Genomic DNA, 41,359 nt, shown 5'->3' with positions numbered 1-41,359 from the left:
CGTGAAAAGCTTTTTTGCCGCACAACCATTCATTTTAGTGGAATCGTTAACAAAAAACTTGGAGCAAAAAGCGGGGCTGCAGATGCCAACTGTGACGTCCGTTCGTTTTCAAATCAAAATTCATTGTCAACTAACCATTGGCACCATTACGATTCATTTTCTACTCGGGAAGTTTTCGGAAATGCCTCAGACCAGTCTTCGACTCTGCTCAGACTGACAGTTCCAGTCCTCACCAGCTAACTTATCAACACCCCTCAAAACTTCCACGGAAATTGTAAATTTACCTTCTTCATATTTAGGATAAGCTGATGCCGGATTTCTCTCATTTACACGTACATACACAATTTTCACTTCTTGATGGAGCTGCCGATATAAGCAAGCTTTATAAAAAGGCTGCGGCCGATGGCATGAAGGCGCTGGCAATTACCGATCATGGAAATATGTTTGGTGCGTTTAAGTTCGTAGCTGAGGCCGCAAAGCACGGTGTTAAACCTATTGTTGGTTGTGAGTTTTATGTTGTTGATGATCGGCATAAAAAACAGTTCACCAAGGAAAATCGCGATGTACGCTGTCACCAACTTTTCCTGGCAAAAAATCCGGAAGGCTACAAGAATCTGATCAAGCTTTGTTCGCTAGGCTACATGGAAGGCTTGTACAGCAAATGGCCGCGTATCGATAAGGAGCTTATTTTAAAATATCACAAGGGTCTGATCGCGACTACCTGCTGTATCGGGGCGTCTGTTCCGCAAGCGATCCTTAAAAAAGGCGAGGCTGAGGCCGAAGAGGAGTTCAAATGGTGGCTGGATATTTTCGGCGAAGATTATTATATCGAACTCCAGCGCCATGAGATCAACGAGCAAAATATTGTAAACGAGGTGCTGCTTCGCTTTGCAAAAAAATACAACGTAAAAGTAATCTGCTCAAACGATTCGCATTATGTGGATCAGCAGGACGCTAACGCTCATGACATTTTGTTATGCGTGAATACCGGCGATATGCAAAGCACGCCGATCGCTACGGATGAAGAAGGCGGGAAAGGTTATCGTTTCGGCTTCCCGAACGATCAGTTCTATTTCAAAACGCAACAGGAAATGGCGCATTTGTTTCACGACCTTCCGCATGCACTGGACAATACCGGTGAAATTGTGGACAAGGTAGAGACGTTGCAACTTAAACGCGACATCCTGCTTCCCAACTTCCCGATCCCGCCGGAGTTTAAAATACACGCCGACGATACGCTCAACCAATGGGAATATCTGAAGCACCTGACGATGACCGGCGCCAAAGAGCGTTATAAGGATATTTCCCCGGATGTTGAAGAACGTTTAAACTTCGAGCTGAATACGATCAGGATCATGGGGTTTGCCGGCTACTTTTTGATTGTGTCTGATTTCATTCGCGCCGGACGCGATATGGGAGTGTTCGTTGGTCCGGGGCGTGGTTCGGCGGCGGGTTCGGCGGTTGCTTATTGCATTGGCATCACCAACATCGACCCTATCAAATACAACCTGCTGTTTGAGCGTTTCCTGAACCCGGATCGTAAGTCGATGCCCGATATTGATACGGATTTTGATGACGCCGGACGCCAGAAGGTGATTGATTATGTGGTTGATAAGTATGGGAAAAACCAGGTCGCGCAAATCATTACCTACGGTTCAATGGCTGCGCGAACCAGTATCCAGGACGTGGCACGTGTGCTTGATGTACCACTGCCGGAAGTGGCGGCGCTGAAAAAGCTTGTTCCCGAAACATTGGGAATCACGCTTAAAGATGCGTTTGAGCAGGTAGCAGAATTAAAAGATATATTGAAAGGAACCGATGTCCGTGCGAAGGTTTTGCAGGAAGCCGGTAAGCTGGAAGGCTCTATCCGGAATACCGGTGTGCACGCTGCGGGTATTATTATCGCCCCTTATGATTTGACGGATATTTTGCCTGTTGCCACCTCGAAGGAATCGGATCTTTTGGTAACACAGTTTGACGGGCGTGTAGTTGAAGACGCCGGCGTAATCAAGATGGACTTTTTAGGCCTGCGTACGCTGACTATTATCAAAGATGCCCTGCGCCTGATCAAGGAAAATCATCATGTAGAAATTGATATAGATTACATTCCGCTCGACGACCAAAAAACATTTGAGCTTTACCAACGGGGTGATACCAACGGAACATTCCAGTTTGAAAGTGACGGAATGCAGATGTATCTGCGGGAGCTGAAACCGGATAAATTCGAGGATCTCATCGCCATGAACGCGCTTTACCGCCCGGGTCCGATCGAGTATATTCCAAACTTTATATCGCGTAAGCATGGCCGCGAGCAGGTTGCGTATGACCTGGACGACATGGAGGAATACCTGTCGGATACGTACGGAATCACAGTTTACCAGGAACAGGTGATGCTTTTATCGCAGAAGCTTGCCAATTTTACAAAAGGTGATGCCGATGTATTGCGTAAGGCGATGGGTAAGAAGGACCGGAAAACGCTGGATAAGCTGAAACCGCAATTCATTGAAAACGCTAAACTCAAGGGCCACGACGAAAAGAAGCTGGAGAAAATTTGGACCGACTGGGAAGCTTTTGCATCGTATGCATTTAACAAATCTCACTCAACCTGCTACGCGTTTGTAGCCTATCAAACAGCTTATCTAAAGGCGCATTACCCATCTGAATATATGGCCGCGGTTTTAAATAACCAGGGTAACATTGAAAAGATTTCATTCTTTATGGAGGAAGCCAGACAGATGGGGATAGCGGTTTTGGGGCCGGATATCAACGAATCGAACTTGAGTTTTGCGGTTAACAAGAAAGGCGAAATCCGTTTTGGAATGGCCGGCATTAAAGGAGTTGGAGAAAAAGCCGTTGAGAGTATTATTGATGAACGCGAGGCGAACGGTCCTTATAATAGCATCGCGAATTTTGCCAAACGCACCAATTCGCGTACGGTAAGTAAAAAGGTTTATGAAAACCTCGTCTTCAGCGGAGCTTTTGATTGTTTCGGCTTTAATCGGGCGCAGTTTTTTTGTAAGCCGGAAGGGCAGATGCTCAATGGCATCGAGCGCCTGATCAAATACACCAACGATTATCAGAACAGCTTGAATTCTTCGCAGGCATCCTTGTTCGGCGGAACGAGCGACGCACATATTCCCGAACCTCAGTTACCAGAGCAGCAGGAGTGGGGCCTGATCGAAAAGCTCAAGTATGAAAAGGATATGATCGGTATTTACCTGACCGGTCATCCGCTCGATAATTACAAGTTCGAGATGGATAATTTCTGTTCACACCAGGTAAAGCATCTGAAACTGATCAATAAGTTCAAGAACGGCGAACTTCAGCCGGATGACCAGGAAGAATTCAACAAACTTAAAAACCGCGAACTGGTGCTTGGAGGCTTGGTTTCGGCTGCGGCTCATCGTACAACGAAAACGGGAAAGCCGTTCGGTTCGTTTATGTTTGAGGATTATAATGAATCATTTGAAATAGTGTTATTCGGCGACGATTACGTGAAGTTAAAATCCTTCTTTACCGACGGTTATTTCCTGCAGATCAGGGGAACAGTCTCGGAGCGCTTCAGGCAAAAAGATAACTGGGAGTTCAAGGTTAACCAAATTACTTTGCTGTCTGATCTCCGCGACAAAATGGCGAAGTGCCTTACTATTCAACTTCCCTTGCATGAGCTTTCAACAAGCTTTATCACAAAGATGGATGAGATCGTGAAATCAAATGCCGAGCAGAATCCCGTAAGGAATTGCCAGTTGAAATTTTCTGTGCTGGACTATGAGAGTGAAACGATGTTAGAGATGCCCGCTAAATCACTTAAAATCAATCCAAGCAATGAATTTTTAGAAGATCTTGCGAAGTTGTCTATTGTAAAATATAAGTTAAACTAGTTTTTTAGATTGCTGCTTTTCATATAATTGAGCCAAAATTAATTATATGAAGAAAATCTATCTTACTTTTTTAATTGCAGCATTTGGTATTGCTGCACACGCACAGTCAAAGGGTGATAATCTATTAGGCTTAGGTTTCGGTACCACGACAAGCAAGACGGAAGATTTCCAGTCAGGTATGACTTCGAAAGCTACGACTTATTCAGCGGCGCTGAATTACGGCTATTTCTTTAAAGACAATCAGAAATTGTTTGCTTTGCTTTTGTATAACAGGGCGAAATCTGACCTCGATGACTTAGCGAATAATTACTATAATATCGGTGTGGGATATGGACGATATTTTCCTTTGTTGAAAAAGTTTTATGCCCAGGTGCTGCCGTCAATAAATTATGGCTTTACCGATAATGATGATGTAAATGGAATAAGTTCAAAAACGACCATGGTTCAGGCAAATATTGCAGGAGGTGTTACCTGGTTTCCTTTTAAACATTTTGGTTTTGAACTAAATGTTTTATCAGTTGGTTTTGGTTATACGAAGAGCACTGGTGAACAGAATAATAATGGTGCAGTTTATAAAACTACACAATCGAGTTTTAATATTACTAACCAGGGTAATCTGAACAACCAGACATTTATTGCTTACCTGAAATTTTAGATAGCAGATAATCGAATGTCTTAGGGGTGTCCGATCGTATTTTTGCTACCGTAACAGGTTTATAAAATGAAAGAGAAGGCTTCGACTCCGGTCAGCCTGACATCGTCAGTAGTTGTTTTGAGTGGAGTCGAAGGAAGGCCAAATAAACTGACGGATGACTTTAAGTCATCCGTCAGTCTAATACTTCCCATATTTGTAAGTCAGTCCAACTCCCAGCGTTTCCTTTATCTGTACTTTCTTAACCTGGTTTTCATCATAAAAAGCATCGAACGTGATTTGGGTAGAGATAAACTTATTTACCTTCAGGTCGAGAATAGCTGAATATGACAGCACCATGTTTTGGGGCTTTTCAAGATAATTGGAATAAATTCCGGCACGGTTATCAAAGGTGACATTGTCCATTAGTTTCGCTTTGTACCGGGCACCGAGAAAAAGTCCGAACTGGTAAACAAAATGATCAAAGGGATCGGCGCCATAAGCTTCTTTGGGAATGCCGTCACGGTCTGGGTCAAATACATTATCATCAGTAATAAACGTCATCCTGGATGTTAGGGGATGGATATTCAACTGAAAGTTGTCGTTAGGAATGTAATCGAAACCAAGTCCGATGGCAAGATAACCGGGGGCCATAAAATTGGAAATATAATTCAGGTTATCATTTGTGTAATCGTAGCCTTTAGTAAATTGTGTTTTAAAATTCATTCCCACGGCGGCATACCAGTTGCTTCCTATTTCGTAGCCGTATTTGGAGGTAATGTCGATCAGGTCTTCGACTTTTTTGCTGCGGTCGCCTTCTTCCGAACGTAGGCCGTAAGCCAATATGAAACGGTTATCCCATATATTTCTGCCGCGCTTCAGGTTAAACTCCTGGTCGGCGCGGCCGGCAAGAGCAATCGAATTTATTCCCCCGGAAATCCAGTTAGAAAAAGCCGCCTGGTTTAAAAGCAGCGTGTTGTTGCCGCGAACGGTCCAGCCCTCCTGTTTCTTTGTAGTGTCACGTTCCTTTAAAAATCGTTTGCTTTCTGTGTTTACTTTTCCATCCTGGATCTCCTGTGAAAAGGCTTTGAGAGCAAAAACAGATAAAATAATAAGCAGGTACTTTTTCATACTAGTGGTTTTTGCGCAACTTAAAAATCACCACTAAAAAAAATTGGATACTGAGCGGGCTAATTGGTTTTATATTATAAAATGAAACCAATTAAATTGAAAAAATAACTTCCGGCAATACATTTAGAAAGGGCAGCGGTTAAAAAAATGTCATAATGTCAAGCTTTTATTGTGGCAGGATTATTGAGTTAGTACATTTGATTAATAACATTGTAATTTAATTCAAAACACATATGGCATTAGAAATAACAGATGCAAACTTTGAGGAAGTTGTGCTCAAATCAGAAAAACCGGTACTTGTGGATTTTTGGGCTGAATGGTGTGGTCCGTGTCGCATGGTTGGCCCGGTAGTGGAAGAGCTTTCAAAAGAATATGACGGACAGGCGGTGATTGGAAAAGTTAATGTTGATCACAATCCTAATATTTCCATGAAATTTGGTATACGTAATATTCCTGCGTTATTGTTTTTCAAAAATGGTGAAATTGTAGATAAACAAATCGGAGCAGTTCCAAAATCGGTGTTAGCGGATAAATTAAGCAAGCAATTAGCTTAATAGTAACCGCCAGGATATAAATAGAGAGTCCGCCCGGAAACGGTGCGGACTCTCTTGTTTTACGGCAAGTCTATGGAGTTGCCGCTGAGAGCGCCGGCAGGGCAATTTGCCAGTTATTGATGCTTACGCCTTTGTTGACTCCGCGTTTAGCACTATCGAGGCCAAAATAGTACATCGGCCAGCCTTTAAACGTTAGCTGCTTTTTCCCGAAAACATCGATTACTCCAAACGATGCCGCGTCCAGAGTTGAAGGTACTTTCATGGGTTCGCTTTCATAAATGGGCCAGATCGCATTATTGCTGAAATCAGAACGGGTGAAGTTGTTCTTATTTATTTTATCGGGGTTAAATGCATACAAAGTTCGTCCCATGGCATCAGTTAAATAAATCGTAGCACCGGTTCCTTTAACAAGCTGACCTGTGTAATTCTGATTGTCTGCGCCCACAAGTTGGGCCCTCGAAACCATGATATTGTAATCGGGCTTAGCAACAAACCATACGTCATTTACCTTGTCCCCCTTAATATCACCGTCGTAAATATCGTCCTGGTAATAATAAAGAGGCCAGCCTTTATAAGCGGTTTGGCTGCTGCCGTCAGGTCTCGTAATCGTGCTGAAGTCCGCGCTGTTCAATCCGTCAGCGGTAATTGCTCCGTTGGTATAGAATTTCGGCCACACTACCAGGCACTGGCCGGAACAAACCGAATTTCCGGCAACGTCTGGCGAGAAAAAATAAAGTGAGCGGCCGGCACTATCTGTTAATATATTCCCAAAATCATTTGTTGATCGTAATAGAACACCGCGCTTTATTGGCGGATTATTATCGTCGTCGTTTCCTGAATTGTTTTTTTTGCATGCCAGGAGTGCTCCTGATAATCCTATCACAAGCACTAAGCAGTTTTTTAAATAAGTTTTCATGAGAATTAGAATTGCAGATTTAATTAGTGTTTTAATGAACTACGGCGCCATTTCCGGATAGGTTGCCTGTGTCGGTCTGCGCATCGTTAAATATTTTAAATTGGGTAGGCAGCACTGCCGGCAATAATTTATATTTACTTTTTATGAAGCAGGCGGATTTAAGTTCTATCCAGGAATTACAAAATTTTGGCAATCTTGAAATGCTTGCTCAGCAGGTTGTGGAGGGTTTTATAACCGGTTTGCATAAAAGCCCTTTTCATGGATTTTCTGTTGAGTTTGCAGAACACAGGCTTTATAATAACGGGGATGCGATAAAGAACATCGACTGGAAGCTGTTTGGCCGCACGGATAAACTCTTTATTAAACGCTTCGAAGAGGAAACCAATCTTCGTTGTCAGCTGGTTGTTGACACGTCCTCGTCAATGTATTATCCCGAAAAGGAGTTCAATAAACTGGCATTTTCAGTTTACAGCGCAGCGTCGATTATTTACCTGCTTAAAAAACAACGCGACGCCTTTGGCTTAAGCTTATTTTCCGAAAGTGTGGAGTTGGCAACGCCTGCAAGATCGACATCTGTACATCAGAAATATGTTTTTACAGAATTGGAGAAATTGCTTCATAACCCCACACGAAATGTAAAAACCGCGGTAAGTGAAGCATTACATCAGATTGCCGAGCAGGTGCATAAACGTTCTATGGTAATAATTTTCAGCGATATGTTTGACACCGTATCCGACTCGCATGAAATAGCCGAACTGTTTGCTGCCCTCCAACATCTTAAATACAATAAGCATGAAGTGCTGGTATTCAATGTTACCGATCATCAGCATGAGCTAAACTTTAATTTTCCCGATGTGCCGCATCATTTTATTGATATGGAAACTGGCGACGAAATTAAATTAAATCCTTCCCAGGCGCGTGATCAGTATCTGCAGGTTTCAGATCATTTTAAAAAACAGCTCGAGTTGAAATGCGCGCAATATAAAATCGACATGATCGATGCCGATATCAATGCAGGTTTCTATCCTGTTTTACAAACCTACCTGGTAAAACGCGCGAGAATGGCGTAAGGGTTAACGGGATACAGAATCTCAGTTACCGGGTAACAGGTATAGCAACCAGCTTAAGTGCTTTAAGTTTTTTATGTTTAAAAAAAAGCCGCCCAAAGATCCTTCTTTGAACGGCCAGATTAGGGTAACCGGAAAAAAACTAAACTAAACTATGATTGGATTCTTAACTAACTTTCTTTGTTTGCGTTTTGCCGACTTTCTTAACAGTGTTTACTTTCTTAACCGTATCAGTTTTTACTGCAGGTTTTGATGTTTTCGATGGAATTGCCTGGGCAAAAACTCCGGCGCTGAATCCGGCAAACGCAAGTAATAAAATCGATTTCTTCATCCTGTTGCGATTATCTTATTCAAAGGTGCAAATGGAATATGAAGATTTTGTGAAGAAATATTCAGAGGAATTATTTCCTGAAATCAATCGCGATAGTAGTTCCCTTTTCAGGTTCTGAATGCATGGAAATTTCCATATAATGGAATGAGGCGATGCTTTTAACTATTGCCAGACCTAAACCATGGCTGTCTTTACGGTCACTGAACTTTTCGAACCGGGTAAATGCTTTTTCAATTTGCTGCTCATTCATACCAACGCCTTCATCACTTATAAAAATTTGGTAACCCGTTTTTGGATAAGCATCGCTGATGATGATCTTCCCGCTTTCCTTATTGTATTTAACGGCGTTATTAAGGAGGTTCATAAATAAGGTGTGCAGAAGCGCCTGGTTTCCTGTAAAATAATAATCAGTAGTCAGGTTGTTTTCGAATGTTATATGCCGAGCGTCGAGCCGGTCTTCCAGTTCCTCCATCACCTCCGCAATTAAGGTCTTTATCTGGATGTTGTCCGACTTGTTAAATTGCTGATTCTCGACTTTTGAAATAAGAAGCAGGCTGTTAATTACTGCCTTTAGTCGCGTAAGTGTTTTAAGTGACGCCGATATTTTATTAAGGCTTTCAACCGAAATGTTATCGTCATTCAGCATGTTTTCGAGCCTGTTCCGCAAAACAGAAATCGGGGTAAGCAATTCATGAGATACGTTACTTATAAATTGCTTTTCCGTAAGAAGCTGATCGGACACTTTTTTCATCAGGCCGCTGATGCTGCTGTCAAGCAGTAAAAAGTCGTCTGTGGTGGTATCTGCCTTTTCGTAATTAAAATGTATAGGATCGTTAACCCTGTTAAGTTTTTCATCTACGATTTTATAAAAAGGCCTTAGCAGGAAACGGGTAAAGGCAAGATCACTTACTAATGTTAAACTAACGGTAATCAGCAGGATGAGTAAAGTGAAATAAAGAGTGTTTTTTTCGATCCGTTTCACAGCCTCCATACTTTCGCCTATTTCCAGGCGGTACTTTTTACCGCCGTATTGAAAATAATCCCACAAAATAAGGTAAGTGCCTGTCTCTTTTTCGATAGACCGCTGTTCTTCTACAAATTGCGGAGGGATACTATCTGTAACGTTTACTAAAGTCAGAACGATATATTCTTCTTTCAGAATGTTATAATCGGTAAACGATTTCTCCTGCTGAAGAAGCTCATTTATTTCAGTAACCGACAAATTAGATACAAACTTGTCGCGCTTATCCACCATCCGCTGTTTAAGCGAGTTGACTGAAATGTTCTCTACGAACGAAATAATAAGTGTACCCAGTATCGCGATGATCGCAATTTTGGTGAAAGTGTTGTAGAAAGCAAGTTTATGCTGTAGTTTCAAAGCTCATGCTTAAATGTTAATCCGGTAACCAACACTTCTTACTGTTTCGAACCAATCGATCGGGGCCATTTGCGAAAGCTTTTTCCGGAGGTTCTTCACATGCACATCCACAAAGTTTGAATCGGAATTTACCTCGAGTATATCTCCCCAAACATGTTCTGTCAGATTGACTCGGGGAATCACTCGATTTTTGTTTAAAACCAGGTAGTTAAATATTTCGTATTCCTTTTTAGTGAGGTTAAGGCGTTCATCGCCGTAACAAACCGTTCTGTTTTGAATGTTTAATGTAAAATCATGAACCTTAAATTCATTTTTTTCTACTTTATGCTTGCGGCGGATAATGGCATGCATACGTGCCAGAAGTTCAGTGAGTGCAAAAGGTTTCGCAAGATAGTCATCCGCGCCTTCTTCAAGGCCTTTAATACGGTCGTCCAGAGAGCCGCGCGCTGTCAATACAATTACAGAATCGTCACGCCCGGGGATATCTTTCAGGTATTTCAACAAGTCGAAGCCATCACCGTCAGGTAATCCAAGGTCAAGAAGAATGAAGTCGTACGAGTTAACGAAAATCTTTTCCTCCGCAGACTTTTTTCTGCGTGCCAGTTCAATGATAAAGCCTTCTTTTTGCAAAAATTCGGCTATTTCCATTGCCAGGCTGTTCTCATCTTCAATAATCAGGACATTCATAATCAATAAAAGAAAAAAACATTAAAACGATATGTTCCAAAAATAGTTAACAAGGAAACACTTAGTAGAACTAATTTTGCAATGATGCACAAGTTAGCTACAATTGTACGTTTGATTCAAGTTATATAATTGCCCAGTATTTATGAGATTACCGATAGAACGAAAACATGTTAAGGTTTATCCCGATTCAAAACGTGTTATCGCACGCTTTTTTTTTAACGGAGAGGAGAGAGCCAAAGAAGTAATTGAGCGGGTAATGAGTCTATCTGAAGAAGAGGTATTCAGTATTATTTCGCCTCTTTTACAGGAATATTCAAAAAGGCACCGCAATATTACAAAGGTTTTGCACAGGCATTGTAATAAGCTGAAAGGCCTTTTCAGTGATCTTGGTTTTGATTTTCATGACATTCAACCTTATCGCCAGCTTTTAATAGGTGCATATTTTACGCACGAATATTCGATTGAATCGGCGGCGTTTTTTAACCCATCAATTATTGAAGATCCGGATCAGTCAGAACTTGAGGATGGTGAAAAACGACTGATCATCAGTTATCGTGCGGTCGGAGAAGGTCACATTTCGTCAATTGCCTTTCGCCGGGCTATGATCGACAAGAATAATAACATTACCGTAATTCCTGCAGGAAGTTATATCGATGAAGCCGATGTCGTGCGTAATGCAAAGTATCAAAAGAAGTTATTTTTTGATAAAGCTGTTACCTCAATGATCGATGTAAATGTGCTGCGCGAGCTTGAAGGAAAACTCGACGACCATTTTGAGTATTCTACGCTTCGGAAAATCATTATCGATTCGCAGCGTATCCAGCCTGATCAGTTTAAAAAAATGGAATATGAGAAAGTTTTATGGCTCTCTGATTCCTACTACGAGATTGTTTTCTCTATGGATACTGATATTTCAGACCGTGTCATTTTCCCGATTTCTGAATTTGAGCGCAAAGGGATTGAAGACGCACGGTTTGTCAAGTTTACGGAGGATGACGGGCGGATTGTTTATTACGCGACGTACACCGCTTACGACGGCAGCCTGATTATGCCTAAGCTATTGCAAACGACTGATTTCTATGATTTCAAGATCAGGCCACTTTTCGGTGCTGGCGCACAAAACAAAAATCTTGCGCTGTTTCCAAGAAAAATAAACGGGCAGTACGCCATGATTTCGCGCATAGACGGATGCAATAACTACATCATGTACTCGAACAATATAAACGTTTGGGAAAACCCGATTAAATTGCAGGAACCCAGGTTTACCTGGGAATTTGTGCAGATCGGAAATTGCGGTTCGCCAATTGAAACCGAACATGGCTGGCTAATGATTACCCACGGTGTTGGTCCGATGAGAAGGTATTGCCTTGGTGTGAGTTTGCTAAAACTGGATGATCCATCCATTGAAATTGGGCGCCTTTCAGAACCTCTTCTGGTGCCGAATAATGACGAGCGGGAAGGTTACGTACCAAACGTAGTCTATTCATGCGGTTCAATTATCAATGATGGGCAGTTGGTTATTCCTTATGGATTGTCGGACTATTCATCATCATTCGCCACGGTAGATCTTAACGCGTTATTAGACCGGCTTACCACTACCGACAAAACTAAAATACAGGCGGCGGAGCTTAAAAAAGTTGAGGTGGTATAAAACCTCTATTTCGTTTGTTTGTTGAATTTTAAGTCACACTGCAAGTAGGAATAGCCCTGATAGAAGGGGTTAAACACTTGTTGTGATAATTTTACCCTTGTTGACTCCACGCAGACAGCAAGGGTTTTATTTTTAAGAAAGGATTTGTTTGTAAACCTTAATATAATCAGCTACCATTCGTTCTTTAGAGAACTGTGAGGCCGCCCATTTCCTGCAGTCCTGGCGGTCTATATTATGTAATTCGCTGGCTGCTTCAACAGCTTCATTAATGGTGTTGACCAAGAATCCTGTTTCTTTGTGCTTAATTAATTCAGGCATCGAACCTTTGTTAAAAGCTATAACCGGCGTTCCGCATAGCATCGATTCTGCCACACTCATTCCGAATGGTTCAGCGAAATTTATCGGATGAAGTAATGCCGTGGCTTTGCCAAGTAATTCATTCCGTTTGTCTGGTCCGGCATGGCCAATAAATTGTATGTCATCATTTAAAAAGGGCTTTATTCTTTCTTCAAAATATCGCTCGTCCTGGATAATGCCTGCCATGATTAACCTTTTCCTGGCTTGTTTTGCAATCTTTATCGCTTCTGCCGCACCCTTGTCATGGTGTAACCTTCCGAAAAAAAGCAGGTAATCGTCCGGTTGCTCAGTAAACTGAAATTCATCCACATTTAAGCCATTATAAACCGTCGCGACGTATTTCAGATCTTCATTTCTGTCTGCATTACTGATCGATACGTAATGAGACGTATCATTATATTTTTTATAGACGGGAACAATTTTTTGTGAAGAAAAACCGTGTATGGTTGTGACCATCGGTGTTTTAATGAGCTTCGAGTAAGTAAGCGGCAGAAAGTCGAAGTTGTTATGAATAAGATCAAATTCAGACGATCTTTCCATCAAATGACTGATATGTAAGCATTCGCAAACCTTCGCGTCTTGCTGCCGGTCTTCCTCATAACCTCTTTCAATTACAGCAGCTAGTTTTCCAGAAGTAAGGGAATCACCGGTGGCAAATAATGTAACCTCAAGGCCAGCGCTGACAAGGCCTTCGGTAATGTTTGAAGCAATCTGCTCCCAGGGGCCATAATGTTTTGGAGGCGTTTGCCAGGCAACAGGCGATAATACAGCGATTTTCATGAGAAGGCAGCGATGTAGATGTGATATGAATGAACATGGCCCCTGAAAGGAGCCATGTTTTATTTTAAATAGATTGTTTGAATATAACCGGCTCGACCTGTTTGACCGTGTCGTATTCATATTCATGTTGAAATGCATTCAGCACAACCAGGTGTGAGATCATATACGCAAGCGTACTTTCAGCTCCCTGGTTCCGGTTAATACCGGTTGGTTGTAAACCGTCGCAGCAGCCCTTGGTTTCGTGGTCATATAGCGGAACACGGAGGGTATTTTCGCCGAGGAACCACATGTAACTGGTAAACATTTTACGGACAAATTCCGTTTTTTGGGTAGCGTGGTAAGCTTGGCGGTACATCAAAACCATTGCCATCGTTTCGATAGCCTGCTGATCAAAAATCGGCATTTCTGTATCTCCCTTATTGAACCAACCTTCGTTTCCTACGGGGCTTAAATAACCGCTGCTCATAGTCAAATTGTCCAGAAATTTCAAGGATTCAATAGCTACGTTTCGCACGCGTTCATCGCCGGTTATTTCGCATGAATGGAAAAGCGCAAGTGGAAATATTCCATTGTCGTAGGACATTTTATCTTCAAACCATTTCCAGTCACTGGTTTTATTTTTTTCGTAGGCGTCCATAACAGTATTTGTCATGGAAACCAGTTCGTTCAGCATGCCTTCATCGGAGGGGTGAACTTTAAGATAATAAGAGACGCCGATAATAGTGTTAATTATCCCATGAAGATGATGCATCGTCTTAAAATGAGGAACCGACCGCTGAAATAGCTCACGTGCAAATTCGCGGTAAGAATTGTTTGGTGCGCAATTTATCAGGTAACCCAGCGACCAAACTGTGCGTCCGAATGAATCTTCAGATCCAATTTCATCGAGATAGTTTCTGTTAAAACTCAAGAAGTTTCTGAAATTGCCGTCCTCGCGCTGCATGTAGTGAATATAGCTAAGGTAAATCGGCAGCAGATCGAGAGCTTCTTTGCTTTTATTTTGCTGATACGCCATTAGAGCCATAATAAGGGCACGCGCGTTATCGTCTAAGCAATAGCCTTCTTTAAGATTTGGAATACCAAATTTGGCATGTTGTACAATTCCTGTATCATCAGTTAAGCGTTTAATATGCGCCAAACTGAACTTTGGAAGAACCTCCGGATCAACGATCGTCTGAAGTATTTTCTCGGCAAAACCTTGTTTTTGTATAGCCTGCTCAAGTGTTGCCAGGTACGTGGCGCCAATCCTTGGCCAGCGAAGTTTCAGGCCGTATTGATAAGCATTGTTTTTGAGTTTATTCAGTTTGCTAGGGCTTTCAAGAAGCTCATTAACAATGTCTGCAAGCGACTCTGAGTCTTTGAAATTAAACAACCTTCCCCTGTTATCATCAAGCAATTCCTGGGCGTGCCAGTAAGGCGTTGAAACCACCGCGGCGCCGGCGCCAACTGCATATGACAGAGTACCACTCGTTATCTGCGCTTCATTGAGATATGGAGTAATGTAAATGTCGACGGCTGTAAGGTAGTTGAAAAGTTCATCTTCGCTAACAAACTTATTGATGAACATCAGGTTCTTTTCAACGTTCAATTGTGCTGCCAGGCGCTTAAGATTTTCACGGTATTCCTCACCGGAATTTTTTAATACGCCGGGATGTGTGTTTCCTAAAATTACATATACGACATCGGGATGCTGTTCAACGATTTTTGGCAGAGCTTTCACAACTGTTTCAAGTCCCTTGCCTCTGCTGATAAGCCCAAAGGTGAACAGCACACGTTTGTTTCTAAACGGAACGATCTTTTTAATAGGGTTCTCGATTGGCGCCTCAAGATCTGGCACCCCATGTTCTATTAATTGAATTTTATCTGCCGGGATTTCGTAGATCTCTTTCAGAAACTTTATCGCTTTACGGCTCATCACAACAACTTTTGATGATTGGTTAGCGATTTCCCTGATGATAATTTTCTGAATAAAAGAAGGCTCTCTGAGTACTGTATGAAGGATGGATATAAGGGGTTTATTAAGCCGGTTTAATAAAGGAAGAACGTAGATTCCGCTTTCTCCACCATATATACCGAACTCGTGCTCCATAATACAGGCATCAGCTGTACTAGTATTAATGTAATTGGCGGCACGGATATAATCTTTTTGATTATCCTGCCTGATTATGTATTTAACTTCCTCGGGGTATTCATATTCATCGATATTCTCTGAGTCATTTAATGCAACCACAAAGCCGGTATCACTGATGCTTTTGTTTTTAAAGTTTGCTCTGATCGCATTTACAAGGTTATTGTTGAATGTGGCGATACCGCACTCTCTCGGAGGATATGTTGATATATATGCTATTCTCATGTTGCTTTGAACTTTAATGCTGAATAAACAGCATTTTGATAAAATTGTTCTTAATCGTATTATATATTGCTTAAATGAAATTTTATAAGCTCAGGAGATAAAATATTGTAAATTTATTAAATAGCTTGATTGCATATTCTAAATCAAAAACTTCTCTTTTCCGTTTTATCTTTTAAAACTGCTTTATGGATAAATCACAAATAATTCAGCAAGCTTATTTAGTTAGTGAAATTCTTGAAGAGGATGAAAATTTTCCGAATAATAAGTCTATGCCATTATTAGTATACAAAGGAGCATTGTTCCTTCACCCGGACGATAACGACGACACGGTTAAACAAATTTTTGCTGAGAATAACTGGACAAACGCATGGACTGACGGTATTTACGATTATCATCACTACCATAGTATAACGCACGAAGTATTAGGAGTTGTTTGCGGCACTGCTGATGTTCAGTTTGGTGGTCCCAATGGCAAATGTATTGTGCTAACAAGAGGAGATGTGGTAATAATTCCGGCGGGAGTTGCTCATAAAAAGCTAAGTGGCACCGATGATTTTAGTTGTGTCGGCGCTTATCCGCATGGCGCGCAATACGATATGAATTATGGCAATGATGCAGAACGGCCCCAGGCAGATGAAAATATCAGTAAGGTTCATACACCTGAATTAGATCCGGTTTATGGCAACGAGGGCCATTTAAAAGAATGCTGGAATTAATACCCGCCGTTTTTGAATTAAACAAAAAATTCAATCTTTGTAGCGACTAAACAAAAACAAATGGCAAAGTTATTAGAAGGAAAAACAGCATTGGTTACCGGTGCGTCTAAAGGAATCGGTCGCAAAATAGCCGAAAAATTTGCACAGGAAGGCGCTAATGTTGCATTTACATATCTTTCTTCCGTAGAAAAGGGGCAGGCTCTTGAAGAAGAGCTGATGCAAGCCGGAACCAAGGTAAAAGGTTACCGGTCAGACGCATCGAAATTTGATGAAGCTGAAAAACTAATAAACGATATAGTAAGCGATTTCGGAACACTTGATATCGTTGTCAATAACGCAGGTATCACAAAAGACGGATTGCTTATGCGCATGACCGAAGAGAACTGGGATGACGTGATCAATGTAAACCTGAAATCAATTTTCAACGTTACAAAAGCGGCCTCAAAAATAATGATGAAGAATCGTAAAGGTTCATTCATTAATATGAGCTCGGTTGTCGGGGTGCAGGGAAATGCCGGCCAGGCGAATTATGCTGCGTCAAAAGCAGGTATTATCGGCTTTTCAAAATCAGTTGCCAAGGAGCTGGGCTCACGTAATATCCGTTCTAATGTTGTTGCTCCCGGATTTATCCGTACCGAAATGACTGAGGTACTGGATCAGAAAGTGGTGGAAGAATGGGAAAAAAATATTCCCTTAAAACGTGCGGGAGAAACAGAGGATGTTGCCAACGTTTGTGTTTTCCTTGCTTCAGATATGAGTGCTTACGTTACCGGACAAGTAATTCCTGTCGACGGCGGAATGTTGTAGTAACCTGTATTCGTCTTTTAAGGCAGATCAAAATGGAATGAGACAAGTTCTATTCTTGAAGAGATTACCGAACCAGGCAATCCAATTTTGAAATAGAATAAAATTCTTTCAATAAAAATGGCATATTTACGTTCAGGAGTATGCCATTTTTATTTTTGCAGTTTACCGTTTTTACTTTTTTGTGGCTCTTATTGTGCCTGGCATTGGGCGCTGGTTATGCCTTCGTTATATATAGTTTGCCGAAAAAAGACGAAGGAAACAAACGAAAAGACTGGTTACTTTTTGCATTTCGTACGCTTGCTGTTTCGATTATTGCCTTTCTGCTGATTGCACCCCCGTTAAAACTTACTGAAAAAACAGTCGAAAAGCCGCTCGTTCTTATCGCACAGGACAACTCTGCGTCGTTGCAAATTTCTCAGGCTGCAAATTTCAACAAGAAAGATTATGAAACGGCCCTAAGAAACATAAAGAGCGAACTGGGAAGCGAATATGATGTTGAAGAAGTAAATTTCGGGTCGGCAATTCGAGAGGGACTGGCTTTTAATTTCAGAGAGCAGCAAACCAACTTGTCCGCTGTTTTTCAGTATGTCAATAACCGGTACGGCGGCCGTAATGTCGGCGCGGTAATATTAGCAAGCGATGGCATCTATAACAAAGGTGGAAATCCCCAGGACGAGGCCGAAAAGTTGAAAACTGCTGTCTATGCGATTGCTCTTGGGGATACGATTCCTAAACGCGACCTGCTGATCTCGAATATTAATTATAATTCGATAGTTTATTCCGGTAACCAGTTTCAGGCCGAAGTAACCATCGAGGCTTACCAATGCAAGGGGTTATCAACTAGCCTGACTGTAACCGGTAAGGGAGGAAGGCTTGTATCTAGACCAATCAGCATTACGTCAAATAACTTCAAGCAAACCGTTTTGCTAAGCCTGCCTGCTTCCGAAAAGGGTATAGAAAAATTTGTTTTTAACCTGTCGCCGGTTGCATCAGAATTGTCGCTTAAAAATAACGCGAGAGCCATTTTTGTTGAAGTTATCGACGGAAAGCAAAAGATATTAATATTGGCGAATTCGCCGCACCCGGATATAGGAGCCTTAAAGCAATCGATCGAATCGAATAAAAATTACGAAGTAAAAGTTGATTTCGCGGCTGATTTTCAGATAAAGGATTTTAATGATGCAGGCCTGGTTATTTTGCATCAATTGCCATCACAGTTAAATAATCTTCAGCTTCTAAATAACAGGCTGTCTGAAAAGCCCGTTTGGTTTATACTCGGTTCACAGAGTAATACATCCCGGTTTTCTCAAATACAAAAAATCTTAAATATTGTATCAAATGGTACCAGCCAGGAAACATTGCCGGTATTGGCCGACAATTTTTTTGTTTTCAGGCTGAGTAATAACACCAAAGCATTGATACCGTCTTTACCTCCGTTGATTTCTCCTTTCGGAAACTACGCTCTTAAAGATCAAACGTCAGTTCTACTAAACCAGCAGATTGGTCGTGTGCAAACCAATAGTCCGCTATTACTTGTAGCTGATGATTCACGCAATCGGACTGCAATTCTAACCGGTGAGGGAATTTGGCGCTGGCGGTTGGAGAACTTTCAGCAGAAAGGTAACCATGAAGCAATTGACGAACTTGTTTCAAAAGTAATTCAGTACTTATCCGCGCGCAATGACCGGCGTAAGTTTAAAGCTTACCCTGCTAAAAGTATGTTTGAAGAGAATGAAAATGTTGTCTTTAACGCCGAATTGTATAACGATGCATATGAGCTTGTCAATACTCCTGATGTTTCGTTAGCGATAAAAAGCGCCGGAAAAAATTACAACTTTACTTTTTCAAGGGAGGGTGCCTCTTACCGCCTTGACGCCGGTACTTTGCCTGCCGGCGAGTATAGTTACGAAGCTCAAACAAAGCTTGGTATTGCAACGCATCAGGCAAAAGGGCGATTCGTTATCGCGGAAAACAACGCTGAATATATGCAGACGACAGCAAATCATCAGCTTTTATACTCGCTGGCAAACCAAAGTAGCGGGCAACTTATATATCCGAATGAGATTGGCAAATTACCTGAGCTGTTGAGAAAAAACGAGTTGGTGAAGACGGTGTCGTATGAAAATCGTCGTTACGAAGATCTGATTAATCTTAAAGTGATTTTTGGGCTGGTACTGCTGCTTCTCGGAACTGAATGGTTTATCAGGAAACGCGAAGGGCTTCTATAGCCAGGTCAGAAGATTGAGTAATCGCTTTTTTCCGGCTTTGGCTTTACAATGACGTAGATGTCCTCATTGTCTTTTTTCATGTGATACCGTTCGCGTGCGAATTTTTCTAGTCTCTCTTTATTGGTCGTCAATTCATCAAGGTCTTTCCGAACCTGCTCAGTCTCTTTGATGTAGAAAGCCTTTTCTTCTTTCAGTTTATTTAACTGCGAGCGATATTCATATTGAGATAACAGATCGTTACGGTCAAAAAATAGCATCCACACAAAAAATGCGGACGACAAAATAAAGTATTTGTTTTTTAGCAGACTTATAAAACGATCCATTGCAGCAAAAATAAAAAACATCCGAAGGTTTTAAAACTCCGGATGTTTTACAAATTAGTTTTTCAACTTATTAACAGTGATTACTTTTTAAGGAACTTAAAGTTCTTTCCGATAAACACTGCGTTGTTTCCAAGTTCTTCTTCGATACGAAGTAATTGGTTGTATTTCGCGATCCTGTCTGAACGGGAAGCAGATCCGGTTTTAATCTGTCCGCAGTTTAAAGCAACAGCTAAATCAGCGATCGTATAATCTTCGGTTTCACCTGAACGGTGACTCATGATTGACGTGTATGCATTTCTTTGTGCTAAACTTACAGCATCAATGGTTTCACTTAATGAACCGATCTGGTTTACTTTTACAAGTATTGAATTTGCAACACCCATATCAATTCCTTTTTGAAGGAATTTCACATTCGTTACAAATAAATCATCGCCCACCAGCTGAACTTTATCTCCGATCTTATCGGTTAATTTTTTCCAGCCTTCCCAGTCGTTTTCATCCAAACCATCCTCAATAGACAAAATCGGATATTTATTGGCCCAATCTGCCCAGTATTCAACAAGTTCGTCGCTTGTCAGAATCTTGTCCGGTGCAGATTTATAAAAGCTGTATGTTTTGGTTTCTTTGTTAAACATTTCAGAGCTCGCCGCATCCATCGCGATGAATATATCTTCACCCGGACGGTAACCTGCAGCTTCGATTGCCTGAAGAACAGTTTCAATTGCTTCATCGTTGCTTTGAATATCCGGCGCAAAACCGCCTTCATCACCAACATTGGTTGAATAACCTTTTTTCTTTAAAACGGACTTTAGTGTATGAAATACTTCAGTTCCCATTCTTAATGCCTGTGAGAAGCTTTCTGCTCCAACCGGCATGATCATGAATTCCTGGTAATCGATTTTATTATCAGCGTGAACTCCTCCGTTAAGAATGTTCATTAATGGAATCGGAAGGGTATTCGCATTGACACCGCCAACATACCGGTATAACGGCTGACGGCTTTCTTGCGCTGCTGCTTTTGCAACGGCCAGTGAAATACCTAAAATGGCATTAGCGCCCATTTTGCCTTTATTCTCCGTCCCATCAACCTGGTTCATGAGTTTATCAATGGCGTTTTGTTCAAAAACGTCGATTCCTTTTAGTTCAGGTGCTAACGTTTCATTTACATTTTTAACCGCATTTAATACACCCTTGCCCTGGTAAACAGATTTATCATTATCGCGAAGTTCAACAGCTTCGTGCATGCCTGTTGACGCTCCTGAAGGAACAGCCGCACGGCCAATAATACCGTTCTCGGTCACTACGTCTACCTCAATAGTAGGGTTGCCCCGTGAATCCAAAATCTGGCGGGCGTGTACATCTAAAATTAAACTCATGGTAATTTATTCTAAGAGAATTTATAACTATGTTAATGTGATAGTGTAGACACTACACTATCAGGATTGCATCCAAAATTAAGATTTTGATATGAACCACAAAACTAAATTACGAATTAATCATTATGCGTAGGCAAATGCTCGTTCGGCGATTGCTTTTTACGGTCGATCCTGTAAATGACAGTCATCATCAGGTTGTTTTTTCCTATTCCCTCTGTTAACGAGAAGTTGGTTTGGTTTAGCCATCCTGCCTGGAAGATCCATGTTTTGGTGGCCTGGTACCCCAAGCCGGCAGATATTCTGTTACGTTCAAAACGCGGGGCTTTGTTATTTAGAAAAATTTCGTCAAAAGCGTTTACGAAAAATGTTTTCGGCTGCAGTTTCACGTTATTGAGCGGCAGGATCAGATTAAGCCGGTATCGGTACCTGTTACGATATACGCCGTTTAGCCATCGCTGTTCGATGCGGTACCGATGCTCAAATTTTAACCGGTTAAGGAACTGGTTAATGGTCATTTGCTCCCATAAGCGTGTTTCACCAATCACGGGTCCTTTACCGAGGTCGCGATAATCATACGTTTCATATCGTCCCGTACCGATTAGTGCCGTAAAGTTTTTGTCGATATCGTAGCTTATGCCACCTTTTACCTCGTAATACTGGAATTCGTCGAATACGGCGTTTGTACGAACCTGGGCCTCCATATATGCGCCCCAGCCTTTTTCACTTGCCGGAAGAACCACCGATCCGATTCCCCAGGTACCCCATTTTTGGCTGTATGCGTTTTGTGAAATGAACAACAACCACATACCAACAAACCCGATTAATTTTTTCATCGCCTGAAATTTGCGCGAAGATATTAAGCCAATGTTAACTGAATGTTAAGCGTTAGATAGCGAATTAGTCGAGGCATTCAAACATTATTCCCATTTGAAAACCTTTACAGCGAGTGCATAAATTCCAATACCCCATATAAACAGAATAAGTAATTGGTGCTTGATATCCATTAAACCCGCGCCTTCAAAGGCAATTTTCCGCATGCCATCGTTTAGATAAGTAAGCGGAAGTGCCCTGCTGATAGGTTGTAACCAGGACGGGAATGCACTGATAGAAAAGAATGTACCCGACAACAAAAATTGCGGTAAAGTTATAATATTAGCTATGGGCGGAATTGTGCTTTCATTTTTTGCGATTCCGGAGACGGTAAACCCAAATCCCATGAAAACAATGAGTCCGATGGCGGACAAAATAAGCATGTTTATGACCGTCACAAAGCCATGTATTAACGTAAATCCGAAAGCAAAGTGCCCGATTAAAATTATGAATAACGCGCCAAGTAAAGCAAATGCGATCCGGGCAATGGCTTCTCCCAGCACGATGCTGTAACGTTTTACCGGTGTAGCGAAAAAGCGTTTGATGACCAATGTTAACCGCAGGCTTAAGAAAACGAAAGCTGTGCCGAAAACTCCGCTGCTCAACAGCGAAAAACCCAGCTGGCCAGGCAAAATAAAGTCGATCGTTTTATATGTCCTGCCTTCTACGGTAGTTTCTTTTAACTCGGCGACTGGTGGTGGTGCATTTCCCGAACGGGTATTTACTTTGTACAATATGTTATTCAGTACAGATTTGAGGATATTTCCGTTCGAAAGGGATGCTTTAGTGTATTGAACGTTTACTGTAAAGGGAGGCATTGCGGCATTTTTTTGAATATTAATGATCGCGTCAAGCCGGCCTTTCGACAAGTTGCTGTTCATCTCTTCTTCGGATTGGTCTTCAATTAAATGTATGACGCTTACGTTTTTTAGCGCCATGAAAATCGGGTTGGTTAAATCTGAAGCTTTATCAACTCCTACATCGATTTTGATTCCACCGCCGCCAATGAAGCCGAAAACAAGAATAAAGATTAGAGGAAAAGCTAAACTAAAAACAACTGCCGAAGGGCTTCGCAATATTGAGCGAAAACTGGCTTTTGCCATTGCCAGCGTTGCTTTAAGATTACTATATGATTTTGTAGAATTGTCCATGTATCTTACTTATTATTGATTTTTATGACTCGCGCCATTCTTTGCCTGTCAGAGTAATAAATACGTCTTCAAGATTCGCCTTTTTAACTTCTTTTTTGCGCTCAAAACCAGAAGCGACTAATTGATCTATGAAGTGGTCGGGTGTATCAATTCCGATTACTTTTCCTGCGTCGATGAAGGCCACACGATCGCAAAGAACCTCCGCCTCATCCATATAGTGTGTGGTGATTACGATGGTTGTTCCCGAGCTCCTTATTTCCTGGATAAGATCCCACAGATTTCGCCTGGCCTGCGGATCCAAGCCTGTAGTTGGTTCATCGAGAAAAATGATTTTTGGTTGATTGATCAAAGTTGTTGCGATAGAAAAACGCTGCTTTTGCCCGCCGGACAGCTCCTTATATTTTGCTTTTGCCTTGTCCACCAATGCAACTTTTTCAAGTAATTCGATGGGTTTTACTGAAATTCCATAGAGGCCCGAAAAAAGCTCGATCAGTTCGCTAAGATTTAAATTAGGATAATAACCTGCCGACTGCAGCTGGACACCAATAATATGTTTTATTGAATCGGGATCGGAGTCAAGATCTACGCCGTTTATTATTACGCTGCCTGATGTTTTTTCGCGTAAGGTCTCCATAATCTCCAGCGTTGTAGTTTTTCCCGCGCCATTTGGTCCCAGGAGGCCGAATATTTCGCCTTGCATTACTTCAAAACTTATGGAATTAACAGCTGTGAAATCGTTGTATTTTTTCACAAGGTTATTTACCTGGATGATTGGTTTTGCCATTAGGCAAAAGTGAGGTGTTCGTGTGATATATCCATGAAGTTGCTCCGAAAAATTGGGAATTATTTAATGTAATTTGTTTGCGAATTAAAATGGTATGTATGATACTACATAAACCACCGTCAGACCGCGAGATTTATAAAGCGGAAATTGCCGATTATTGGTTCACTGACGAAGGAATATTGGTTTCCCTGTCAAAAAGTGTCAGGCGAACAGTAGAAAATATCTCCGGAAATGTAGCGCTTGTAAAACAACTGACGGATAATAAACCTGTACCGCTGCTCATTTACCTTGCAAAGTCGCCCATACCCGATAAGGCGACCCGAAAGCTCTCCACTGAAAAACTTCCGGAAATTTATTCGGCGATGGCCATGGTTTCTGGTAGTGGTTTAGCGAAGTTTATAATGAATATCCTGTTCAAAGTAAATTCGCCACCAATTCCGATGAAAAGTTTTGCTAACGACCAAGATGCTGTTGAGTGGTTAAAGGGCTTTTTATAGAAGATGACTATGGACTTAGAAATATCGGTTTATAACAGGTTCCAATAAAAAAAGCCGGACAAGCCGGCTTTCGTTTATTTTAATTTTCGATCATATCAACAAACTGATCAAACAGGTATCTTGAGTCATGCGGGCCAGGAGACGATTCCGGGTGGTATTGCACGGAAAAAGCTTTTTTACCCTTTACGCGAATTCCTTCAATTGATCCATCATTAAGGTTGATGTGCGTAACCTCAACTTTATCCGACTTTTCAATATCTTCTTTCACCACGCCGAAGCCATGATTTTGAGAAGTTACCTCGCAATGATCAATGATGATATTTTTAACAGGGTGATTTAAACCACGATGCCCGTTAAACATCTTTTTTGTACGTATGTCGTTTGCTTGTGCCAGCAACTGGTGTCCGAGGCAAATGCCGAACAATGGCTTGTCAGCTTCAAGAATTTCTTTTACCGTTTCAATTGCGTAAGGCATCGCTGCAGGATCACCTGGGCCATTTGAAATGAAGTAGCCTTTGGCACCCCATGCTTCCATTTCTTCAAATTTGGTTTTAGCAGGGAATACTTTAGCATAAATATTCCGGTGATCGAAGTTGCGAAGAATGTTCTTTTTTACACCAAGGTCGAGCACCGCAACACGTGTTTTACTATCCTCGTTGCCGTAATAGTAAGGTTCTGCGGTCGAAACCTTAGATGAAAGTTCCAATCCGTCCATTGAAGGCACCTCGGCAAGTTTTCGTTTTAATTCATCGATGTCGAGTATTTCAGAAGAAATAATTGCATTCATTGCGCCTTTGTCGCGAATATGACGAACCAAAGAACGGGTATCGATATCTGAAATTCCTACAATATTTTCTTTTTGAAAATAATCCTGGATAGACTCCTGCGACATTCTACGGCTGAAAGCGATATTGAAATTTTTACAAACCAGCCCTGAAATTTTTATACTTCCCGACTCAACTTCATCATCCAGGATTCCATAATTCCCAATGTGCGAATTGGTAGCAACCAGGATCTGGCCGAAATAAGAAGGGTCAGTAAATACTTCCTGGTAACCGGTCATACCGGTGTTAAAGCAAATTTCGCCGGTAGTAGTACCGATTTTTCCGGCAGCCTTGCCGTGGTAAACTGTACCATCCTCGAGTAACAAAATTGCCGGCAGCTTGATGTAGTTAGTTGTCATGAATTCTTACCAAAATGTTGTTAGGAAATAGAAATGTTCTGAATCGAAAAAGCTGGAAAAAACGCGTGGAAGCGGAATATATTCCGTTAATCACACTCAGCACACTGAAGTTGGTTACTTCAATTTTCACGGGGGACAAAAGTAATAAAAATGCTCAGATTTACGGGATAAACAATAACTAAATTTTAAATACGAACCTGATAACATTTACTACTTTTGGTGAAATTTTACTTGCTAAACTATGTCAGTAAATAAAGAAGTACGCCGTATTACAACCAATACGATCCAGGATATGAAGGCAAAAGGCGAAAAAATCGCCATGCTCACTTCCTACGATTATTCGATGGCCAGTATTGTAGAAGCGGCTGGTATTGATGTGATACTTGTTGGTGATTCGGCGTCAAACGTGATGGCTGGATATGAAACCACCTTGCCGATAACGCTTGATCAAATGATCTATCATGCCTCGTCGGTTGTAAGGGCGTGCAAACGTGCGCTGGTGGTTGTTGATCTGCCTTTTGGTGCTTACCAGGGTAATTCAAAAGAAGCTTTAAATTCCTCGATACGTATTATGAAGGAATCGGGAGCGCATGCCGTTAAGCTCGAAGGTGGCTCAGAGGTACGAGAATCGGTAGAGCGTATTATTACAGCTGGCATACCTGTTATGGGACATTTAGGTTTAACGCCACAGTCGATTTATAAATTTGGAACTTATACTGTACGTGCGAAGGAAGAACAGGAGGCAAATAAGTTAAAAGCAGATGTGCAGATCCTTCAGGAAGCGGGTTGCTTTTCTATCGTTTTGGAGAAAATCCCCGCTGCATTAGCGACAGAAGTAAGTTCTTCGCTTAAAATTCCGACAATCGGAATTGGGGCGGGCTCAGGCTGCGATGGACAGGTGCTGGTGATTAATGATCTGCTTGGCCTTACAAAAGGCTTTAAACCTCGCTTTTTACGTCAGTATTTAAATTTGTTTGAAGAAATTAAAGGAGCCGTTGATTCTTATATTACCGATGTTAAAAGCGGTAATTTCCCATCGGAAAACGAACAATATTAAGTGATATCGGGTAGGAGGAGCATGACTAAAGGAAATACGAATAAACAGCTGCCTGAAATAACTGATAAAGATGTTTTATATGAAGATAATCATCTGATCAGCATCAATAAGAGGGCGGGGGAGATCGTCCAGGTTGATGAAACCGGTGACGTGCCGCTTGACGAAAAGGTTAAAGCCTACTTGGCTAAAAAATATGACAAACCAAACGGCGCTTTTCTCGGCGTTGTGCACAGGCTTGATAGGCCCGTGAGCGGTATCATACTATTTGCCAAAACCAGCAAGGCTCTCGATCGGATTAACAGGATGTTTAAAAACCGGGAGATGAAAAAAACTTACTGGGCTGTAGTGCGTAACAAGCCTGCGAAAACGGAAGGAAACCTGGTGCACTGGTTGGTAAAAAATCCACAGAAGAATGTGACGAAGGCACATGATCGTGAGGTTCCCGGCAGCTTACGCTCAGAATTAAATTACAAACTAATAGGTGAACTGGGCGGGTATTACCTTATTGAGGTAGACCCGATAACCGGAAGGCCGCATCAGATCAGGGTTCAGCTTTCAACGATGGGATGCCCAATTGTTGGCGATAATAAATATGGATATCCGAGAGGCAGTTTAAAAAGAAGTATTTGCCTGCATTCCAGAAAACTGCACTTTATTCATCCGGTTAAAAACGAACCGGTGAATATATTTGCCCCGCTTCCACAAGATGGTTTCTGGGAGCGATTCGAAGTATTCGGTTAAATTTCGCGTTCGACAACAAAGAAATTGATCTCGTCTTTTTTAAAGGTAGTGTCTGTTGTTGTAAAACCAAGCGTTTGATAAAAGTGCAGATCCTTCTCTTTCGCGTTAAGCCACACTTTTTTTATTCCCTGTGTTTTGCAATAGTCTATCACATGGCTTAAAAGCTGTGTGCCATATCCCTGGCGCTGTTTTTCCTCTACAGTAGCAAATTTGCGGAACTGGGCCAGAGCTCCGTCGCGGTAAATCGAACCTACGCTTACCAGCTCATCATTTTCGAATAGTCCGAAGTGATCGCCAAGTTCGTCCTTGGGTAAGGATGACTGCCGGTCTTTTTCGGGGGTCATAAGGCGGTGCCTGATTGGCCAAGCCTGCTTAACGTGGATTGGTTGGATGATAACCATGGTGAAAAGGAGTTAATGGTGAAACAACAGTGCTTTTTTATTGAAAGTTTTGGCAGCCGCAAAAATTCACATCTTTTTAACTCTTTAATTACAAAGGTATATTGCCATGTTTTTTACGCGGATTGTTTACTACTTTCTTATTTAACATTTTAAAGGCTTTTATGAGTTTATTACGTGTCTCAGCGGGTTCTATAACTTCATCAATAAAACCACGTTCCGCGGCGCGATAAGGATTGGCAAAAATCTCGGAGTACTCAGCTTCCTTTTCCTGCCATTTTTGCTGGTGATCTGCAGCGCCGGCAATTTCCCGCTTGAAAATAATCTCAGCGGCGCCTTTTGCGCCCATAACAGCAATTTCAGCATTCGGCCATGCATAATTCATGTCGGCACCAATGTGTTTCGAATTCATCACATCATATGCGCCACCATAAGCCTTTCTTAAAATTACTGTAATTCGCGGAACCGTCGCTTCGCAAAACGCATAGAGCAACTTCGCTCCGTTGGTAATTATGCCGTTCCACTCCTGGTCGGTGCCTGGCAGGAACCCGGGAACATCTTCGAGAACGAGCAAAGGAATGTTAAAGCAATCGCAGAATCTAACAAATCTTGCAGCTTTTTTCGATGCATGGATATCCAGAACACCGGCAAGTGTCATGGGTTGATTGGCAACTATTCCAATACTTTTTCCAGCGAGCCTGGCGAATCCAATAACTATATTTTCTGCGAAATCTTTATGAACTTCAAAAAATGATTCAGTATCAGCAACCTGGCTAATCACATCTCTTACGTCATAAGGCTGTGATACATTATCAGGTAAAATTGTGTTAAGGTTAGGTCTCAGCTCTTCTGTAGCTGTATATGGCAACTGAAAAGGCTCCTCTTCACAATTTTGGGGCATGAAGCTCAGCAGTTTTTTTATATAAGTAATAGCCTGCACTTCGTTTGCACAGGTAAAATGAGTTACCCCCGATTTGGTAGCATGTGTAAAGGCGCCGCCAAGTTCCTCTGAACTTACCTGTTCGTGGGTTACTGTTTTAACTACGTTCGGTCCCGTAACAAACATGTACGACGTGTTTTCAACCATCAATGTAAAATCAGTAATCGCCGGAGAGTATACTGCTCCGCCGGCGCATGGCCCCATGATAGCAGATATCTGCGGTACAACGCCTGAAGCCATCGTATTGCGGTAAAATATATCAGCATATCCACCTAATGAACTCACGCCTTCCTGGATACGTGCTCCTCCCGAATCGTTCAGGCCAATTACCGGAGCTCCGTTTTGAAGGGCCATATCCATTACCCGGCAAATTTTATTTGCATGAGTTTCAGAAAGAGAGCCGCCAAACACAGTAAAATCCTGCGAAAAAACATATACAAGCCTGCCGTTAATATGTCCGTAGCCTGTTACGACACCGTCGCCAGGATACTTTTCTTTGTCCAGGCCAAAATCGGTAGAGCGATGAGTAACCAGCATCCCAATCTCTTCAAAAGAGCCTTCATCAAGTAAAAAATGAATACGTTCGCGGGCTGTAAGCTTTCCTTTTTTATGCTGGCTGTCGATCCGATGCTGACCGCCGCCTAAAAGGGCTTCATTGATTTTTTGAGATAATTGTTCCTTATTTTTAAAGCTCATTTATACGCTGCTGTGAAAATCAGTTTATTGTAAATATACTGTTCGTAACATCATAAATACTATTTAAGCTTTGTAAATGCGTCAACTTTTATAATTTTGTGATCTGTCAAATGAACTCAGAGGCCGGTAGAAAATATTGCAGTGCTTTATTCCTTTTCATCTTTTTCGTAAAGATGATAGCCTCTGCTGCACCGTTGATTGCTTCAAGCTTCGACAAAAAAGCGGTAAATGCCGTTATTATGCAGCTTGAACTTGAGAACGATTCTGAAACTGTAAAAAAAGCTCCGACAGCTAAAGAAATTAACCAGGATTTCCAACATTTTAATTTCAACCTGGTTCACAGCGTATTGATTCTGGAATCGATACCTGAAGATGCAAAAATTCATGTGCAAGCATTTTACCCATCTGTTCCCACTCCTCCTCCCAACTGCTAATTAGTCATTACTAAGTTTTCCCGTAGAATCTGCGCGGAAAGGAATTTTATTGGAATTAACTAATTGCATTTTATATGACTAACAGATCATCCCGATCGATCAAAAAGTATTTTCTGGCTAAGAATTTAAAGCGGGATCTTCCTTCAAGTATCGTTGTTTTTTTAATTGCCCTGCCATTGTGCCTGGGTATTGCCCTGGCTTCCGGCGCGCCTCTTTTTTCAGGAATTTTAACCGGAATTATCGGTGGAATTGTAACAGCGTCCTTAAGCGGCTCTGAGTTGAGTGTAAGCGGTCCTGCTGCTGGTTTAACAGTGATTGTATTAGGCGCCATAACCAAGTTGGGTGCTTTCGATACCTTTCTTCTTGCCGTTGTCCTTGCTGGGATATTCCAGATAATATTGGGCTTTATAAGGGCGGGAACCATTGCAAATTATTTTCCTTCAGCGGTTATTGAAGGCATGCTGGCCGCTATCGGTATAATCCTGATACTAAAACAGCTTCCGCACGCCGTCGGCTATGACGCGGATTTTGAAGGCGATGAAAGCTTTATTCAAAGCGATAATAATACGCTGTCGGCCTTGGGTTCGGCACTTTCAAAAGTGAATTTCGGAGCCGTAATAATCAGTATCATTTCATTGATTACACTTATATACTGGCCGAAAATTAAAAAAGTAAGTGGCGTTCCTGCTGCCTTATTAGTGGTGGTGCTGGGTATTGCACTCTCTTTTCTGTTTAAAAATACCAGCCTGCGACTCCATGACGATCAGCTGGTATCTATTCCGGTTGTGAACTCCTTCAATGAATTTACCGGATTGTTTACGTTTCCAAATTTTAAGGCACTTGCCAATAAAGATGTTTGGATAGTTGCGATAACGATCGCCATCGTAGCAAGTTTGGAAACTTTGCTTAGCCTGGAAGCCGTAGATAAAATAGATCCTATTAAACGTGTTTCACCTACAAACCGGGAGCTTTTCGCGCAAGGAACCGGCAATATTGTAAGCGGATTACTTGGCGGCCTGCCTATGACATCCGTAATTGTCCGCTCTTCAGCAAACGTAAATTCAGGCGCCAGGACCAAGATGAGCGCAATTTTTCACGGTACGTGGCTGCTTGTATCATTATTGCTTATTCCGGGCTTGATTAACATGATACCGCTTTCATGTCTGGCGGCCATTCTGTTGTTTACGGGATATAAACTCGCAAATCCATCTTTGTTCGTTAGATTATGGAAACATGGAAAGGATCAGTTTATTCCGTTTGTGGTAACTGTTTTAGCTGTAGTTTTTACCGATCTGCTTACAGGCGTAGGTATTGGTATGTTAATTGGAATATTCTTTATACTTCGAACCAATCTGCGGAATCCTTATTTTTACAATATCAACGGAGAAGGGGATATCAAAATACGCCTTGCAGAAGAAGTTTCATTTTTAAATAAAGCCGCGATTCAATACACGCTAACACACTTGCCGAAAGAATCAACAGTTATTATTGATGGCACGAACTCAAGATTTATTGATATGGATGTGCTCGAAATAATAAAGAACTTTAAGCATCATGCGCACACAAAAGGAATTATCGTTCAATTGGTCAATGTAAAAGATCATTACGATGTTCCCTCACTAAAAGAACTTATTTATACACCCAAAAAAAAGAATCAAAATGTCAGCTAGCGAAAACATAAATTCAAATGGCCAGGGCCATCAGAATACTTACCAATTACTAAAAGAAGGAAATCAGAAATTCGTAAAAGAGCAAAAAGATATCGATCCAGAATACTTTACCAACCTGGCAAAAGGGCAAAAACCGGAAGTTCTCTGGATTGGCTGTTCCGACAGTCGCGTGCCTGCTAATCAATTGACAGGTACCAAGCCGGGCGATGTTTTTGTGCACCGGAACATTGCCAATGTTTGTGTGCATTCAGATATGAACATGTTGAGTGTGCTGGATTATGCTGTAAACGTTTTAAAAGTTAAGCATGTGATTGTTGCCGGACATTATGGCTGCGGTGGCGTTGCGGCAGCAATGGGTAATCAACAATACGGATTGATAGACAACTGGCTTCGTCATATTAAAGACGTTTACCGCTTACATAGCGCTGAACTCGACGCAATCACCGACAATGATGAGCGTATCAAGAGGCTGGTTGAACTAAATGTGGTTGAGCAGGTTAATAATCTGTGTAAAACAACAATTATTCAGAACGCCTGGAAACAGCGGACAGATCTGGAAGTACATGGCTGGATAATCGATATATCGACTGGCTTGATAAAAGACATGGAGGTGAGCAGCTCAAGCAGCAACAACCTCGGCAGTGTTTTTACTATGTCGTAAATACTTCAAAATAAAAAGAAAAGGGAACCAAATCGGTTCCCTTTTCTTTTTATTAGTCGTTTTGCAAGAATGGATATCTATAATCTTTTGGCGGGTCAAAAGTTTCTTTAATAGTTCTTGGAGAAACCCAACGCAGAAGATTAATCATCGATCCTGCTTTGTCGTTTGTTCCTGATCCACGTGCGCCTCCGAAAGGCTGCTGACCAACAACAGCTCCGGTACATTTATCGTTGATGTAAAAATTACCTGCAGCGTTGCGTAATCCATGAGTCGCTTTGTCGATAGCATAACGGTCCTGTGCGATGATGGCACCAGTTAAGGCGTATATTGACGTATTATCGATTACCTCAAGTGTCGCTTCGTAATCGGCGTCTTCATAAACGAACACCGTTAACACTGGTCCGAATAGTTCTTCACACATCGTAACATACTTCGGATTATTTGCGACAATGACGGTTGGTTCAATGAAATAACCTTCAGACTTGTTATAATTACCGCCAGCGATTATTTCGACCTGGCCATCAGTTTTTGCCGCGTCAATGTATTTAGCAAGTTTATCAAACGAACGCTCGTCAATCACGGCATTAACAAAATTTGAAAAATCCTCGACAGGCCCCATTTTTAATGTCGATAAATCATCAATCATGAGTTTTTTAATCTCCGGCCAAACTGATCTGGCAATATAAACCCTTGAAGCAGCTGAGCATTTTTGCCCCTGGTATTCAAAAGCTCCGCGAACGATAGCTGTTGCAGCTACATTTACATCAGCCGATTGATGGACTAAAATAAAATCCTTGCCGCCGGTTTCGCCTACAATTCGAGGATATGTTTTGTATTTGTGAATGTTGTTTCCTATTGTTTTCCATATATTTTGAAAAACAGCCGTCGATCCGGTGAAATGGATTCCTGCAAAATCAGGGTGATTGAAGATAACTTCTCCGGCTTCAGGCCCATCGACATATACCAGGTTGATCACGCCGTCGGGCAAACCAGCTTCTTTAAAAATCTCCATAATGAGATTAGCAGCGTAGATCTGGGTATCAGCAGGTTTCCAAACCACCACATTTCCCATCATCGCAACGCAGGAAGGCAAGTTTCCGGCAATGGCAGTAAAATTGAACGGAGTTAGTGCGAATACAAATCCTTCCAATGGCCGTTGCTCGACCCGGTTCCAGCTTCCCCGCGGAGAAACAGGTGGCTGCTGCGCATAAATATCGGCCATGTACTTTACATTGAAACGCAGAAAATCTATGATTTCACAGGCTGAATCGATTTCGGCCTGGAACGCATTTTTTGACTGACCGAGCATGGTTGCCGCGTTCAGTTTATAACGATATGGTCCGGCAATAAGATCCGCAGCTTTCAAGAATATAGCTGCACGTTGTTCCCATGCAAGATTTTCCCAGGAGTTTTTTGCAGCAAGTGCCGCATCTATGGCTTGTTGGACGTGAGATTTATCGCCCATATAAAAATGGCCTAAAATATGGCGATGGTCATGCGGAGGCCGCATGGCTACCTTTTTGTCTGTTTTTATTTTTTTACCACCAATATGCAGGGTCGCCTCAGTTTCCGCCGAACGGGCATCGCGTAAAGCTTGTTTCAACAATTCGCGTTCCTTGCTTCCAGGTGCATAATTTAAAATCGGTTCATTAACCGGCTGTGGAACATTAAAAAATCCTTTAAGCATAATGAAAAATTTGGCGCAAAGGTAAGCAATATATAAGCCGGTTATAAATTATGCGAGTCATTAATACTTCAAAATGCGCTCTGCGAGACGTATCCCAAGCAGCGATCGGCACTTTTTCAGATATTCAGAGCTTGGCGTATGTATCGCGCTAATGGTCTGGGAATTTTTTGCTGCCGCTGGTAACAGCGTTATCGGTCATTTTCATTACCGCATCGTTAATTGCTTTGGCAGAATCAAGGTGCATAGTAAGTACAGGAAGGGTTTTACTTGCAAAAGCCTTTACGTCGGCGTCTTTGCCTTCTTTTGCTGCATCGTTAAATTCTTCAATGTCTTCTTTATGATCGCTAACCATCATCTTCATATATTCTTTATCAAAGTCGATACCTTTTTCGTTTTTCAGTTTGTCGAACATATCCTGGTGGTCTTTGCCTAGTGTTTGTGGTAAAGTCACATTTTTAGTTTTTGCCAATACCTGCAATTCGTCGCCGGCCTTGGTGTGATCTTTTACCATCATTGCTCCGAAATTTTTAACGCGTGACGAAGCTCCTTTTTCCTGTGCCAGTTTTCCGAGCTCAACTTCAAGCATGCCGCCGCTGGCTGCCTTCGTCATAAACTCGGAATCGTCTTCCTTTACGTTCGCCGTACTATCGTTAACAGCTTCGGCGCTTTCAACGCTATCTTTCTTTTGCTGATTGTTACACGCTTGCTGACAGATTGTCGCCAAAACAAGCGGAATAATAAGATATTTTTTCATAGGTGTATCATTGATTAAGAATTTAAACAAGCAGCCGCGGCGATAAGTTTTAGTGCATGATGCGGGCCATTTAAACGAGTTTTTTATTTTTACAGCATGAAGTTTCTTCGCAGGGCGCTGTGGCCCTTTTCTTTGATTTACGGATTGATCGTTGTGATAAGAAACTATCTGTTCGACCGGCAAATTTTACGTTCGACGTCATTTAATCTTCCCGTTATTTCTGTCGGAAACCTGGCTGTAGGCGGCGCCGGAAAAACCCCTATGACCGAATATGTCGCGCGGCTTCTCAAAAATGATTATCATATCGCAACATTAAGCAGGGGATATGGGCGTAATACAAAAGGATTTCTGGAAATTACTGGAGAAACAAGCGCTGCAAATGGCGGCGATGAGCCCGTTCAACTGAAAAATAATATGCCTGATATAACTGTTGCCGTTTGCGAAGATCGTGTTACAGGTATTAATTTTTTGAAGGAAAAAGCAAGCGTAATTTTACTTGATGATGCCTACCAGCACCGGTACGTAAAACCAGGTTTAAGCATTTTGCTTTTTGATTTCACGCGCTTATTCGACTTACAAATGTTGCTTCCGGCCGGTGATTTGCGCGAACCAATGAGTGGAAAAAGCAGGGCAGATGTTATTGTGGTTACAAAAACTCCACCAGCGCTGTCTCAAAATGCAAGGGAAAAAATCTTTAAAAGGATAAAACCCGTTGCCGGCCAGGAACTGTTTTTTTCTTACCTGGATTATGCAGATATGGAAGGTGTTTACCAGGTGCAAACCAAGGCATTATCGTCAATCGGTACTGATACTCATCTTGTTTTATTAACAGGCATTGCAAACCCGGACCCGCTGGTAGCGAAACTACATGAATTTACCAGCCATATAGCGCACGTTCAATATGCCGATCATCATCCCTTTACCACAAAAAATATTGCTAAACTTGCAAATCTGTTTAATACGACGGGTGCTACAGATAAAATCATCCTGACAACAGAAAAAGACGCTCAGCGCTTAAAAGATCCGGAAATTGCTGAACTTTTAAAAGATCTTCCGGTTTATTATCTTCCTGTACGTGCAGTGATCCATCTGCCGGAAAGGGAAAGATTCGATAACTTGATTGTGAATTATGCTGCAAACTATCTACAAAACAACTGAATATATAAAAAAGAGAGTTGGTGATTTCGAGCCGGAAATTGGTATAATCCTCGGAACGGGCCTTGGAGCTCTTGTTCGCGAAATTGAGGTTGAACACCAGTTAATGTATTCGAACATTCCTGATTTTCCTATCTCCACACTTGAATTTCATTCAGGAAAACTGATATTCGGAACACTCAGCGGCAAAAAAGTTGTGGCAATGCAGGGCCGTTTGCATCATTATGAAGGCTACAGTATGCAGCAGATCACTTTACCTGTCCGCGTGATGAAAATGCTTGGCATAAAAAAACTATTTGTTTCAAATGCCAGCGGTTCACTGAATCCTGCGATCAAAACGGGCGATCTGATGATCATCAATGATCACATAAACCTGCAGGGGGAGAATCCCCTCAGGGGACGAAATTTTGATGAACTTGGTCCGCGGTTCCCGGATATGAGCAGTCCCTACGACAAAGACCTGATTGGCCACGGAATAGAGATCGCTGCAAAACATGGCATTGCCTGCCACCAGGGCGTATATGTTTCTGTTCCCGGACCAAATCTCGAAACCCGTGCGGAGTATCGTTACTTGCGTATTATCGGAGGAGATGCGGTTGGGATGAGTACCGTGCCGGAAGTGATTGTAGCAAACCATATGCAAGTGCCTGTGTTTGCGGTTTCAGTTATTACCGACGAAGGTTTCCACGACGTATTAGAGCCGGTGTCGGTTGAAGAAATTATCAACGTAGCTACCGAAGCTGAGCCCAAAATGACAACTGTTTTAAAAGAGCTGATCGCATCGCTGAATTAATGCATGATAACAACCTTTAAAGAAAGCTTCTCTTGTTCTCTTAAATATGTCCTGTTTATCGCCGGCGTGATGTTAATTTCATTATCAGCTTCGCAGGTGAGCGCACAGGTTGTACAGCCTGCACCACAACCTCCACCCAATCAAACACCTAAAGATCCCGGAGCGGAAATCGACTCATTACGTAAACGGGAAGAAGGGCAAAATGATACGGTGGTTATCACGGCAAAATATATCCGTTATACAAATATTGGGTTATTAAGCGATAGCACCAAGACGATACCGATTGACACAACTGACCGGAATTTCGAAAATTATAATCCTCTTTTTCAACCGGAGACGCCGACTATGAACCTTGGAAACATGGGACTCGATTACCGGTATATGCTATTTACTCCGCGAAAAAATATCGGTTTTGATGCAGGCTTTCATAACCTGGATATGTATTTGTTGACAGAAGATTCCTTGAAATATTACCGGGCACGCTCACCTTTTAGCTCGCTGTATTACGTGAATGGCGGCCAGGCGCAGCAATTGTTCCAGGTAATACATTCGCAGAACATCAAGCCAAACTGGAACATTGGTGCCAACTATAATCGCATTGGCGGCAATGGTTTTTATACCAACCAACAACCAAATCACACCAACATCGCTTTGTTTACCTGGTACGAGTCGCCTAAAAAGCGATATAATTTGCAGGCAAACGTAATATGGAATACATTGAAGGCAGCTGAAAATGGTTCGGTAATTAACGACTCTTTATTTACAAGTTCCGAATCACTTTCAGGTTCTTATACCGACGTAAAGTTGCAGGGAACGAGGGCTGATCAACCGCGGCAGACCTGGCGCAACAGCACCTTTTTTATTCGGCAAAGTTATTTTATCGGCCGGATTGACAGCGCAGGAAATGATACTGTTTCGAGCGTATTGCCAACGCAGCGCGTTTCGTACACTTTACAATATTCACGGAACCGCTATAAGTTCTATCGAAATGAGCCGGATAACTATGACGCCTTACCAGATCTGATCCCTGACGACGGGATCACTCAAATAACAAATGATTCAACGGAAGTAAAGAACTTGCACAGCGAATTCTTCTACAGCTTTTACCTGAGAGGCAAATCAGTTAAGTTCATAAAAAATGAGTTGAAGCTTGATCTTGGGCTGCTTTACGACATATACTGGTACCGGCAAATGCAGTATAAAAAGAATTTCCAGAATATTACCTTACAGGCAAACGTTGGATACCGTTTCAGCGATCGTGTAAATATTGTCGGCAAGCTTAGCCAGATAGCGCAGGGCGAAAATGCAGGTGACTTTTTATATGAGGCTAATACAAATTTTCTTCTCAGCCGCTCGGTTGGGCGTATTGTTCTTGGAGCCTACATGCTCAATAAATCGCCTGAACAGTTGTATGAAAAGGTTAATTACCAGTTTTATAGCTGGGACAATAACTTCGACCGAACCAAAACGACCAACCTCTCATTTCTGTACGAAAATCCGAAATACAGTTTTTCAGCCAAAGCGGAGTATTACCTGGTTAGTAATTACCTGTATTACGCGGAAACTTACCTTCCGAGAAAGATCAATCCTTTCCAGGAATCGTCGGATATTAATTTACTGAAGATCAGCGCCGGCAAAAACTTCACCTTTGGCAAGTTTGGCTTTAATACGTTTGTGGCTTACCAAAAAACAGATTCCCGTGCGCTGCTGCGCATCCCTGAATTTTATGGATATGGAAGTCTTTATTTTTCAACACCAGTATTCAAAGTTCTAAAGGCAACCCTTGGAGTTGATGCGCGTTTTAATACGCCCTATGCTGCTCCGGCTTATGATTTAAATACCAGCCAGTTTTACAACGATATCTCGGCTACTGAATTTTCCAGTTATCCTGTTTTCGATCCCTGGCTGAAAGCAACGCTTAAGCGGGCGAATCTTTTTGTGAAATATAACTACGCTAACGAAGGGCTTTTCTCTAAAGGCTTTTATACCGTTAACCGTTATCCGATGCAGAAGGGTTTGCTGACGTTCGGGGTGAGATGGAATTTTTATAATTAAAAGAATATCTCTAAAAAATGTCGAGGGAGTGGAGAGCAAATGTATCGCTGATCTGTCCCCATAGTCCCGCCAATGCTGCAAGCTTAAGGTGATTGACAAGAATATATCATCTGTTATACATCATTAAAGCTTTCCGCGAATGTCGGGTCTATTGCCGTTATGGCATTCCTTCGTCGGCTTTGCAGACCTGAATCACGATTTTTAGGTCGACTTCAGATAGTGAAATTGCTTTGCTACGTTTTCTGTTTTTTCTTCTTCGCGGCAGGGAATAAAATATTATTAAGTATTAAGCGATAGCCCGGTGAGTTGGGATGCAGGCTCAGGTCGGTTGGTGGGTCGCCGACTGCGTGCTGGTAATCTTCCGGGTCGTGGCCGCCATAAAAAGTCCATTGCCCTTTGCCGAATTCGCCGTGGATATATCGGGCCTCGTCGGACGTTTTGGTTTCGCCCATGATCAATACATCGGGTTTAATAAGCGACTTACGGAAAGCAGTTGTTTGGCCCATAAAACCTTTGATCACCTTGTCGTGATTTTGTGTCAGCATCGTTGGTACGATATCCCATTTTGCCGAAAAATCAAACAGTGTGAAAAAGTCTTCCGTACGATCGAGGTTACGGGTTGGTGTTACGTCAATATTGGAAAATTCGTAATTGGCTGGATTCAGGTCGAGCCGGAAATTCTGGAAGGCGAAGGTTTTGCCGAAATCAAGTTTTGACTGCGCATTCGGGTCGGCACCATCACCATCGAACATGCTTTCGCAGATATCCACGCCATCTGCCGCCAGGGCAATATCAAAGCTGTCGGTACCGGAGCACATGGCAAATAAAAAACCGCCGCCGGATGTAAAATCACGGATAGCCTTTGCCACGGCGAGCTTCATTTGAGAAACCTTTTGAAACCCCAGTTTTTTTGCGGTAGCTTCCTGTAACCTTACGTCCTCCTGGTACCAGCTCGCTGTTCTGAATGCCGACCAGAACCGGCCGTACTGCCCGGTAAAATCTTCGTGATGCAGATGAAGCCAGTCGTATTTTGGCAGTTCGCCTTTTAGTATTTCTTCGTCGTAAACTTTATCGTAAGGGATTTCGGCGTAAGTCAGAACAAGGGTAACGGCATCGTCCCAGGGTAGCTTATTTTTTGGAGTGTAGACGGCAATTTTTGGTGCTTTTTCCAGTTTCACCATATCCATATTAACTTCAGGATCATTAATCTGGTTTAAAATTGCGGTTACTTTCGCATCGGCAATCACTTCGTATGACACGCCACGAATCTTTAACTCGTTTTCAATAGCTTGTGCATATTTCATTAAAAAGCTCCCCCCGCGGTAATTAAGCAGCCAGTCTGCCTCCTCGCCATTTTTTAAAACCCAGTAGGTGATACCGTACGCTTTTAGATGATTTTTTTGTTCCTCGTCCATTGGAATAAGAATCGATGCCGAGCGGCCGACTAAGCAGCAAATTATCAACAGGAAGGTAAGACGCCATTTTAGCATAACAAACTAACGAATTATGTAAGTTAAAGGTATGAAAAAGGTATCAGCTATGAGCATCAGGTATCAGCCATTAGCTATGAGCCATCAACTATCAACCATGACCCCCTTAACTAACTTTCCGACTCATGGTCTTACAGACTATCGAGCAATCAGCTTTCAGGTATCAGCAGTCAGCTAACTTCCGGACTTTCGGTCTCGCCGACTATCAGCTGTAAACTATCAACCACATTCTTCTTTAATCCTTTTATCTTCAATCCTTAATTTTTAACTTTGGCCCCTTATCAAATTTGATTATGAGCAAAGCGATTATAAAAACAGAAAAAGGCGACATGACCGTACAATTTTACGATCAGGACGCACCAAACACTGTTGCCAACTTTTTAAAACTGGCTAAAGAAGGTTTTTATGACGGAGTGACATTTCACCGTGTTATCCCTGATTTTGTAATTCAGGGCGGCGACCCAACCGGAACAGGTGCCGGAGGATCAGGAACACGTATTAAATGTGAGCTAGATGGTGGCAACCAGTATCACGACCGTGGCGTATTATCAATGGCTCATGCTGGCCGCGATACCGGAAGTTCACAATTCTTTATTTGCCATAGCCGCAACAATACAGCGCATTTGGATCGCAATCATACCTGCTTCGGTAAAGTAGTTGAAAACGTTGACGTTGTTGATGACATCCGCCAGGGCGACAAGATTTTAGGTATTGACATAATCGAAGAATAAGCAGCTATGAATTTAAGAGGAGTAGTGGCGGTTTCGGGCAAGCCGGGATTGTTTAAAGTTATCGGTCAGAACAAATCGGGTTTTGTACTCGAAAGCCTGGATGCTCAGAAACTGAAGCTGGTAGTGAATCTATCGACCGCTAAACTGGCATCGCTGGAAGATATCACAGTTTTTGGTGAAGACAGCGACTTGAAGTTGCCTGAGATTTTTAATAACATGAAGGATGGCAGCGCTGTTCCGGATATTAAAAAAGCTGATGGTAAAACTTTAAGAGTATATTTCAGGGAAGTAGCTCCTGAGCATGATGAAGAGCGGGTTTATGCTTCGGATATGAAAAAGATCGTTACCTGGTTCAATATCATTAAGGAATTGCCTTTGTTTACAGAAGAGCCTGCAACGGCTGACGCTGAAGATAATGCACCAGAGACAGAAGAAGAAGTTGTAA

38 protein-coding genes (1 of these 38 only partly in view) are annotated in these 41,359 nt (G+C 42.0%); 20 read left to right on the top strand and 18 right to left on the bottom strand.

Going from position 1 to position 41,359, the window contains the following annotated elements:
• From GS399_RS20865 to GS399_RS17395, 3 genes are all read left to right on the top strand, one after another.
• Window positions 1-217: hypothetical protein (locus GS399_RS20865; protein ID WP_237487984.1), on the top strand; the 217-nt coding region annotated here is incomplete at its 5' end.
• Between the two features lie 91 nt (window positions 218-308).
• A complete protein-coding gene (dnaE, locus tag GS399_RS17400; protein WP_160845929.1) occupies window positions 309-3,881 on the top strand; it encodes a DNA polymerase III subunit alpha in 3,573 nt (1,190 codons plus the stop codon).
• Between the two features lie 46 nt (window positions 3,882-3,927).
• The gene (locus tag GS399_RS17395) at window positions 3,928-4,536 is read left to right on the top strand and encodes a hypothetical protein (RefSeq protein WP_160845928.1); all 609 of its coding nucleotides are present in this window, start codon (window positions 3,928-3,930) and stop codon (window positions 4,534-4,536) included.
• 177 nt (window positions 4,537-4,713) lie between these two features.
• On the opposite strand, the gene GS399_RS17390 is transcribed toward GS399_RS17395, so the two are convergent.
• Window positions 4,714-5,643 carry a DUF3078 domain-containing protein gene (locus tag GS399_RS17390; protein WP_160845927.1) on the bottom strand — a complete coding sequence of 310 codons (930 nt, stop codon included), beginning with the start codon at window positions 5,641-5,643 and terminating at the stop codon, window positions 4,714-4,716.
• Between the two features lie 233 nt (window positions 5,644-5,876).
• Here GS399_RS17390 and trxA point away from each other — a divergent pair, with 233 nt between their 5' ends.
• Entirely contained in the window at window positions 5,877-6,197 is a 321-nt protein-coding gene (gene trxA, locus GS399_RS17385) for a thioredoxin (RefSeq protein ID WP_160845926.1), read from the top strand.
• A 70-nt stretch (window positions 6,198-6,267) separates the two neighbouring features.
• On the opposite strand, the gene GS399_RS17380 is transcribed toward trxA, so the two are convergent.
• Window positions 6,268-7,113 (bottom strand): hypothetical protein, encoded by an 846-nt coding sequence (locus GS399_RS17380; RefSeq protein ID WP_160845925.1) that lies wholly within the window; start codon window positions 7,111-7,113, stop codon window positions 6,268-6,270.
• 143 nt (window positions 7,114-7,256) lie between these two features.
• Here GS399_RS17380 and GS399_RS17375 point away from each other — a divergent pair, with 143 nt between their 5' ends.
• On the top strand, window positions 7,257-8,183 hold the full coding sequence (locus tag GS399_RS17375) for a DUF58 domain-containing protein (protein WP_160845924.1): 927 nt from the start codon (window positions 7,257-7,259) through the stop codon (window positions 8,181-8,183).
• Window positions 8,184-8,346: 163 nt separating this feature from the next.
• Here the strand turns inward: GS399_RS17375 and GS399_RS17370 are convergent, their stop codons facing one another.
• From GS399_RS17370 to GS399_RS17360, 3 genes are all read right to left on the bottom strand, one after another.
• On the bottom strand, window positions 8,347-8,511 hold the full coding sequence (locus GS399_RS17370; RefSeq protein WP_160845923.1) for a hypothetical protein: 165 nt from the start codon (window positions 8,509-8,511) through the stop codon (window positions 8,347-8,349).
• Window positions 8,512-8,581: 70 nt separating this feature from the next.
• Entirely contained in the window at window positions 8,582-9,889 is a 1,308-nt protein-coding gene (locus GS399_RS17365; protein ID WP_160845922.1) for a sensor histidine kinase, read from the bottom strand.
• A 9-nt stretch (window positions 9,890-9,898) separates the two neighbouring features.
• A complete protein-coding gene (locus GS399_RS17360; RefSeq protein ID WP_160845921.1) occupies window positions 9,899-10,576 on the bottom strand; it encodes a response regulator transcription factor in 678 nt (225 codons plus the stop codon).
• A 142-nt stretch (window positions 10,577-10,718) separates the two neighbouring features.
• Between GS399_RS17360 and GS399_RS17355 the strand changes: the two genes are divergently transcribed.
• Window positions 10,719-12,227, top strand: a complete 1,509-nt coding sequence (locus GS399_RS17355; RefSeq protein WP_160845920.1) for a glycoside hydrolase family 130 protein — start codon at window positions 10,719-10,721, stop codon at window positions 12,225-12,227.
• A 132-nt stretch (window positions 12,228-12,359) separates the two neighbouring features.
• Here the strand turns inward: GS399_RS17355 and GS399_RS17350 are convergent, their stop codons facing one another.
• Both GS399_RS17350 and GS399_RS17345 read right to left on the bottom strand, forming a co-directional pair.
• Complete coding sequence (locus tag GS399_RS17350; protein WP_160845919.1) at window positions 12,360-13,364, bottom strand: glycosyltransferase family 4 protein; 1,005 nt, start codon at window positions 13,362-13,364, stop codon at window positions 12,360-12,362.
• Between the two features lie 64 nt (window positions 13,365-13,428).
• The gene (locus GS399_RS17345; RefSeq protein ID WP_160845918.1) at window positions 13,429-15,717 is read right to left on the bottom strand and encodes a glycosyltransferase family 4 protein; all 2,289 of its coding nucleotides are present in this window, start codon (window positions 15,715-15,717) and stop codon (window positions 13,429-13,431) included.
• 185 nt (window positions 15,718-15,902) lie between these two features.
• On the opposite strand from GS399_RS17345, the gene GS399_RS17340 reads away from it, so the two are divergent.
• From GS399_RS17340 to GS399_RS17330, 3 genes are all read left to right on the top strand, one after another.
• A complete protein-coding gene (locus GS399_RS17340) occupies window positions 15,903-16,433 on the top strand; it encodes a cupin domain-containing protein (RefSeq protein ID WP_160845917.1) in 531 nt (176 codons plus the stop codon).
• Window positions 16,434-16,493: 60 nt separating this feature from the next.
• Window positions 16,494-17,240 (top strand): 3-oxoacyl-[acyl-carrier-protein] reductase, encoded by a 747-nt coding sequence (gene fabG, locus GS399_RS17335; protein ID WP_160845916.1) that lies wholly within the window; start codon window positions 16,494-16,496, stop codon window positions 17,238-17,240.
• 140 nt (window positions 17,241-17,380) lie between these two features.
• On the top strand, window positions 17,381-19,468 hold the full coding sequence (locus tag GS399_RS17330; protein WP_160845915.1) for a hypothetical protein: 2,088 nt from the start codon (window positions 17,381-17,383) through the stop codon (window positions 19,466-19,468).
• A gap of 5 nt (window positions 19,469-19,473) precedes the next feature.
• On the opposite strand, the gene GS399_RS17325 is transcribed toward GS399_RS17330, so the two are convergent.
• From GS399_RS17325 to GS399_RS17305, 5 genes are all read right to left on the bottom strand, one after another.
• Window positions 19,474-19,812 (bottom strand): FtsB family cell division protein, encoded by a 339-nt coding sequence (locus GS399_RS17325; protein ID WP_369410131.1) that lies wholly within the window; start codon window positions 19,810-19,812, stop codon window positions 19,474-19,476.
• A 59-nt stretch (window positions 19,813-19,871) separates the two neighbouring features.
• Entirely contained in the window at window positions 19,872-21,167 is a 1,296-nt protein-coding gene (gene eno / locus GS399_RS17320; RefSeq protein WP_160845914.1) for a phosphopyruvate hydratase, read from the bottom strand.
• 116 nt (window positions 21,168-21,283) lie between these two features.
• A complete protein-coding gene (locus GS399_RS17315; protein WP_160845913.1) occupies window positions 21,284-22,000 on the bottom strand; it encodes a DUF2490 domain-containing protein in 717 nt (238 codons plus the stop codon).
• 84 nt (window positions 22,001-22,084) lie between these two features.
• The gene (locus GS399_RS17310) at window positions 22,085-23,188 is read right to left on the bottom strand and encodes an ABC transporter permease (RefSeq protein ID WP_160845912.1); all 1,104 of its coding nucleotides are present in this window, start codon (window positions 23,186-23,188) and stop codon (window positions 22,085-22,087) included.
• Window positions 23,189-23,210: 22 nt separating this feature from the next.
• On the bottom strand, window positions 23,211-23,972 hold the full coding sequence (locus GS399_RS17305) for an ABC transporter ATP-binding protein (protein WP_160845911.1): 762 nt from the start codon (window positions 23,970-23,972) through the stop codon (window positions 23,211-23,213).
• Window positions 23,973-24,070: 98 nt separating this feature from the next.
• Here GS399_RS17305 and GS399_RS17300 point away from each other — a divergent pair, with 98 nt between their 5' ends.
• A complete protein-coding gene (locus GS399_RS17300) occupies window positions 24,071-24,469 on the top strand; it encodes a DUF7793 family protein (protein ID WP_160845910.1) in 399 nt (132 codons plus the stop codon).
• A gap of 79 nt (window positions 24,470-24,548) precedes the next feature.
• On the opposite strand, the gene carA is transcribed toward GS399_RS17300, so the two are convergent.
• Window positions 24,549-25,652: a glutamine-hydrolyzing carbamoyl-phosphate synthase small subunit gene (carA, locus tag GS399_RS17295; protein ID WP_160845909.1), complete on the bottom strand. Its 1,104-nt coding sequence runs from the start codon at window positions 25,650-25,652 to the stop codon at window positions 24,549-24,551.
• Between the two features lie 241 nt (window positions 25,653-25,893).
• Here carA and panB point away from each other — a divergent pair, with 241 nt between their 5' ends.
• Window positions 25,894-26,709 (top strand): 3-methyl-2-oxobutanoate hydroxymethyltransferase, encoded by an 816-nt coding sequence (gene panB, locus GS399_RS17290; protein ID WP_160845908.1) that lies wholly within the window; start codon window positions 25,894-25,896, stop codon window positions 26,707-26,709.
• A gap of 21 nt (window positions 26,710-26,730) precedes the next feature.
• Complete coding sequence (locus tag GS399_RS17285; protein ID WP_160845907.1) at window positions 26,731-27,450, top strand: RluA family pseudouridine synthase; 720 nt, start codon at window positions 26,731-26,733, stop codon at window positions 27,448-27,450.
• Here GS399_RS17285 and GS399_RS17280 read toward each other — a convergent pair.
• Window positions 27,447-27,851, bottom strand: a complete 405-nt coding sequence (locus GS399_RS17280; protein ID WP_160845906.1) for a GNAT family N-acetyltransferase — start codon at window positions 27,849-27,851, stop codon at window positions 27,447-27,449. The genes GS399_RS17285 and GS399_RS17280 overlap by 4 nt on opposite strands.
• A gap of 88 nt (window positions 27,852-27,939) precedes the next feature.
• Complete coding sequence (locus tag GS399_RS17275; RefSeq protein WP_160845905.1) at window positions 27,940-29,484, bottom strand: acyl-CoA carboxylase subunit beta; 1,545 nt, start codon at window positions 29,482-29,484, stop codon at window positions 27,940-27,942.
• Window positions 29,485-29,594: 110 nt separating this feature from the next.
• On the opposite strand from GS399_RS17275, the gene GS399_RS17270 reads away from it, so the two are divergent.
• The 3 genes from GS399_RS17270 (at window position 29,595) to can (ending at window position 32,249) form a co-directional block, all read left to right on the top strand.
• The gene (locus GS399_RS17270; RefSeq protein ID WP_160845904.1) at window positions 29,595-29,918 is read left to right on the top strand and encodes a hypothetical protein; all 324 of its coding nucleotides are present in this window, start codon (window positions 29,595-29,597) and stop codon (window positions 29,916-29,918) included.
• Window positions 29,919-29,992: 74 nt separating this feature from the next.
• Window positions 29,993-31,588, top strand: coding sequence for a SulP family inorganic anion transporter (locus GS399_RS17265; RefSeq protein ID WP_160845903.1), 1,596 nt, complete (start codon window positions 29,993-29,995; stop codon window positions 31,586-31,588).
• The gene (can, locus tag GS399_RS17260) at window positions 31,578-32,249 is read left to right on the top strand and encodes a carbonate dehydratase (protein ID WP_160845902.1); all 672 of its coding nucleotides are present in this window, start codon (window positions 31,578-31,580) and stop codon (window positions 32,247-32,249) included. The genes GS399_RS17265 and can overlap by 11 nt, the downstream gene beginning before the upstream one ends.
• A 52-nt stretch (window positions 32,250-32,301) precedes the next feature.
• Here can and pruA read toward each other — a convergent pair whose 3' ends face one another.
• Together pruA and GS399_RS17250 are read right to left on the bottom strand one after the other, a co-directional pair.
• Window positions 32,302-33,936 carry an L-glutamate gamma-semialdehyde dehydrogenase gene (pruA, locus tag GS399_RS17255; RefSeq protein ID WP_160845901.1) on the bottom strand — a complete coding sequence of 545 codons (1,635 nt, stop codon included), beginning with the start codon at window positions 33,934-33,936 and terminating at the stop codon, window positions 32,302-32,304.
• A gap of 148 nt (window positions 33,937-34,084) precedes the next feature.
• Complete coding sequence (locus GS399_RS17250; protein ID WP_160845900.1) at window positions 34,085-34,690, bottom strand: DUF4142 domain-containing protein; 606 nt, start codon at window positions 34,688-34,690, stop codon at window positions 34,085-34,087.
• Window positions 34,691-34,786: 96 nt separating this feature from the next.
• Here GS399_RS17250 and lpxK point away from each other — a divergent pair, with 96 nt between their 5' ends.
• The 3 genes from lpxK to GS399_RS17235 are packed head-to-tail and all read left to right on the top strand — an operon-like array spanning window position 34,787 to window position 38,693.
• Entirely contained in the window at window positions 34,787-35,848 is a 1,062-nt protein-coding gene (gene lpxK, locus GS399_RS17245) for a tetraacyldisaccharide 4'-kinase (RefSeq protein WP_160845899.1), read from the top strand.
• Window positions 35,820-36,638: a purine-nucleoside phosphorylase gene (locus GS399_RS17240; RefSeq protein WP_160845898.1), complete on the top strand. Its 819-nt coding sequence runs from the start codon at window positions 35,820-35,822 to the stop codon at window positions 36,636-36,638. The genes lpxK and GS399_RS17240 overlap by 29 nt, the downstream gene beginning before the upstream one ends.
• 3 nt (window positions 36,639-36,641) lie before the next feature.
• Window positions 36,642-38,693, top strand: coding sequence for a putative porin (locus tag GS399_RS17235; RefSeq protein WP_160845897.1), 2,052 nt, complete (start codon window positions 36,642-36,644; stop codon window positions 38,691-38,693).
• 233 nt (window positions 38,694-38,926) lie between these two features.
• Here GS399_RS17235 and GS399_RS17230 read toward each other — a convergent pair whose 3' ends face one another.
• Complete coding sequence (locus tag GS399_RS17230; RefSeq protein WP_160845896.1) at window positions 38,927-40,108, bottom strand: asparagine synthetase B; 1,182 nt, start codon at window positions 40,106-40,108, stop codon at window positions 38,927-38,929.
• A 368-nt stretch (window positions 40,109-40,476) separates the two neighbouring features.
• On the opposite strand from GS399_RS17230, the gene GS399_RS17225 reads away from it, so the two are divergent.
• Together GS399_RS17225 and GS399_RS17220 are read left to right on the top strand one after the other, a co-directional pair.
• On the top strand, window positions 40,477-40,914 hold the full coding sequence (locus GS399_RS17225) for a peptidylprolyl isomerase (RefSeq protein WP_160845895.1): 438 nt from the start codon (window positions 40,477-40,479) through the stop codon (window positions 40,912-40,914).
• Between the two features lie 6 nt (window positions 40,915-40,920).
• Window positions 40,921-41,359, top strand: the 5' portion of a protein-coding gene (locus tag GS399_RS17220; RefSeq protein ID WP_160845894.1) for a DUF5606 family protein. The gene runs 50 nt beyond the window's last position; only the first 439 of its 489 coding nucleotides appear in the window; it begins with the start codon at window positions 40,921-40,923; the stop codon falls past the right edge of the window.

It is taken from the genome of Hufsiella arboris (genome assembly GCF_009834875.1).
GTDB lineage: Bacteria > Bacteroidota > Bacteroidia > Sphingobacteriales > Sphingobacteriaceae > Hufsiella_A > Hufsiella_A arboris.
The sequence above is the reverse complement of the archived record's forward strand: the minus strand, read 5'-3'. Positions and strand labels throughout refer to the sequence as shown.

Coding starts and splice junctions, on each gene's coding strand:
- GS399_RS17280 (WP_160845906.1), bottom strand. CDS start 27,851: ATGGTTATCATCCAACCAATCCACGTTAAGCAGGCTTGGCCAATCAGG.
- GS399_RS17235 (WP_160845897.1), top strand. CDS start 36,642: ATGATAACAACCTTTAAAGAAAGCTTCTCTTGTTCTCTTAAATATGTC.
- GS399_RS17230 (WP_160845896.1), bottom strand. CDS start 40,108: ATGGACGAGGAACAAAAAAATCATCTAAAAGCGTACGGTATCACCTAC.
- GS399_RS17275 (WP_160845905.1), bottom strand. CDS start 29,484: ATGAGCTTTAAAAATAAGGAACAATTATCTCAAAAAATCAATGAAGCC.
- eno (WP_160845914.1), bottom strand. CDS start 21,167: ATGAGTTTAATTTTAGATGTACACGCCCGCCAGATTTTGGATTCACGG.
- GS399_RS17310 (WP_160845912.1), bottom strand. CDS start 23,188: ATGGACAATTCTACAAAATCATATAGTAATCTTAAAGCAACGCTGGCA.
- GS399_RS17325 (WP_369410131.1), bottom strand. CDS start 19,812: ATGTTTTTTATTTTTGCTGCAATGGATCGTTTTATAAGTCTGCTAAAA.
- GS399_RS17350 (WP_160845919.1), bottom strand. CDS start 13,364: ATGAAAATCGCTGTATTATCGCCTGTTGCCTGGCAAACGCCTCCAAAA.
- GS399_RS17370 (WP_160845923.1), bottom strand. CDS start 8,511: ATGAAGAAATCGATTTTATTACTTGCGTTTGCCGGATTCAGCGCCGGA.
- GS399_RS17305 (WP_160845911.1), bottom strand. CDS start 23,972: ATGGCAAAACCAATCATCCAGGTAAATAACCTTGTGAAAAAATACAAC.
- GS399_RS17330 (WP_160845915.1), top strand. CDS start 17,381: ATGCCATTTTTATTTTTGCAGTTTACCGTTTTTACTTTTTTGTGGCTC.
- GS399_RS17395 (WP_160845928.1), top strand. CDS start 3,928: ATGAAGAAAATCTATCTTACTTTTTTAATTGCAGCATTTGGTATTGCT.
- dnaE (WP_160845929.1), top strand. CDS start 309: ATGCCGGATTTCTCTCATTTACACGTACATACACAATTTTCACTTCTT.
- GS399_RS17270 (WP_160845904.1), top strand. CDS start 29,595: ATGAACTCAGAGGCCGGTAGAAAATATTGCAGTGCTTTATTCCTTTTC.
- can (WP_160845902.1), top strand. CDS start 31,578: ATGTCAGCTAGCGAAAACATAAATTCAAATGGCCAGGGCCATCAGAAT.
- GS399_RS17250 (WP_160845900.1), bottom strand. CDS start 34,690: ATGAAAAAATATCTTATTATTCCGCTTGTTTTGGCGACAATCTGTCAG.
- GS399_RS17315 (WP_160845913.1), bottom strand. CDS start 22,000: ATGAAAAAATTAATCGGGTTTGTTGGTATGTGGTTGTTGTTCATTTCA.
- GS399_RS17285 (WP_160845907.1), top strand. CDS start 26,731: ATGACTAAAGGAAATACGAATAAACAGCTGCCTGAAATAACTGATAAA.
- GS399_RS17360 (WP_160845921.1), bottom strand. CDS start 10,576: ATGAATGTCCTGATTATTGAAGATGAGAACAGCCTGGCAATGGAAATA.
- trxA (WP_160845926.1), top strand. CDS start 5,877: ATGGCATTAGAAATAACAGATGCAAACTTTGAGGAAGTTGTGCTCAAA.
- lpxK (WP_160845899.1), top strand. CDS start 34,787: ATGAAGTTTCTTCGCAGGGCGCTGTGGCCCTTTTCTTTGATTTACGGA.
- GS399_RS17265 (WP_160845903.1), top strand. CDS start 29,993: ATGACTAACAGATCATCCCGATCGATCAAAAAGTATTTTCTGGCTAAG.
- GS399_RS17355 (WP_160845920.1), top strand. CDS start 10,719: ATGAGATTACCGATAGAACGAAAACATGTTAAGGTTTATCCCGATTCA.
- fabG (WP_160845916.1), top strand. CDS start 16,494: ATGGCAAAGTTATTAGAAGGAAAAACAGCATTGGTTACCGGTGCGTCT.
- GS399_RS17380 (WP_160845925.1), bottom strand. CDS start 7,113: ATGAAAACTTATTTAAAAAACTGCTTAGTGCTTGTGATAGGATTATCA.
- GS399_RS17390 (WP_160845927.1), bottom strand. CDS start 5,643: ATGAAAAAGTACCTGCTTATTATTTTATCTGTTTTTGCTCTCAAAGCC.
- GS399_RS17345 (WP_160845918.1), bottom strand. CDS start 15,717: ATGAGAATAGCATATATATCAACATATCCTCCGAGAGAGTGCGGTATC.
- panB (WP_160845908.1), top strand. CDS start 25,894: ATGTCAGTAAATAAAGAAGTACGCCGTATTACAACCAATACGATCCAG.
- GS399_RS17375 (WP_160845924.1), top strand. CDS start 7,257: ATGAAGCAGGCGGATTTAAGTTCTATCCAGGAATTACAAAATTTTGGC.
- GS399_RS17225 (WP_160845895.1), top strand. CDS start 40,477: ATGAGCAAAGCGATTATAAAAACAGAAAAAGGCGACATGACCGTACAA.
- GS399_RS17300 (WP_160845910.1), top strand. CDS start 24,071: ATGATACTACATAAACCACCGTCAGACCGCGAGATTTATAAAGCGGAA.
- GS399_RS17240 (WP_160845898.1), top strand. CDS start 35,820: ATGCTGCAAACTATCTACAAAACAACTGAATATATAAAAAAGAGAGTT.
- carA (WP_160845909.1), bottom strand. CDS start 25,652: ATGACAACTAACTACATCAAGCTGCCGGCAATTTTGTTACTCGAGGAT.
- GS399_RS17340 (WP_160845917.1), top strand. CDS start 15,903: ATGGATAAATCACAAATAATTCAGCAAGCTTATTTAGTTAGTGAAATT.
- pruA (WP_160845901.1), bottom strand. CDS start 33,936: ATGCTTAAAGGATTTTTTAATGTTCCACAGCCGGTTAATGAACCGATT.